The sequence below is a fragment of the Citrobacter europaeus genome (assembly GCA_020099315.1).
Classification (GTDB): domain Bacteria; phylum Pseudomonadota; class Gammaproteobacteria; order Enterobacterales; family Enterobacteriaceae; genus Citrobacter; species Citrobacter europaeus.
This window is the reverse complement of sequence record CP083650.1, coordinates 2,595,219-2,652,889: the sequence shown is the minus strand read 5'-3', so window position 1 is coordinate 2,652,889 and position 57,671 is coordinate 2,595,219. Positions and strand designations below refer to the sequence as shown.

The following is a 57,671-nucleotide window of genomic DNA, read 5'->3' as shown; positions in this document are numbered from 1 at the left end:
GATCCTGTATATGCAGGAGGCGGACTATGCGTTGACAGCGAATTTTAGAATACGTATATTGTTATGTTATAACATAACTTGAATATGGAATTATGAAACTCACTTTCCCCCTGTTGATGCCTGTACTGCTGTTGCTTCCCCTGACTGGCGCAACTGCCGGCAACTATCCACTGACAATCGAAAACTGCGGCGTTACAGAAACCTTTAACCATGCACCTTCACGTGTGGTGACAATTGGTCAACATGAAACGGAACTCATGCTGGCGCTGGAACTGAAAGATAAAATTGTAGGCACTGCTGTTTGGTTTGGTGCATTACCCGATGATTTGAAAAAGCAAGGGGCGGGGTTAAAGCGACTTGCTGAGAATGCGCCTGGATTTGAAGCCGTAGCGGCCCAGCGTCCTGAGCTGGTTCTTGCTCAGTACAATTGGCACGTTGGCCCGCAGGGAGAGGTGGCTACGCGTCAACAATTTGAACAATTGGGGATCAGGACCTGGATCTCTCCAGCCGACTGTACTGCAAAAACAGTCACAGCGACCTCCAACGGCGATGGCGCACGATCAAAACCTTACTCAATCGATATCATTCTTGATGAAATCTCGGCGCTGGCGCGCGTTTTTGATGTGCCAGCACGTGGTGAGGCTCTGAAGCAAAAGCTGTCTGAGCGAATTGTCGCCGCGCAGCAGCAAATCCACATGCAACCGCAAGCGCCGCTTAAAGTGGTTTACTGGTTTTCAAGTCCCCGTCTGAAAGGCGATCCATGGATAGCAGGCAGTAAAGGCGCGCCAGGCTGGATTAATAAAACACTTGGTCTGAACAATATCATCGATTCTGATGAGGAGTGGCCTGCGGTGACCTGGGAGCATATCGTTAAGTCTCAGCCTGATATTATTGTTATTGCGAGTATGGAAAGACGGCTTTATCCCGCCGATGACGTAGAGACTAAAAAACGGTTCCTGGAAACCGATCCCGTCACGCGTGAAATGCCTGCGGTCAAACAAGGGCATATCGTGGTGGTTCCTGCCATGTCGCTCAATCCATCATTGCGTAACGTAGAAGCAGTAGAACTGATTAGCCAGCAGATGAACGCTTTCGCTCCCTCCAGATGATGAGCAAATCTGTTTTCTACTGGCAAATCAGCCTGATAATTTCCTGCGGGATACTCAGTCTGCCGGTCATGATGATCCTTGCTGCGGCAACCGGCGATATACCGGTAAGTTTCGCGACTGCCTTTCGCGCAATAACCAATGGTCTGGGGCTAACGCACTTTGATTTACCCGCCGTAGAAGCAGGGATTGTCTGGCAGTACCGGATGAGTCGTGCGCTGATGGCGGCCAGCTGCGGTGGAGGGCTGGCGTTATGCGGGCTGGTTCTGCAATCATTGTTGCGTAACGCGCTTGCCGATCCTTATTTGCTGGGGATCTCTGCTGGTGCCTCAACCGGCGCCGTCAGTGTGATGTTGCTTGGTATTGGCAGCGGCTCCATCACGACGGGTGTCGGGGCGTTTATCGGAGCCTGTACCGCTTTTATGCTGATCATATTGTTATCGGGTAGTATGCGCGTGAACTCTGCACGCATCATTCTGGCGGGTATCGCCGGTACACAGTTGTTTAACGCGTTAACATCGTACATTGTCAGTACGGCGGCCAATGCTGAACAGTCGCGCGGCGTTATGTTCTGGCTGCTGGGTAGCCTGAGTGGTGTACGCTGGGCTGATGCGCTGCTGTGCTTCGCTGTCGTCATCATCGGGTTGCTTATCGTGGTTTGCTATAGCCGCTCGCTGGACACCTTTAACTTTGGTATGGAAGTCTCCTCGACGCTTGGAACGCGAGTGCTTCAGGTACGCGTTATTTTACTGCTGACTACCGCGTTGATTACGGCGGTAATCGTCAGCGCCATCGGTGCTGTAGGCTTTGTTGGGCTGGTTATCCCACATATAACCCGCATGATCGCCGGGCATCGTCATTTGCTCACTATCCCTGTTGCTTTTCTTGCCGGATGCCATTTTATGATTCTTGCAGACTTGATCTCACGCACCCTTATTAGTCATCAGGTTTTGCCGATTGGCGTAGTAACGGCGCTTGTGGGCGCTCCTGTTTTTGCCATGATTCTGTACCGCAACCGGGATAAATAATTATGCATATCGTGGTTGATAAGCTAAGTGTGACGCTCCAGGCTCGTCGGGTGTTATCTGATATCAGTTTTGTTGCGCACCGTTCGCAAACGGTGGGGCTACTTGGTCCTAACGGCTCTGGTAAATCCACGCTGATTCGCGCGATCGCTGGCGTTCAGCCCTGCGCGTGTGAGGGGGTGAAAATTGGCGGCAAGCTGACAAGTAACTTGAGCCAGCGCCAGCTTTCCCGCACGCTTGCTTTTGTTCCACAGCATGCGGAGGCGGAAGCGGAGCTAAGTGTTATTGATATTGTTCGCCTCGGCCGCACGCCGCACCGTAATGCATTCACGCCATGGCGGCAAGCTGATGAAGATGCTGTACAACAGGCGCTTTCGATGATGAGGCTTGATGCTCTGACCCAGAGAACCTGGCAGCGTCTGTCTGGCGGCGAGCGTCAGCGCTGTCAGATAGCCCGTGCGCTCACCCAGCAACCGGATATTCTATTACTGGACGAACCAATTAATCATCTGGATATCCAGTTCCAGCTGGAGCTGATGCGCCTTATTTCCGCGCTGCCGATTACCGTGATTATGGCATTACACGATCTGAATCTGGCTGCAAAATATTGTCAGCACCTGGTCGTGCTGCGTGAAGGTCAGGTTGTGGCGTCCGGTGAGCCTGCTGCTGTACTTACCCCGGAACTGATTCAGTCTACCTGGCAGGTCGATGCGACCATCTGTCGAACTGAACGGGGAATGATGAATATCCAGTACGCCTGAAATAGGCCTACGCAGAAACCATTATCAATATTCAGCGTCCGCTGGATTAAATCACTGGAATGTCAGTTTTGAGCGAGCAGCGGACGTTGAGGCACCTAATAAATCGTCTTAACTTTCAACTTTTCTGACCCGTAATGTCCTGAGGAGCAAATCGTACAAACTATCCACTGCAGGAGAACCCTGGGAAGTATGGCTTCTGAACAATGAGACTTCCATGGGTTCAAGAGGCCCCAAAAGATGTTCACTGCCAAGAATTTGCAGATGAGGTGGCACGCTGCACTGGGTCAGAACGGCAACAGCCAGGCCACTTTCTACAGCTGTAATCTGTCCCGACAGACTGGAGCTGTTATACACCACCTTATATCTCCGCCCCTGCAGTGCTAGTGCGTTGATAGCACTACGTTTAGCAAGGCTTGTACTTTCATAAACCGCAATGGGTAATGGATCGCGCCGCCAGACCTCAAACTGTGGAGAACCCACCCACACCATCGGTTCATAAAACAGTAACGCGCCCTGGTTGGGTTGCTCCCGGGAGACCAGGGCCAAATCGAGATCGCCGCTCTCAACGCGAGGAATGAGTGACGTTGATTGCTCGCAGCTCAGTTCGATCTCGACTGACCCAAAGTTAGGGGCAAATCTCTTCAGCGCAGGGGTAAGGTATTTTGCTGCATAGTCATCAGGAACTCCCAGACGAATACGCCCTGTTAACTCCTTACCGTGAAATGCGGCCTGTGTTTCAGCATGAAGGTCGAGCATCCTTCTGGCATACCCCAGCAGTTTTTGTCCTTCAGACGTGAGTTGATGTTGACGAGGGCCGCGAAGTAAAAGCTGACACCCTAATGCAGATTCCAGCTTTTTAAGTTGCATGCTGACCGCAGATTGTGAGCGATGGACTTCAGGTGCCGCAGCCGAAAGCGATCCCGCATCCACTACCGCGACAAAACATTTAAGCCAGTCCATCTGGAGGTCTTGATGATGCACCTTTGAGCCTTGCATTCGATAATCAAATATTAATATCAATTATTATGCGTTTTTATCGATTCCACAACACTGTCATAGTGGCCCCCTGTTTGCTTTCACTGTTATGAAATTCATGAGGTCCCGGATGACGCATCACCAGCCCGATTTGTCTCAACTTAATCATTCGCTGATATGGGATGGTTTTCGGCAGCTTATCCCGGTTTCACTCTTTGTCGCTATTTTTGGTGCCGCCTTTGGCCTGGCCGCATCGCAGAAAGGAGTGGACCCGACGTCGGCGACAATGATGAGTTTGCTGGTTTTTGCCGGTTATGCTCAATTCGCCACCTTAGAGCTTTGGACCGATCAGGTTCCTGTATTAACCCTTATCGCCACCGTTTTTGCCATTAATGCCAGGCATCTGTTAATGGGGGCCACTTTATACCCGTGGTTGCGCGCGTTAACACCCGCTAAACGCTACGGGATCATGATGGTCGTTTCCGATGCTAACTGGGCCATGTCCATACAGGCATTCAGCAGGGGAAGCGCGGGGTTGGGATTACTCTTTGGTGGCGGTCTTGCGTTATGGCTTTTTTGGGGAGCAGGGACCCTGGCAGGACTGTATTTTGGGAGCGTTATCCAGGATCCCAAAAGCGTTGGTCTTGATATGGTCATGGGGTGTTTTCTCCTTTCTATGGTGTTCGAAGGGGAAAGAAACCTGAGGATGTTGATTATCTGGGCCGCAGCGGCCAGTGCCTCGCTGATAGCGTATAAATGGTTACCAGAAAATAGTCATGTGATCGCTGGAGCCCTCGCCGGAGGTATTACTGGAATTATCATGAGAGAGAAAAAATGAGTATTGAGACGGTAGGCACAGGACCTCTTATTATTATTTTTATTATGGCGTTGGTCACACTCGTTACCCGATGGGGTGGTGTCTGGATTATGTCCTTTGTGCCTTTTAATCACCGAATAAAAGCCTTTATTCAGGGGATGTCAGGCTCCGTTCTCGTGGCGATTTTAGCCCCCGTTGCCCTCACAGGCGACAAAGGCGCTCAGATGGCATTATTGACCACGGCCGTCGTGATGCTGGTTTATAAAAGACCTTTAATAGCTATCACCCTTGGGATTGTCGTTTCAGCCTTGGTCAGATATTTTTAAACCGTTCCTGAGCTAATCCTTCGATACATTTAAGCGAGTGCTATGAGCCTAATGCCACGAACGATCGTTTTAATTCCCGGGTATATGCTGAATGAAATGCTCTGGCATGAATTTGAAACATACCTGCCGGCAAACTGTATTGTTCATCATGCTTCCGTAACCGGAGGACTAACCCTCCATGATATCGCGCAGCATATGAGTACCTGTCTGCCTGACAAATTTACGTTGATAGGTTTTTCACTGGGAGGGTACATTGCCCGGCAGTTTGCTGCAGATTATTCGGATCGTGTGGAGTCCCTGGTACTGATTGCCAGTTCGTTACGGGAGGATACGCCATTAGAGGCGGAATCAAAGCGGCAAAGCGTGCAGTCATTGTCACCCGCAACGTTTAAGGGGCTGAGCAGCAATGCTATTGCCCGGTCACTGCACCCCCTAAACGCATCAGATCGGGATATGATTTCAACTATCCAGCAAATGGGACGTTGTCTCGGATTTGAAGCCTTCATTACGCAATCGACCTTAACCCGACAAGGTATTCCTTCAGCAACGATAGGTTGTCCCACTCTGGTTATTGCCAGTGAAGATGACGCCATCCGTTCCATGCAGGAGGCGGAGGAACTGGTCGATGCCATACCTGGTGCATCGTTGAGAACCATCAAGGATTGCGGTCATATGATCCCGCTCGAACAACCTGAGGCGTTGGCGAGAACCATTACTGAATGGATCTCAGTCGGGTAAATTACTGCAGTGGGTAAGGTCTGCTATTGGCACACAGTGGACATCGCTGACTGAGCTGAAGGTCCGCGGTTAGCGAAAAGCGGATGTTTACACTCATGATCACCGCTTATGTACGCATTACGAACATAGCGCTGTATTAATCATCGGTAGCAGTTCAACTTAGCCATGTACACTTGCTTTGTACTAATATGTTTATCTAACAGATGCTTTAAAAAATCGCCTCAAAATGGATTTATCAACATGACTAGAACAGAAAGGCTTCTCGAGTTACTACAAATATTAAGGGCACAAAGATATCCGATCACAGCATCCACACTCTCAGAAAGATTGGGAATAAGTGTACGCTCCCTTTACAGAGATATAAAAACGCTGCAGCATCAAGGAGTATGCATTGAAGGTGGAGCTGGAATTGGTTATATCGTTAAATCTGACTTTCATTTGCCTCCCTTAAATCTTTCTCATGAAGAAATAAATGCTATTACACTTGGGTTAAATTGGGTATCGCATAATACAGATTATAATTTCAAAATTACCGCAAAGAATGCGCTTGCGAAAATACACGCCGTCATTCCCAGTGAATTGAAAAATCTTATTGAGAGTCAATCCTATCTGATCGGTCCTTCAGAAAACAATGAGATTTTTTTTGAAGACATTCGCAATGCTATAAAAAAAAGAAAGAAAATCAAAATAAATTATTGTGATAAAAAAGATTCTTACACTTCACGAGTCATATGGCCCATCGGATTGGTATACATGGAGTCGTGCTGGCTTTTGGTTGCATGGTGCGAGATGAGAAATGATTTTCGTCATTTTAGAACTGACAAAATTGAAGATATTGTGCAACTTGACTCCAACTATAGTGAAAGCAGGACAATTTTATTGAAAAAATGGAGAATAAAAGAAGGGATCTGCGAGGGGAAAGAGTACTGACAAAAACTGTCACAGATGGTTTGTATACTATCCCAGATGAAAGACTCAATTCTACTTCATAGGGGGTGGTTATGAATTTCCAGAATAAAATTGCCGTTATAACAGGAAGCACTACAGGTATAGGTGAGGCCGTCGCAGAGCAATTACATAAGCATGGTGCAAAAGTTGTTATTGTATCCCGCTCGTCAGAACAGGCTAAACAAAAAGCGGAACAATTATCTTCACAGGGACAACAAGCCATGGGGATCGGATGTGATGTGTCACAGCCCGAACAAGTACGGCAAATGATAGATGAGGTTATCAAACATTTCGGCAGACTTGATTATGCTGTAAATAATGCAGGCTTAACAGGTGAACATGGTAAAAATATAACAGAGCAGACAGTTGAAAACTGGGATAAGGTTATTGCTACCTCATTGAGCGGCGTTTTTCACTGCCTAAAATATGAAATACCCCAGATGATGAAGTTTGGTGGATCTATAGTTAATTTATCTGCAGTAAATGGTCTGGTGGGCATTCCTGGATTAGCACCTTACACCGTGGCTAAACATGGTATAATCGGTTTAACTCAAACCGCAGCGCTAGAGTTTGCATGTCAAGGCATTCGAATCAATGCAGTCGCTCCGGGCTATGTCCAAACCCCAAGAATGAGTGAGTTCCCTGAAAATATTGTAAGTAGTTTCGCAAATAGCCACCCTATGAAAAGGATGGCAAAAATGCAGGAAATAGCAGACTTCATATTGTTTTTGCTGTCAGACAATTCTGCATTCTGTACCGGAGGCGTTTATCCAATCGATGGAGGTTATTTAGCTGAGTAGAAAAAACCAAAGTCTTTTTAAGTGTAAGAATTACTTTGCCAAAGTGGTAGGCTCAATGGAAGCGTTAGAATATAAAATTAACGCTTCCATTACAGGGCTAGTGAAAACAATATTTTCGTTATGGATTAATATGTGTATAGATGATTGGTTCATACATCATGCCATTAGCAACGTCCGCCCCTGGCACACAACTGACGTCGGTATCAAGTAAACCGACGCCCGTTAATATTAAGCTGAACGATTAATTAACCTATTCCCCCGTTTCGTCATCTTCTTGTTGAGACCCTGATACCATTACGGTCAGTGTCATCTACTTCACAACACACATCGGCCTGCCAGATGCCGGCTCGGGGTGTATCTCCGTATCCACGCTGAATACGGTTCTTAGCAATCCAGGGTTCATCACCTCTTCTGGTGTGCCTTGTGCCATAACATGTCCGTTCGCCATCACCACCAGATGATCGCAGTACCGGCTGGCCTGATTAAGGTCATGCAGCACTGCGACCACCGTTTTCCCTTGGGCCCGGAGTTCGCCCATCAACCGCATCAGTTCTACCTGGTGATTGATATCGAGATAGGTGGTTGGCTCATCGAGGAGTACAACGGGCGTATTCTGGGCCAGGACCATCGCCAGAAAGGCGCGCTGGCGCTGACCGCCGGAAAGTTCGGTTAACCGTCGTTCGGCAAGATGATGGATTAGGGTCTGGCTCATGGCGGTATTAACCCGCGAATTGTCTTCAGCGGAAAGCCGCCCCCAGAGTGACAACCACGGGTTGCGGCCGTACGAAACCAGCTCCCGGACGGTGATCCCCTCTGGCGTTAAATGGTGCTGTGGCAGCAACGCCAGCCTGCGAGCGAGCTGGCGCGATGAAAACGCGTTAATGAGATGATCGCCGAAAAATACGCTGCCGGACTGCGGCATTAACAGCCGTGAAAAACAGTTTAACAACGTCGATTTCCCGCAACCGTTAGGGCCGAGCAGGGCGGTTATCTTCCCCGCTGGCAGTACGAGTGAAACGCCGTCAAGCACCTTATTTGTACCGTAACAGACCGTCAGATTCTCAGTTCGTAATGTCATTTATCGCATTCTCACAAGCAGCCAGACAAACCATGGCGCACCGATAATGGCGGTCAGCACGCCAGCTGGAAGCTCCAGCGGGGGATGAATAATTCGCGCCAGCATATCGGCAACCACCAGCAGCAATGCACCTGCCAGGGCCGAAACGGGCAGCAGCCAGCGGTGACGTCCGCCGGTAATGCTGCGCACCATATGCGGCACCACAAGCCCAATAAAGCTGATCGGGCCGCAGACGGCCACGCCGGTTGACGTCATAGCAACAGCCAGTAGCAAAGCCCGGAACTGGGTACGCGGTACCGACACACCGAGCGTGGTGGCGCGCGCATCGCCCAATGCCAGGAGGTCGAGATCGCGGCAAAAACTCAGGCTCAGCGGCAGAAACAACATCAGCAGCGGGAGGGCAATCTTCACAAAGCTCCAGTCACGGCCCCATAAACTGCCGGTTAGCCAGAGCAGGGCGCTGTTCACATCCTGCGGGCGCGCGAGCATCAGATAATCCGTCAGGCTGGCCCAGCAGGCAGAAAGCGCGACCCCTGTGAGCGCCAGCTTTATCGGTTGGCTGGAGTTTGCCAGCATTTTCAACAGGATCAGGCCCGCCATACCACCGGCAAAGGCCAGCGGCGGTAGTGCAATCACCGGGAGTGACGGCAGGAGAAGCAGTGCGCCCACAGAGGCCAGGCTGGCGGCATGGTTTACGCCGAGTATATCCGGCGATGCCAGGGGGTTACGCACGATCCCCTGCACCAGCACGCCTGCAACCGCGAGGGCTGCGCCAACAAACAGCGCCAGCAGCAGTCGCGGCAGGCGGTACGCCGTTAACACGTAATGATACTCGCGCCCGGTCTGCCAGTCGGTCAGCAGGGCGCGCCAGGGAACGGAGATCACTCCCATTTGCAGCGACAGCACTGAAAATCCTGCCAGCGCGAGGGCGATGAAAATAACTAGCGCAATTTTCATCCACGCCTCCTGACCAGCCAGACAAAGCAGGGCGCACCAATCAGAGCCACCACGGCTCCCGCGGGTAATTCGCCAGGGAAGGCCAGTGCGCGGGCCAGAACATCGGCCAGTAGCAGCAGCGTGGCGCCCATAAGCATGCTCATCGGCAGGACTTTGCGCTGGTCGAATCCCACCCAGAAGCGAGCCAGATGTGGCATCAGCAGGCCGATAAACGCCACCGGGCCAGCCACGCTGACGCAGGTACCGACCAGAAGCAGCACCAGAATGTTGATGATTAAACGTAGCTTCGGCAGATTCACCCCCAGCGTGCGGGCGGTGCTGTCGCTGACGTTAAGCAGGTTCAGTTGATTAGCCATCAGCAACACCACCGGTACTGCAACCGCCACCACCGGGAAAAGCTGCCAGAATTCCTGCCAGCGTGCGTGGGATACGCCTCCCGCAAGCCAGTAAAAAATGCCGTAGGCGTGATCTTCCGTCAGCAGCAGGGTGATACGGGTCAGGGCCATACAAAAAGCCGAGAACGCGATACCCGCGAGGATCAGTTTGTTTCTGTCCTGGGTATGGCGGAATCCACCGCCTGCGGTCATCACCAGCAGCCAGCTTACGCCGCCGCAGGCGGCGATAAAGGCGATGGAGTAACCCGTTATGGACACAGGGCTGATGGCGCTGGTGAGTGCCATCGCCAACGCCGCGCCGCTGTTAATGCCGAGTAGCGAAGGGGAGGCCATTGCATTATGCGTCAGCGTCTGCAGCAGCGTTCCCGCGAGAGCCAGGCTTGCGCCGATCAGAATGGCGACCAGGCTTCGCGGCAGACGAAGGTTTTGCACCAGCGCTTGTGGAAGCGTCGGCACATGACCCGGCAGCAGGGCGCGAATGGCGTCAACGCCAGAAACAGGAATGGCCGAGTAGCAAAACAGACTCAGCCAGAAGATTGCGATAAGCGCGACAAGGGGAAGTCCCCACTGCAACGCTGGATGTTTGAAAACTGTCATTTCACATCGGATAAAGGCTGGTGATGAAAGATTTTTACCGTGTCGCTGGCAATGCGTTCGGCCGCGAAAATGCCGCGCATTCGCGCCCAGGCGTTACTGTCGACCGACGCCGTCTGCTGTTTTTGCGCCGCGGTTAACATCTGCCATAGCGGGTCTTGCTGCCAGCGTTTAACGATGCTCTCTTCGCGATAGTGTGCGACCAGCAGCCATGCAGGATTGAGCGCCAGCAACTGTTCCAGTCCGATGGACGGCATAGACGCGCCCGACATCGCCGCAGGTACCGTCAGCCCCAGAGCGGTCAAAACGCTCCCGGTCCAGGTCTCCTGCGTGTGCAGGTTGAACTGCTGCTCCCGAGAGGTACCGAACAACACCAGCGTGCCTTTTGGCAACTGGCTGGCCCATGCCGACATCTGTTGTTTGTGTCGCTCCAGACGTAACTGCATCTGTGCCTTTTTGCCAACGACTTCACCGATGATGGCCGCAGACTGCAGATTTTCAGCGTAGGTTTCATTGCGAGACTTAAGCAGCAGCACCGGTGCGATTTGCTGTAATGCGCTGTAAATACCCGCATGGCGGCTGCTGTCGGCAATGATCAGATCCGGTTTCAGCACGCTGATAGCTTCTAAACTTGGCTGTGCACGCGTGCCGACAGATTGCCAGGGGTTAAGACGGGCGCGAACCTCTGGAAGAATGCGCGCGGCGTCGTTATCGTCGGCAATGCCGACCGGACTGACATCGACGGCGGCCAGTGCGTCCGCGAACGACAGTTCCAGCACGACTATCCGCTGTGGCGTTTTATCAAGCGTAAAGGTGCCATGTTCGTCATGAATCGTGGCGGCAAAGGCGTGACTGGTGAGTAGCAGAGCGGCGAATAGCGTGCGTAATGGTGTGAACATGTAAGTTGCCTGTGTCTTGTGGCGCTGCGCTTACCCGGCCTGTAAAAAACAGCATTCAGGCCGGGCAAACGGGATTTAGAACTTCAACGACCCCTGCATATACAGCGTGCGCGGTTGGCCTGTGTAGATGCCTTTGTTGTTGTCGTCGTAAGAGCGGGTGAAATACGCCTGGTCGAAAATATTTTTCACGCCGAACGCCAGATTCAGGTCTGCCATCTGCGGACCAAAGTCATAGGCTACGCGTGCGCCCCAGAGCATGAAGCCAGGGATGCGGCCGGTGCTGCCGTCGGCGCTCTCTTTAACGGTATTGGCGTTATCCGCAAACTGGCTGGACTGGAAATCGCTGTTCAGGTTGAAGGTCCAGTTGCCCGGCTTATAGTCCACGCCCAACGTGCCTTTGTGTTTCGGCGAGAAAGGCACCTGATTGCCGTAGGTATCGCCTTTCTCACGAATCTCGGCATTCACATACGCATAGCTTGCGTAGATCGACACGTCGTCGAGCGTTGGCGTCAGCGTGCCGAGGTCATAGCGGGCCTGGGTTTCCAGCCCGGTATGGCGCGTTTTACCGCGTGCGGTAACGGTGTCGTTGGTCTGGTTAGAATCGTACTGATTATTAAAGTTAATCAGGAACAGCCCCATTTCCGCTGTCAGCGCGCCATCGTCGTATCGGGTTCCAAGCTCCCAGGTTCGCGCTTTTTCCGGTTCCACATTGCCGCTTTGCACAGCCTTGCCAATTTGGCTGTACTGTACGGTGCCGAACGAGCCTTCGGTGTTTGCATAAAGATTCCAGCTGTCAGTCAGGTGATAGAGCACGTTTAGCGCCGGAAGTGGGGCGTTATAGCTCACTTCCTCATGTGTGCCTTTGATGGCGTTGTTCTGATATGACTCGATATGTTCAAAGCGCATACCCGGTGTGATAGTCCAGTTGCCGACGTCGATTTTGTCATCCAGATACCAGGCGTGCGCTTCGGTGCCGGAACGGGTGTCGCGATCGTAAGGGCTGGCGTTGGACGGCAGTTGTCCGCTGCTGGTGGCGGTGTAGTAACGCATTTCATGGGTCGACTCGCTCACATAGCGGTAACCTACGCCCACTTCGTGCGCGGAAGAGCCCATCATAAAGCTCTGACTGTAGCGAGGTTCGATGCCGCGTACCCAGTAGTTACGCGGTGAAAGGGTGAGGCGTTTGCCCTGTTCCAGATATCCGCTGCGTAGGGTTTCGGTGTAGAAGCCCTGAATATTGAATTTATGCTGGCTGTCTGGCTGGAACTGATAGCCGAGGCTTGCCAGCTTGCGGCGTCCCCAGAAGCGATCGTAAGGGCGTGTGGATTGCCAGCGATCGGCGTTGTAATCCGCGCGAGACAGGCCACCGGGCATGTCGGCTTCACCGTCGTAGTATTGCAGCAGGCTGTTGAAGGTATGCACTTCGTTTGGCGCATATTTGCTTTTCAGCATCAGGTCGTCGATGCGCGTCGCGCTGTGTTCGCGCCAGTCGCTGCCGCGAGTGCCGGAGTATAGCAGGGCGGTACCAAAACCGTTATCTGCCGTACCGCCCATCATCAGGTTGTGTGTCTCTTTTGGATTATTCTGTGAGGACGTTGGGCTGAGCTGGCCTTCCACGCCGGCTTCGATACCGAAGTCTTGCGGAATAGCGCGGGTGACAAAGTTCACCACGCCGCCCACGCTCTGCGGCCCGTAACGCACTGCTCCACCGCCGCGTACCACGTCGATGGCGTCCATATTTCCGAGCGAGACGGGTGCCAGTGAAAGCTGTGGCTGGCCGTAAGGGGCAAACGGCACGGGAATACCGTCCATCAGTACGGTTGATCGACTGGCGAGGCGCGGGTTCAGACCGCGAATACCAAAGTTCATTGCCAGATCGTGGCTGCCGGTACCGTTGTTTTCCGGGGCGGTGACGCCAGGAATGCGGTTCAGCACCTCGCGCATAGTTGTTGCACCGGTTTTGGCGAAATCCTCACGGCGGATAACGTCACGCGCGCCAGCATGTTCGAATACGTCGTTTTCGCGCGCATCTCCCAGCCAGTCGCCCACTACGGTCAGAGCATCTTCTTGCGGGGTTGGCGCAAGCTCGAGCGTCCAGCTGTTATTGCCCAGCGATTTCACCTGCAGGCCGCTACCGCTCAGCAGGTGTTGCAGACCAGTTTGGACGTCGTAGTCACCGTGAAGACCGTCACTCTGTTTACCGCGCGTCAGGCTGGCGTCAACCGACAGGGTAATTCCGCTGAGCGCGGCATACTGGTTAAGGGTTTTGTCGAGCGAACCCGGAGCGATATCAACCTGTGCTGCGAAGGCGGATAACGATAACCCGGCCAGCGGCAGCAGGCTCAGGCGAATGGCGTTAACCAAAGGTGTTGTTTTGCGAAAAACGCGTAAAGGCGTCATACCTTCTCCATCATCATTTTTGTTGTGTTCAGCTATGAGTCGAACGAGAAGGGGAAAAAGGACAATCGAAATGAGAATTATTTTTCTTACAATGCGGAAATATTTACCCAGTATCGTGTAACTGACTGAATTTTCACTGGAAGGGTCTGGGCAATCACATCCAGGATCGCATCAGTATTTTTCAACGGGAAAGTTCCACTCAGGCGCAGTCCGGCCAAAGCCGGATCGCAACGCAGCACGCCGTTGCGATAACGGCCGAGCGCGGCAATCACTTCACCCAGCGGTTTATCACTGAAGCTCAGAACGCCCTGGGTCCAGGCGGCGTTGTCATCATCCGCTGAAGCTATCGCACCAAACTCAGACGCGCTAAACAGCAGACTCTCACCAGCGTTGACGATGCGTTTTTCCTGCGGACGGTTTGCCAATATGACTTCAACAGCGTGCTGTTGAACGGTGACGCGCGTGGCGTTGTCCTGCTGGAAGACGGTAAATTTCGTGCCTAAGGCGGTGAGCTGACCCTGGCGGGTCATCACCCGGAAAGGCCGACGCTGGGCGTCTTTTGCCGTGGTAATGGCAATTTCACCGTACCAGAGGTGAACAGCGCGCTGTCGCGTATCAAAACGAACATCTGCGGCGCTTTGCGTGTTGAGCGTCAGCAGCGAGCCATCGTCCAGCCGCTGATGGCTGACCGCGCCTTTGGCGGTGCGGTAGTCGGCGCGCAGCCCTTCACCGGCTTCAGATTGCCAGAGCTGCCAGCCGCCGCCCACGCCCAGCAGCAACAGTAACCCTTTCATGACGTGGCGACGGGTAAGGCGCGTATCGTGCAATGCCCGGCTGGCGACATCGCCCGGTACGTGGCTGAGTTGGCTGCGCAGGTTTTCAACCTGTTGCCATGCCCACTGATGATCTTTGTCCTCTTCATACCATTGTTGCCAGCGCGCTTCCTGCTGTGGGCTGACGCGCTCGCCGCTCAATACGGCATACCAGTGTGATGCCGATCGCAATGCCTGGCGGCGAGAATCGGTAATAGAAGCGTTCACAGGCCGTGCTCCAGACGAAACAGCAAACAATGTTCGATAGCCTTTGCCATATACTTTTTCACCGAGCTGACGGAAATACCCAGCTTCAGCGCGATCTCGCTGTATGTCAGACCATCCAGTTGCGAAAGCAGAAACGCTTCGCGTGTTTTGCCATTCAGTCCGTCAAGCATGCTGTCGATGAGTTGCAGGGCTTCGAGCTGGCTTTCCCGTACCTCGGGCGAAGGTGCCAGCCCCTCAGGCATAAGCGCCAGCATCTCCAGATAGGCTTTCTCCAGCGCGTGTCGGCGAAACAGGTCGACCATCACTCGTTTGGCGATAGTGCACAGGAAGGAGCGAGGATCGCGGATTGCCGAGAGCGTGTCGCTGCCCATTACCCGTAGAAAAGTGTCCTGGGCAATGTCATCTGCATCAAAGGCGGACTGGAGTTTGCGCGTCAGCCAGCTTTTCAGCCAGCCGTGATGTGCGCCATAAAGCGACTCGAGCGTAAATGAAGCAGTGGTAGTGGCGTGGTCAGACATGCGGAGTGCATCAAAAGTTAATTATCACTCGGTCATATTAATATGAGAATGGTTATCATTACAATTAGAAATATAAATTGTATACCGCTGGGGGTTTTAATATGTTGTTTTTTAAGAAAAATAGTTTCAGAGACACCTTAACATGAGCGGAGACTGCTATTTCGTCCTGACCTGACGACCAGAAAGCAGGATCACTAAATCTTCCACAAGCCCAAAACACCATAAATATGATCTGACAGGTACATATATCAATGTGACTGTCTCTGCCAGATCAATTACGCCTTACTATAAGAAAAATAAGCCGATTCCTGTATTATGCACTTAAGCTAACAATGATTAGGAGGCATAAACTGAAAGGAGTTCTTTAGCTGCCAGTTGACCAAGTGCATTAGCCGCAAAAGGACTGTCCCCAGTGAGCACCTTACGATCCTTGTAAACACTTCCTTTAATGTCCTCATTAACAATGTTCATCCCCATTTGCTTAAGCGCTTCGCCAAAATACCATGTGAGGTGACCAGGCATATAACCTATAGCAGGCGTCTGCTTATCAGCTGAATCAGGGAAAGCACAAATAGAATATCCTTTAAGAGGGTTATCGCCATTACGTAGCGAAAGGAATGCTGCAGGGCCATGGCAAAGGGATATGACGAAGCGATCATTGTTCATGAACCAGCGAAGGGTATCGGCTACTTCGCTGCTTTCTGGCAGTCCAATCAGTGCGCCGTGGCCACCAGGAATAAACACGGCAGCATATTCACTTTGCTCGTTCAGGCTACTCAATATATTGGACAATTTTTCAGGATTTTGAAACTTAGCCCTATACCCGCTGAAAAATGGCATAATTTTTTCATCCTTATGCGGCATGGCCCAGTATTCGAACTTGGTCATGTAACCTGATATTGTCGCAATGTCAAAATCAAAACCGGCGGCATGCAGGTGATACATTGGAATCAGCGTTTCAACAGGATGGTTTCCCGTTGAGAACAGAGCCCCGCTATCAGTCATCAGGTAACGCTCATCCGCAGCGATGACCAGCACCTTTTTCTCTCCCATGTACTGTTTGGGATAGTTGTAGTCACTAAGGTCAGATACTGGGCTGGTAAACTGACTCAGAGAATAGTCAGAAGGGAAAAATGCGTTTTCTTCAGCATGATCCACTTTCGGGTGTTTACTTTTATCATCTGTCATTACGTATTCCTCGTTGATTGATGTTAACTCTCTTTCCAGGGTCTGAATTCGCCGTTTTTTTCCATTAAAAGCCTTCCGTTTAGTTCACTTCAGCCCGGTGCATGCTTTCAGCGAATGGCCTCTACATGAACGAAACTGAAAAATAGGCTACAGTCAGAACCACACCATAAAGCAACTTCTCTCATATGTTGTTTCAGAGAATTCAGACCGCCCTCAGATATTCTTCATCTGAAGAATAGTATTTATAGTTATCCTGATCACATCTGAAAGCGATTGTTGCTTATACCGGGCGCATGACAGAGCCAATACCTACTGGTTGGGTAACAAGCAGGTACGTATACCCATTTATGATAGTGAATTAGCACCCAGGTTCAGGTGATTGTAAAACTGCTGCTCCAGTTTCAATTCCAGTATTGAACGAATCTCAGATGCCAGGTTCTTATAAAATCCTGAAAGCTCATCATTCTTGCACAACAAAACAATTTTGCGACGCTCTTTGGGTTTATTGATCTGAATGATCTTCAGTGAGTCAGAGAAAGCTGGAAAGGTGGTAATAAATAACGGCGTAGTCAACGTCCATCCGTACCCGCAGGCAATTAGCTTTAAAATCTCATCAGCATTATCAATTTCAAACTGAATTGAAGGGGAGAAATTCTGCCATTTCAGCCAGTTGAGTGTCTGGATCCCTGTTGGCGTATTTTTGGTATAAGCAATGTAATTCCGTTGCTTACATAATTCTTCCAATTCTGTTTCCGGCCATCCTTTTGGGCAAATACAGAGGAATTCCTCCTCAATCAATGGGTACATTTTAACATTGGGCGGCATTTCCGTATGCAACATCGTTACAGCCAGATTAATATCCCCCTTATTCAGCGCCAGGAGCAATCCTGATGCTGTGCCAGTTACCTGTAAAATATGCTTCACCTGTGGTTGCAGGAACTTAAGGATATCCAAACCAACAGTTTTACTAATTGAATCCACAAAACCAATTTTCAGATGTGAGATATGTCCATCGCTTATAGCATTGATATGTTCTTGAAGGTGGACACCGTTATCAATAATTTTTTTCCCAAGTGGGTAGAGAGCCTGCCCGGCTATTGTCATCTGGATTGGGCGTTGAGAACGGTTAACCAGAGCAGTATTTAAGGCGAGTTCCAGGTTCGCAACCTGCTGTGAAATTGATGACTGGGTTACGCTAAGTTTCTTGGCTGCAGCTGTAAATGAGCCTGTATCTATCACGGCCAGAAATGCCTGTAATTGCTTAAAGTCGAAGTTGATATCCTTCATTTACACCCCGGATTATTACTGTTTTTAATAGTATCTATCTAACTTTTAAATGGTATTTTTTCTTTGAGCTACTTCAAACTATCTGTCATATCGGTAATTTAATGTATTGGCAACCTTAATACACAAGAGATAGAAAAATGCGTGAAGAGAAGGATCTATTAGGAACTTTAATGGTGCCAGACGAGGCTTACTACGGTATTCAAACACAACGTGCGGTGCTGAATTTCTCAGTGTCAGGAAAAACCGCAGGAGAAATCCCACACTTTTTATGGTCTATCGCCGTAATCAAGCAGGCAGCAGCACAGGCTAACAGACAAATTGGTGCTCTGGATCAACAGAAGGCATCAGCCATCGTTAAAGCGTCAGAGGAGGTAATGGCCGGAGATTATGATGCCCATTTCCCTATTGATATATTCCAGGGGGGAGGTGGCACTTCAACTAACATGAATATGAATGAAGTGGTCGCAAACCGTGCCAATGAGATTATCACTGGCAAACGTGGATATGATGAGATTCACCCGAATACCCACGTTAATATGGGACAGTCGACCAATGACGTCATTCCAGCGGCGATGAAAATGACCAGCCGTATGAATATAAATCAACTGTTAGTTCAATTAGAAAGACTTGAAGACGTGTTGTCAGAAAAAAGTTGCTTGTTCGCTGACAAGGTAAAGTTGGGGAGAACCTGCTTACAAGATGCAGTGCCGATGACGTTTGGCCAGCAATTTGGCGCTTATCGCACGCAGGTCAGTAAACTTAAAGCGAAAATGGTGGAAGTAAGCGAAGAAGCATTATTTTTACCGTTGGGAGCAACAGCAATAGGTACAGGATTATCCACTCACGAAGGATATCTTCCGGCAGTTTATCAGTGGCTGGAAAGTATTACTGGAGATAAATATGCCCCAGAATCAGATTTCTTCGATGGTCTCCAACATGGTGATTTCTATATTGAATTTTCCTCGCAGCTAAAAAAAATAGCTGCATTTCTCTCAAAAATGGCTACTGATTTTCGTATTCAGGGTTCAGGACCAAGAGCCGGTTTTAATGAAATTATTGTTCCTGCTGTTCAACCCGGCTCGTCAATTATGCCGGGAAAAATTAATCCAGTGATGCCTGAATTGATAAATCAAATTGCGTATCAGGTAATTGGCAATGACCTGACGGTGACGATGGCTGTTGAGGGGGGGGAACTGGATCTGAACGTGTGGGAACCGGTATTGTTGAAAGCTCTCTTTGAGTCCTGCTCGTTATTGAGTAAAGGTATACCCTTATTTATTGATAACTGCCTGAAGGATATAGCGATCAACGAAGAAGTGAGCACGCGTTATGCAGAGGAAAGTACGGCGCTTTCGACCATCATCGCAACACTGTTTGGCTATCAGGTTGGGTCCAGAATTGCTAAGGCTGCGTATCAGCAGCAGACCAGTGTAAAACAGGTCGTGTTAGCAGAAAAGCTGCTGACGCCAGAACAGGCAGATTATTTGCTTGACCCAATGAATATGACTGACCCACAAAAAAGTACAGCAGTAATTAAACGGTATAAAAAGGAAATGAATATTTCGTAATCAACCGAAGTTATAAACAACTCACTTTAACTTAAGGTAATGAATAATTATATTCATTACCTTTACATCCCTTTTGCGTGAATTATAATTTTAAACAGGTCAAATATATGGTGATTTTACATATCGCTTTATTGCTAGGGACTATCATGCTTGCCGCCCGTTGGGGAGGGATTGGCGTAGGGTTCGCTGGTGGGGTTGGATTAGCAATTGCAGTTTTTATTTTTGATGTTCCGGTTGGGAGCCCGCCTGTCGACGTTATGCTCATTATTCTGTCTACTATTGTAGCGCTCTCTGCAATGCAACAGGCTGGCGGAATGGATTATTTAGTAACTGTGACAGAGAAGTTATTACGCAATAATCCAGGTTATCTTAATATTCTTGCGCCAACTGTGACCTTTATCCTGACAGTACTTTCCGGGACAGGTTATACCGCCATGTCTGTCATGAATGTGATTCAGGAAGTTGCAAAAGATAACGGCATCAGACCCAGTCAGCCATTAAGCTCTGCTGTTGTAGCCTCACAGTTAGGGATTACAGCCTCACCAATCTCTGCCGCCACGGCAATTATGTATGGTACAGTAGAGGTAATGGGAGTCAGTTTTGCTGATGCTATGTTGATTGTTTTCCCCACCGCTTTTTTTGCTGTGTTGGTTGCAGCTTTCATCGCCAGTAAACAGGGCGAAAAACTGGCTGATGATCCCGTTTGTAGGAAAGTTATGCAGGAAAATAAAGTCGTTATAAATAAACATGTCAGCTATGAGACTCCCGCCAGCGCTAAATCATCGGTAGTGATATTCCTGATGGGTGTTTTATTTGTGGTTTGTATGTTGATGTTTAAGTCAGTTGTTGGGCACAAAATTAACTCCCGCGATTTAATAATCATTACCATGTTTGTTGTTTCCACGGTCATTATCTTTATATGCAAGTTGGATATGAAGGAGCTGAAGAATTCACCTATATTTAAATCTGGTGCTGAATCATTAGTAGTGGTATTAGGTATTGTGTGGTTAAGCAGTACGCTTATTGGCGCACACATTGACGAGATAAAAATACAAGCCAGTGATATGTTGCGTTTATATCCTGGATTACTTGCAGTTGTTTTTTTCTGTACCAGTGCAATGTTATTCAGTCAGGGGGCAACGTGTGCCTTATTAATGCCTATTGCTGCTTCTATTGGGATTAGTGCTGATGCAATTTTGGCCAGTTTTGTCGCAGTTAGCGCACTTTATCTCACTAATATTTATCCAACAACTGCATTTGCTATTGCAACCGATGATACAGGTTCATTTTCAAGTAAACGATGGAATGGTTCTAAGATAGTTAATCATCCATTCTTTTTGCCGGGCTGTATCTCTATAGTGGTTGCGGTACCAGTCGGTTTCATTCTGGCAAAAATCATTCTTTAACTAATATCATTTCTAAGCAAGTTCAGGACATGCCAGGATGTAACGCAGAATATTTCATCATCTCCAGACTTATCATGACAGAATATTTTAGCGGGTTAAAGATAACTAACTTTTACTGTATTTGACCAATAAGCTGCGTGTCAGCTTCTGATAACTCCCGGCGATAGTAATTCGTCGGGAGCTATCTTTATTTATCGAAAAGGGTGTTATCAGCGCTCAGAATACCGGTAAACCCAGACCTTGCTTCACTTCTCTTAATGTCTGCTGCGTAACTTCGTGCGCCTGTTCGCTTCCTTTTTTGAGCATCGCCATCAGCATGCCTTTATCCTGGATGTAGGTTGCCCGCCGCTCGCGCATCGGGGCGATAAGCTCTTGCAGGCACATCTCCAGCTCGTTTTTACATGCCCGGTCACCCAGTCCACCGCGCTGATAATGCGCTTTCATCTCAGCCACTTTCGCTTTATCCGGATGAAAAGCGTCGAGGTAAGTGAATACCATATTGCCGTCAATTTTCCCCGGATCGGAGACTTTTAGATGATTAGGGTCGGTGTACATTGCGCTGACCGCATGATGAATAGCCTCTTCGCTGGCGGATAAGAGTAATGTGTTACCGAGCGATTTAGACATTTTGGCATTACCGTCAATCCCTGGAAGGCGGCTGGTTTCACTCAGTAACGCTTTACAGTGCGACAAGACGGGGGCTGGTAACAGGCTATTCATCTTATGTACGATCTCATTGGTCTGTTCAATCATTGGCAACTGATCGTCGCCGACGGGAACCACTTCGGCTTTGAAAGCTGTAATATCTGCTGCCTGACTGATGGGATAAACCAGAAAGCCAACCGGTAACGAGCGGGCAAAACCTTTCTGCGCAATTTCGTTTTTGACTGTGGGATTACGCTCCACGCGAGATACGGTGACGATGTTCATATAAAGAGTGGTCAGCTCAGCGAGGGCGGGCAGTGCCGATTGCAGACAAATGGTAGTGAGTGAAGGGTCTATACCAGCGGCGAGGTAATCGGCCAGTACTTCGGGAATATTGTCCCGGATCTTTTGCGGCGTGCTGCCGTTATCGGTTAGCCCTTGCAGGTCAGCAACCAATATAAACTGCTGATAATCATGTTGCAGAATAGCACGCTGGCGCAGAGACCCAACATAGTGGCCAAGATGCAGCGGGCCGGTGGGACGATCGCCAGTGAGGATGATGGTTTTGTTGTTCATGTAAGACTCCTTAATCATAAAACCGAAAGGGGTCTTTAAATGCAAATAACCGCCTTTCGGCGGTTATCTAAAAATGGGGAAAACACATTCTGACCGCCTTTAAGAAGGCAGCCACCACTGGTTGTAATTAAAAGCGGTGATATCGTGTTTTATGTTCATCCAGTTAACATATCACCGCCTGGCGCAGAGGTAAAGCAATGCACGTAATGCCGGCGTAACTCAGCTTGCTTCCAGCATGCCAAAGCTAACGATGCGCGAACGTCCCAACTCTTTAGCACGGTACAGCGCGACATCTGCGGCGCGCAGCAGGTTGTCGCTCTGGGCGTGCTGTGGATAACTGGCAACGCCGATAGAGACATCGACGTGACCAATGTCAGAGACGCCAAAGCGCAGCGACAGCTCGCGTACGCCGTTGTAGATATCCGTTGCAAAGCGGTTAGCGGCCTGTTCATCCGTATTAGCCAGCAGCACCAGAAATTCTTCGCCGCCGTAGCGGAAGGCCATGCCGCTGTCGTGGACAACGCGTTGAATAGTCGCCGCGATACTTTTTATCACGCTATCGCCTGCCTCATGACCAAAGCGGTCGTTAATATTTTTGAAATGGTCGATATCGATCATCAGGCAGCTTATCGGCTCTTTGTTACGTACTGCCTGGCTCATTTGGGTGCGTAGCGTATCTTCCAGATGGTGACGGTTGCGCAGTCCGGTTAGCGGATCGTAGAGCGCTTTCTCCAGCAACGCATCGCGCAGGCGCTGGTTGGCTAACGCCAGACCGAGTGCTTCCGCCATCAGCTCCAGATACGCCCGTGAGGGAGCAGAATCTTTGCTGAGGTTCTGGAATGAGAGCAGACCAATGGCTTCACCCTGGGCAATCAGTGGCACGCACAAAGTGTGCTGCTGGCATGACTCCGGCAGATGGTAGCAGGCGATATCGGGTTCGCCTTGCACCGGGGGATGGCTCTGACCACGGCGCACAGCCCAGCACTCGTCCGGGTGGAAAGCGTCTGCTTTGCCCTGTGGTGAAAGCCATTGCGCAACGCAGCGCATCTGCCAGGGTTCCCGGTCCAGTATGTAAAGTCGCCCGGCAATACCCGGGGCAATATTTGGCGCAAACAGCTCGGCCACATTAATGACATCGGCAAAACTCTCGCAGCCCTGCAAACGTTGAGTCATGCGCGCCAGCAGCTCGCGGATAGCCCAGTCGGCATCTCGTTCTTTCTCCAGTCGTTGTCGTACCAGGCCGTTTTCGCGAAAAATTCGGATCGCCTGCGCCATATCGCCGATTTCATCGATCTGGTTAAAGCTGGGCGTTTCCACGGCGTAATCCTGCGACGCCAGACGGTTAACCACATCGCTCAGCCGTACAACGGGGCGCAGTACGCGGCGTTTTAAAATAAAGCCGAGGACAAACAAAAATAGCAGTGCCGTTAGCCCGACCATCACTTCCGAGGCCGTACGTAGCGTGCGCGATGCCTGGGTAGCATCTTCAATGGTGTCGCGTACGCGGTTGTCGAGCAACTGACGGAAATGGTCTATCCGATCCTGGGCGCGCTCCAGCTCTTGTTCATAAGTTTTCCCGTACAGCAGGGCGATGGCCTGCGACTCTTCTCCGCGCGCGACGCTGGCAAGCGCCGTAGCTTGTTCATCCTGCAGGGCATCAACAATCTGTAGTCCTTCATGCAACAGCGCCAGCTCTTCATCCGTTGCCCCGATGTCTTTTAGCTTCGACAACCGCTGTTCCACCGCTTTTAGCGATGCTTCTTTCTGGCGGTAGGCATTAAGTGCCTCAGGATCTTTTGCAATAACATATTCGCGAGCCAGATCGGACAGCGACCAGGCGTCGAGCTCTACTTCTTCGGTCATCTGATCGAATTGGTATCGCTGCTCCACCACCTGGCGTTCGGTGTTATCGGCGCTGGAGGCCATCAACATGACAACGCCGGAAGCTATGGTCAGACATACCGTCGCGCTGTAGGCCCAGTTGGTGATTGTGGCAATTCGCACTGATTAGTTCCTTCTGCGACGATTAATGAATACGCATGATTGAAATTATAGGAAACGTATGATTTTGCGTGAAAATAAAAAAGGCGGTCCGAGGACCGCCTTCTGTTATCGTCCTGCCATCATAAATCTGGAGGATTTTTTCCTTCTTCCATAAAGGCTTCGTCGATTCCTTCCACGTTACCTGCATGGTCACGCCCGGAAAACAGGTTCCAGCAGGTGATGAACAGTGCGGCAATCAGGGGGCCAATCACAAAGCCGTTAATGCCGTAGATCTCCATGCCGCCGAGGGTGGTAATCAGAATCAGGTAGTCCGGCATTTTGGTGTCTTTCCCCACCAGCAGCGGGCGCAGGATATTGTCCACCAGCCCGACGATAATCACGAAGAAGCCTACGATAAACAGCCCTTGCCACAACTGGTGCGTAGCGAAGAGAAATATTGCCGCTGGTACCCAGACGATTGCTGAGCCGACGGCGGGTACGAGGGATAGAAACGCCATCAGCGCGCCCCACAGAACGCTGCCGTCGATATCAACAATGGCAAACGCGATGCCGCCAAGGATACCCTGAACCAATGCCACTACCGCCGTGCCCTTGACCGTTGCCCGCGTCACCCCGACGAACTTGGCAAACAGGTGCTGTTTGGCAAAATCAGAAAGCGGTAATGAGTCCAGAATCTGGCGCACCAGGTACGGTCCGTCCTTCAGTAAGAAGAACAGTAGATACAGCATGATGCCAAAGCTAATAGCAAAGCCGAATGTTCCTTTACCAATGAGGAACGCGCTGCCTGCGAGGTACTGTCCACCCTGCAGGACAATGTCGGACAGTTTTTTCTGAATCTGCGCGACGTTATCCAGATTATGTTCTGCGAGGAAACTTCTGGCCCAGTCAGGAAGATAAGAAATAATGGCGGTGACCACTTCGGGAAACTGAGTGTCGTTTTGTTGTAATTTGGCATATACCACGTTCAGCTCAATAGCTAACGAGGAGAGGATTATCATCAGTGGGATAAAGACAATCAGACAAATGATGCCGATGGTGAGCAGTGACGCCAGCCCGTTGCGTTCCCCAAGCGCCGTGCGCAGTCTGTTTTTCACCGGGTTAAAGATAGTGGTCAGGATTGCGGCCCACAAAATGGCGGAAAAGTAGGGGGACAATACATCGAAGAATGCCCAGGTCACGAGGGCAAGTATGAAAATGAAGAAACCTTTAGTCAGTCCGTTAAATCGCATTAGTGAACCCTGTAATGAGAAGCAGTCACGACTATAGAACCGTTCAGAGGAATTACCAACTTTAGCTGCAGATATTAAGAAGAAAGATGACAAGGCATGAGCGGACGCCCTGTCATATGAAGGTTCTTTCCTGGCTTTTAAAGGTCAGCAGCGAAGGTCTGCTGCGAGCGAGGAGCAGAAGTTCGCATGACCTGCTCCCTGTTGATTAGTACACCCCGATGTTAGTAATGTCTTCATAAACCACCAGCGGAATGTCAGCACTGCTTCCTCGATGGAAGGGCCGGGAGGGTAATTAAAAACCATTATTTTGCACTATCAAAATTTGTACTAATTTTATGGTTAAGTTGCCTCCATCCGGAGATTCTTATGAGCATGCGTTTCTCGTTTATCACCAAGGTTGCCTTAGTGATAGGTCTCATATTGTCAGCATTCTGGGGAATAAATAGTTATCGAAAGAGCCTTATTCCCGAATCAATGGTTCATAATTCCAGGCTAGAAGTATTAGCGATTCCAGGCTCTACGCTTAGTAGCATAATTCGTGGGAATGGAACTGCAGAGGAAATGCTGGATCTCATTGAGACAGGGAAAAATGCTATGTCGAAATATCCCCACGAGACGCCTCCTGGTATTGGAAACATAGATAGGGTCGTTCATCTCCCGGTAGTGACTGTGGATGCTAAGCCTCGCTGGAGCACTCGTAGCTCTATGCTGCCGTCCATTGTGACACATACTGTAGCTGAAGAAATGCCTTCAATATGTGGAGAATGCACTCCAACGTCAGCTTCTGAAGAAGAGCCAATGATACAAAACTCGCGCAATAGTCCGGGGCTCCAAATTGGAGGCGAAACACTTGGTGTCGAGATTCCTACGCCTAAAGCATCTATACCTTGGCACCAAGACGCAACCGCGATAATCCGCTCAGATGTTGAGTCGGCGGTACGCCCAACAAGGCAACAGACCTCAACAAACATCGATTTTCCATCAGCAGCAGTTACGCAAGCGCCCACTAAATCAACAAATAGCTCAATCACTCGCCCTATCGTCTCGGCCATGAATGAGCCAGAGCAGGATGAGCCAAACTATGAACGGCCAATTAAATATACGGCATCAATTGGATACCCCGCCACCTATGAACTGAACAACCAATTTACTGTTTCTGTCGCTGTTACCAAGGGGGATAATCCTAAGGTTACACGCGATAAAATCCGGGATGTTAGCGTCAAAGGCCATAATATTGTAGATGAGACGCCTTTAATGGCATCAGCTAAAAAGGTGCAGGCAACGCTATTGTATGACAATTTACGGAGGGAACCTGTCGAGACGGTTATACAGCCGGTTTACAAAGACTACTCGACACTATGGACATGGAGAATCACTCCAGACAAAACGGGTGCACACACTATTACCATTCTAGTTAACACTGTTCTACCAAATGACCAGCCGAACGCTTCAATCACCAATGAATATGAGGTTATTATTACTGAAAGCATGTGGAGCAAGGTCAGTCGTTTCTTAGGCCCTCTAATTCCGGAAGTGCTCAAATCTGAAATAGTAAGCAAATTGGTTTATGCGCCACTTCTTGCTTTCATTGTGTGGCTGGTACGGCGGATTTGGCGTTCGATTCGTCGTAAGAGAAAACAAGCTGTCGCAAGGAGGGAGGAGACTTCTTAGGCTTTATCGAGACGGTGCCCCTGCTGGGTTCTAACTGGCTACCTATCGATTATGAGCCGACAACTCTCACCACTGAGCTAAGGGGCCAAGAGGTTATGGCTTATCTACTTCGGAGAGCACTGACGATTTCAGCAAAACCCAATACAACAACGATAACTATGGCTAGTGTAATCCCTGGGTTCTTGTCCATGACACTCTAATAAGGGGCAGTTTGGATATCGAAAATTATTGTACGTTAAGGTGAGTTTTGTATCTCTGAGCTGTGGTAGCGCTTGACTACTTTGATGATCTCTGCGGCGCTAAAGGAGCGAGAGTAGTATCTTGTTATATTCATGATTTATGCATTTCATTTATCATGGAATCGAATTGATTGAAATCCTCAAAAAACAGCTTTTCTGGATCTTGAGTTTCATTTTCGTACTCATCAAAATAGTATCTAGGATACCAGTCCTCCATTACAAAAGTATGAGGGCGTATGTCAAGATGAGCTACCAGATAGGGCATTTTACCCATAAAATAATCTCTTTGATGTGCAGTGACTAATTCATAGGCATATATAATGCATTTTCTATATTCCCGTATAAACCCCTTTAACATTTCCGTGGCTGTCGCATAACAAAAATTAAGAGAAAACGAGTGCCCATTCATTTGCTGAATTTCTCTATTCCTTTCATACCATTCAGATAGAGGTTTAGGCTCTTTATTAAGCAAATATTTTGAAAGGAGGGTATAATATTCGTAGTTCTGTATAAGATGATATTGGATAGCCGTTGAACATATTTCATCTTTATATCTTCTACTACATATCAGCAACAAAGGCCCAAGCCCAGGATACGACATTAGGCACTTCTCTATAGCACTTTCAATTTCAGGCCACTTTTTCTCTCTAATATAAGACAGAATAAAAAGAGCAATTCCTGCTTTGGATGTGTTATTTTTTCTATTAAAACTTAAAGAGAACGTTTTTGTCGATCCTTTATAATGTCCGCACCTTTGATCATGTGCTATATTACACCAATAAACCTTATTGTTTGATAAACTAACAAGAAGAACAAAAACAGGAACAGGAAGTCCAGTCCAATAGTTTAAGGTGGATCTTTTAATGCCACCCAAACTAAAAACGTCGTTAGAAAAGTGAATTTTTTCAGTGGTTTTAACTTGTAAAGCAACTAAATCACCTGTTACTAATCCATTTCCCTTAACGATCTCTACATATAAATCAATTCCATAATCTCGCTCTGTCATTTCACGGATAATCCATTCCTTTGGTAAGGATTTTGAAACTAAATCTAAAGAACTTTTTTCCGATATATGTGTTTTAATTCGTTTTGGGAAGTCCATGTTCACCTTAATAAATATTCTGTTATTATTCCTGGCACCCAGGCTTAATAACAATTAAACCTGTCTTTTTAAACTCAAAGAGCAAGGTAATACATTGCTACTTTGAAAAATCACCATAAGCTATATGGTATAACAGATATTTTTTTAAACTACAAATATGAGTTGACTCGTTTAATTGGCATTAGTAGCCACTAGATGTGAACCTATCTAATCAGTACCGTATTGTAACCTGGCAAAAGGTCATGAATGTCTGCTGTTGGCACGAAACGGACAGCCTGATGCATCGCAAGGTCTACTTCGAGCGGGAAGCGGATATAGAATAAGGGATTGACAAATTCCTCACACCAATGGTTGTATGATGCAACTATTGTTGCAGGGTAATGCTCATGATTTCTGAACTAAGTAACATACAAAACATACGTGCGGCATCACGCTTAATGGTGCGAGAGCTTGGGTTCATGAACCAAAACCTGGCTGCAACCGACTATCCTCCTTCAGCAGTTCACGCCATGCTTGAAATTGAAACACATGGGTCATTGACAGCCGCTCAATTGGTCCAGATCTTGGGGCTAGAGAAGTCCAGCGTTAGCCGCATGCTCGCTAAACTTGTTGAAGCCGGAGAGCTTAAAGAAGCTCCTTCTGCTGAAGATGCGAGGACAAAACGGCTAAGCCTTACCGGGAAGGGCATGGAGACCGTACATAGCATCAATACTTATGCTGACGAACGTGTCGGAGCAGCACTTGGTAAGCTCGATCCGTTTACACAGCAAGCTGTATTACAAGGTCTTTCTTCCTATGCCAACGCGTTGAAAGCCTGTCGTGAAAGAAACGAGGGTAACCTGCGTAACAGCGTAAAAATAGTCACGGGTTATCATCCCGGTATGATAGGTCGTATTACTGAAATGCACGGCGGCTATTACGCCAGAGAACATAACTTCGGCAGTTTTTTTGAAGGGAAGGTTGCCGCAGGTCTTGCTGATTTTTCTGGTCGCCTGGACAAGCCATGTAATCAGATTTGGCTGGCAATCGTGAATGAGCGCATAGTCGGCTCAGTTGCAATTGACGGTGAGGATCTGGGGAATAATGAGGCGCATCTGCGCTGGTTCATCCTTGACGATGGGTGTCGTGGCAGCGGACTGGGTAGAAAACTTATTGGCGAAGCGATGAGATTTTGTGATGAGCAGAGATTCTCTTCGGTTCAATTGTGGACATTTAATAAACTTACTGCGGCAAGACGATTGTACGAATCATTCGGATTTGAATTATCGAAAGAATGGGAAGGCGATCAATGGGGTAATACTATTACTGAGCAACAGTTCACTCGAAAGGCATCTTAAAACCGCTAACCACTTCCCCTGGCGGCCAGGATTTTTTGAGCACTTGCATCTATCAGTTGAACTCACAGCAGATAACGTACGCTATGATTTAATAGTGAAACCGTTATGTTTTTTCCCGAAAAGGGTCGTCAATAAACGAGGGGGTCGTTATGAACACTCAACCTGTCATCGGGATTAGTGGATGTTTAACCGGTTCAGCCGTGCGTTTCGACGGTGGGCATAAACGGATGGGGTTTGTGATGGATGAGCTGGCTCAGTGGGTGACTTTCAAACCTGTCTGCCCGGAGATGTCCATCGGTTTGCCTGTACCACGTCCCGCGTTGCGCCTGGTTCAAACCGCACAAGGGAATATCCGCATGTGTTTTAGCCATGCGCCAGGTGAGGATGTCACCGATAAAATGTCCGATTTCGCTGCTTCATATATCGATGGACTTGGCGGTCTGTCGGGTTTTATTGTCTGTGCTAAATCACCAAGCTGCGGTATGGAGCGAGTGAGGTTGTATGACGAAAAAGGAAATCGTGGCCGAAAAGAGGGCACTGGCCTGTTTACCGGCGCATTGATGGAAAGCTACCCGTGGTTGCCAGTCGAAGAAGATGGCCGTTTGCACGATCCAGTGCTGAGGGAGAACTTTGTCGAGCGAGTGTTCGCGTTACATGAGCTTAATAGGCTGCGGGCCGATGGTCTTACTCGTCACGGCTTACTCAATTTCCACAGTCGCTATAAGCTTCAGCTTCTGGCCCATCACCAGGCAGGTTACCGGGAGATTGGTCCATTCGTTGCATCGCTCCATCAGTGGGATGATCTGGACGCTTTTTTTGTGGCTTATCGCGAAAAGCTCATGGCAATCCTTAAAAAGCCCGCCTCGCGGAAAAATCACACCAACGTACTGATGCATATCCAGGGCTACTTCCGCGATCGGTTAAACACCCGCCAGCGCGGAGAGTTACGTGACGTTATCCTCAACTATAGCGGCGGGCTGCTGCCAATACTGGCGCCACTGACGCTACTCAAGCACTATCTTGCTGAATACCCGGACAGCTATTTGCTTACCCAGAACTATTTTGATCCTTATCCGAATGATTTAGCACTACGGTTGATGATCAAGTAGCCTGATAGCGAATCAACATGGGGCCGATATAACCATGTTTGCGAAGGTTATCCTTGCGATCCCGCAGGGATAACGCTCGCGGTATGCAGATGAGAAAAAACGCGGCCCTGTATCCACGAGTAAATGTGTCGTCCGTGATTTAACCGTTTCTGATTTCCTCATCAATGCAAGGCTGAGGTTTGCCAAACAGATATCCTTGTGCAAAATCGCAGCCCAGTGCCTGAAGACTTTCAAGTTGCTCCTGCGTTTCAACACCTTCTGCGACAGCCTTCATATTGAGGGATTTCGCCATGCCGGTGATCAGTTTGATGATATTAAGGGCGTCTTCCTGTGTGGATATCGAATGCACAAAGGATTTGTCTATTTTGATTTTATCGAAGGCAAGTCTGCTGAGGCGCGAAAGAGACGAGTATCCGGTACCAAAATCATCGATGGAAATTTTCACGCCCAGGGCTCTGAGCTTATTAAGCGTGTTCATTGGTGTCGTACTCTCAGTAAAGAGAGAAGACTCTGTCACTTCCAGTTCGAGGCGGTCCGGTGGAAGTCCTGTTTCTTTCAGAATGGTTAACACGATGCCGGCAAAGCCTTTGCTGCTTAGCTGAACAGGGGAGACATTGACCGAAATCTTAGCCGGAACCGCCCAACACGCCGCCTCCCTGCAGGCAATTTCAAGCACCGCTTTCCCCATCTCATTAATCATTCCTGTTTTTTCAGCAACAGGAATAAAGCTATCAGGCGACAGCAGACCTTTTAGAGGATGAATCCAGCGAATCAGCGCTTCATAGCTGTAAATTTTCTGGCTGAAAGAATCGACAATAGGCTGGTAATAGACCACGAATTCTTTGTTCACTATTGCCAATGCCATATCATGCTCAAGCGTTCTGCTTTCTTGCAGCTTTTCTAACATGCGTTGCCGAAAGACTTTTATCTTACCTGAGCCTTCATTTTTGGCCTCATACAGGGCCAAATCGGCAAATTTATAAAGATAGTCGGAGCGACGTTCAGTTTCTGAGATAACGATGCCAACACAGGTAGTTATGTTGATAATCGTGTTGTAAATAGTGTAGGGCTGGCTGATAAAATCACTTATTTTCTGGGCTCGTGAAACGGCCCGGCTTTCTGTCAGACCGCTCGACAGAAACGCAAACTCATCCCCTCCTAAGCGATACAGGGTATCCGAAGTCAGGCTCATCGAAATCAGACGGTCTGATATCTGGCGCAATAACATATCACCAGCATCATGACCATACGTATCATTTACCTCTTTGAATCGATCTAAATCGAACAACATCACGGTCACAGCATCGTTATTTTTTTCTGCTATCTCGATTGTTTTATTTAAATCGCTCCAGAATAGCTGGCGGTTATTCATCTCGGTAAGAGAATCATGGTAGACGTCATATTCCAGTTTAGCATTCTGGATTTGTAGCTTTTCTTTAGATTTCTGCAGTTCTTGGGCCAGACTCTTGACCTGAAGGTGCGCCCGCAGAATATTTCTGTTTTGATAGAAAATGAGCACGCCCAGAATCGCACTGAGTATTATCAACAATACAGAGGTAGCTGAGTAAATATAGTACAGCGTTTGAATTTTTTGGTTGGCGTTATTGATCGAGTTAACATCCTTGTTTAAGGCACCGGATGAAAGACGGCCAAGTGGTGCATCCAGAGCATGCATTTTTTTCAGATATGCCTGGAGTGCTGAACGATTCATACTCTCAAGATTAACATCCAGATAACTAAGAGTATTTTCAAGTTTTACCGCCAGCTCACGGTGGGCTATATTGCTTTCTATGTAGCGCCCCAGGTCACCTTCTTTTATCAAATCACTCTGGCTGAGCATAATGTCGAGACGCATACGTACATCATCGAGATTCATCGTATCATCGATAGTGTAAAGACCAAGCAACGATTCAAATCGGTAATATTGTGATACCAACTGAGCAGCAGACCAGGAATCGGTGTAATGAGTCAGTTTCTGTAGCTCTTGTTGTCGTTCATGTACGAGGAAAGAGATATACCCGGTAGATATAAAAAGAAAAAAGATGATGCCAGCCAGTATTCTGTTCATGATGTTCCTCTGAACGCTTACTCAATATCCATACTACTGACCTGCCATGCAGACCTTGAATAATAAATCTGATTATTCAGTTCTGGCATGCTGTCATAGGGGTACACAATGAATAGCGGGCCTTTGTCACGGATGCGCATATATTTTCCGTTGATTTTTAAAGCAAGGATAGCATTGTATTTTTTGAAATCACTGAGAGGGATAACGGTGGTGTAGTCATTGAGCGCAGTGACCTTCACAACAGAGCCATTCGCCCCGACATAATCCATGATTTTTTGAAGTGGAATACCCGTAAAAGTAGTGCGTCCATTATACCAAGGGGAGGTGGTCTGGAAGCTGACCATGCCGAGCTTCTCGAGGCTGGCGGTATCAAAAACGGCTTTCCCATCAGCATTTGTATTTTCAATATTACCCGACAGCGTTAAAAGAACTTTACCGGTGGGCCTGGAAAGTTCACCTGCCCAAAGCTGGGTGGAGAGTACAAAGCTTACCAACATGACCATTAACCGCATTCTTACCTCACCAATCAGCCGGATGTAAAAGAATTATAATTTAGATATCACGCTATTTATATATATTGCATAGGTATTATTGGTGCAATAAGTTCAGTATTTTTTAAATTCTTTTAAATCAGTGGGTTAGTTGTTATTTGTTCTATTGTGAAGCATTAGCAATGCTGGTGGTGTTATTTGAGTAAAGCTAAATTTCACTGTGTACGTACAAAAATAAGTCATCTATTTACTCAGCGCCAATAAATACGCACGAAAATAAAGGTTTATTTTTTCACTGCAGCGGGATTTGGTTGTTTACTGGTGGATAACTATATCGGACACGAAATCGGGCACGAAGCCGCCCTTAGTATAGCGGGAGCGCTTCGTGTCGGTAATCAAGAGCAGACATTCTATGCTGCGGCAAGTGTGGTCTATCTGAACCCGTTTATTCACCCGCCTGAACTGACTGACGGGCATACAGATAAGCGGTAGCCCTGGAAACGCCCAAATGCTGCGCGACGGTATCCATAGATTTTCGTACGTTAAGCAAACCGTCTTTGCGTAATTGTTGAATCAGTCGCTTACGGTCTTCAGGTTTAAGGGCGCGGGCCGTTGTGGCGCGCTTAGCCGCAAAGTCATCGATACGCTGGCGGATGACTTCATTACTACCAGGATCGATATGTTCCTTAACAGGCGAGTCTGCGGTTTCAGTAAAACGCGCGAGGGCGCTCTGCATGCCACGAAACAGCGTCATATCCACATTCAGACACAGTGCTGCTACGTATATGCCTTTTTCATCCTTGATGCCTATGGACGTGCTTTTCACCGGGCGGCCATCGGCAAACTGGTTGCTGTAGTTGGCAATGATACTGGGAAATTCAGGCGATGCGATTCTGGCCAGGCCAAGCTCTGTTGCCGGCTGGCCGGGTTCACGTCCTGACAGGTTATTATGGATGGATAAAATGGCATGTTCAGGATTTTTGAGATCATGAACCACCACTTCGCAAAATGGAGAAAAGGTCTCACTCAAGCCCCTGGCGATAGTATCAATTTGGCAGAGAAGTGAGTTGTTGTCGGTTTTTGGCATGCCAGTCTCCTGCGGTGATGCCTGTTGCCACGATTGCGAGCAGTTTACAGTGAGCTGGGCCCGCTTTTCCAGACGGGAATGTACAGACAATAGTAAGGTATCCGCTTAGCAGATACCTTTTCGATCACCCGGCAAGGAATTCACTGTAACGGCTGATATCCACGTTGCCACCGCTGATGATAATGCCGATTTTCTTACCACGCAGTTCAGCTTTACGCGCTCTGGCGGCGGCGAAACCCAGGCAACCGGTCGGCTCCACGACAATTTTCATTCGTTCAGCGATAAATTTCATTGAGGCGACTAATTCATCGTCTGAGACAGTCAGAATATCGTTCACGTTTTGCTGGATAATTGGAAACGTAATATTCCCGAGATGTTGAGTTTGAGCGCCGTCAGCAATGGTTTTAGGTGTATCGATATGAACAATTTTGCCGCTGCGAAACGACTGTTGACCATCATTTCCTGCTTCGGGCTCGACGCCATAGATGATGCAGTCAGGAGACAAATGTCGCGCTGCCAGTGCGGATCCTGAAAGCAGCCCGCCGCCGCCCAGACACACGAAAAGAACGTCTAACTGACCTACTTCCTCAATCAGCTCTTTTGTGGCGGTGCCCTGGCCCGCAATCACGTGCGGATGGTCGTAAGGCGGGATTAGCGTCAACCCGTGTTTTTCTGCCAGGTCCCGGCCAATCTTTTCACGATCTTCGCTATAGCGATCGTACATCACCACATTTCCGCCATAGCCTTTTGTTGCGGCAACTTTAGCTGCCGGGGCATCATGCGGCATGATAATGGTCGCCGGGATCCCCAACAATTTTGCCGACAGGGCAATGGCCTGCGCGTGGTTGCCGGAAGAAAAAGTAACGACGCCCGCAGCGCGTTGCTCCGGGGTGAACTGGCGCAACGCATTCATGGCGCCGCGAAATTTAAACGCGCCCATTCTCTGGAAGTTTTCGCACTTGAAGAAAACTTCAGCAGCAAATTCTTCATTAACCGTTCGGGAGGTCATCACCGGCGTTCTGTTGGCATAATCGGCGATGCGTTCTGCCGCAGCGGCCACATCGTTATAATCTGGCAGTGTCATTTCAGTCATTGTTGTTCACCTGTATGTCGTTAAACGTTACGCTTGTGGGGCCAACGCAATGGCTTCAACTTCCAGCGCGAAGCCATAATGAAGCTCAGCAACGCCTGCTACGGCACGGGATGGGCGGAAATCACCGATCCATTCTCCATAGATTTTGTTAAACGTCGGCCACTGGTTCATATCCGTCACATAGACGCGAACAGACACCAGATGCTGACGGGAAACTCCAGCACCCGCCAGACAAGCATCAATATTCTTGAGTACCAGTCGGGTTTGATCTTCAAAAGAGGCATCCGCTTTTTTCTCGCCATCAAAAGTAACCGGCAACTGCCCCGAAATGAAGACGAAGCCGCCAGCCGTTGTACTGTGCGAGTAATGACCTGCTGGCGGGAAGCTTCCGGCAGATGAGTTCAATGTAATGTCCACGGACATAAGAAATCTCCTGTAGCTGATGGTGATTCACTTTGTATAAAATAATACTGTTTGTCTTATTTATACGCTTTCATACTGCTTTCGGCTAGTGGTAGTTTTCGCGGGTGATAATTTTGTGAACTATTGCAAACGCGGCACACGCTATATCGCCATCGTGAGGTGGCGAAAAGGGGGGCTTTTGATGAGGGGGACGGCAGGAGAGTGTAGCAGCGCCCCGAAGTGGGGCGTCTGGGGGAAAATATTAGCCGATATGACCGTGGTTAATCTTACTTAATGGTTCATTGATATCGAAGATTTTGAACGTCACGTCTGTCACGCCTAAATGCTTCAGGCGAGCCGTGTGTTTTTTGATATAGGCCAGCGCGGTGTTTTCATCCTGGAACAAGTAGATGCCACCCGCTTCATTATTTGCTGCGTTTTCGGTCCAGATTTTCCAGATGAACCCCGGCTCCTGGTTGATTGACTCGGCCAATTCAACGAGCTGATTCGACATCTCAGCCCCAAACGGACCATGAAAATCAAAGTGTATCTGTACGAGTTTGTTCGACATAAATCCTCCATGGATGGGTTAATTCGGGTAAGGCTGTTAGCGCAACAGCACGTGACCCGTCAGATAAGTTACAGCTTGTCCGCCGATGTAAACACGCGTTCCTGTCAGTTGGCAGCGTAAATCCCCGCCGCGTGCCGAGACCTGGCGCGCCAGCATCTGTGTTTTGTTCAGTTTTGCAGCCCAGTAAGGGATCAGCATGCTATGTGCCGAGCCTGTGACGGGGTCTTCCGCAACGGCTTCGCCCGGGCAGAAGAAACGGCTGACGAAATCGTATTCCCCATCACCCGGTGCGGTGATACAAACCATTTTCCCCAGCGGAAGCATGGCGTGGATGTTTGGGCGCACAGCCTCAACCTGCTGTTGATTCTCCAGCACCACCATGTAATCGCGTGCGACGCGCACCTCTTTGTATTCTGTGATGCCTAATGTTTCCAACAATAAGGTGGACGGCTCGACAGGTTCACTTTGCCAGGCCGGAAAATCAAGCGTCAGCCATTCACCGCTGCGTGTGACCGTCAGCGGACCCACAAACCGGGTAGCAAAATGGAGGGTAGTGTCCGGGTAATCCAGATGTTCAAAGATGACATGCGCGGCGGCCAGAGTGGCATGCCCACACAGATTGATTTCTCCCTGAGTGGTAAACCAACGCAGCTCAAAGCCATTTTCCTTGGCGACAAAAAAAGCAGTTTCAGACTGGTTATGCTGCTGCGACATTTTTAATAATGTTTCATCGGGCAGCCAGTCAACGAGCGGACAGACTGCTGCGGCATTACCGCCAAACGTCGTGGTGGTAAAGGCATCTACCATGTAAAAATCGATTTGTTGCACTGTGTAACCCTCTCATCGCACTCGGGATAATCCACACTCTATCATGCAATGATTGCCATGGGTTAAGCGCGCCGATTCGCCTGGCTGGTCAAAATTCGTTATCATCCGTTCCCACACTTTATCCAGGCCGCTCATGTCTACGATCCTCGATACCTTCATTGCCCCACCTTGTCATGACGAGATAGAGATCCTCTATCAGGACGAGCACCTGGTGCTTATCAATAAACCCAGCGGGCTGCTTAGCTTGTCGGGGAAAAATCCGCAGAATCTTGATTCGGTACATTACCGGCTGGTACAGATTTACCCCGACTGCACGCTGGTTCATCGGCTTGATTTTGGGACTTCAGGGCTGATGGTGGTTGCCCGCAACAAGGCTATCAATGCCGCGCTTTGCCAGCAGTTTAGCCAGCGTACGGTCACTAAGGTTTACAGCGCGCTGTTATGCGGACATCTGGAAAACGATGAAGGGATTATCGACGCAGCGATTGCCAAAGACCCGGCGCTGTTTCCACTGATGTCGATTTGCGCTATTAACGGCAAACCTGCCCGCTCGCGCTATCAGGTTATTGAGCGCTTTTATCACCCCCTGGAGGAGGGGACTTTACTCCCCTTGACGCGCGTACAACTGACGCCTGAAACTGGGCGAACCCATCAACTACGGATCCACTGTCAACAGTTGGGGCATCCTATTTTGGGGTGCGATTTGTATGGCGGGCGTCTACTGCCAGGCACTGAACTAACCCCGCGGCTGATGCTGCATGCCAGTGAGTTGCATTTCAGGCATCCTGTCCACAAACAGTGGGTGAATGCCGAAAACGCCAGCCCCTTCTGAAGCGGTAAAAAAGCCGCCAGATGGCGGCTGTTATGGGGTTATCGCGCGGCGCGTTGTAAAATAACTGCTGACGGCTGGCGTTGTAGAAACCGCATGCGCAGCATCATCAGTATCGCCGCAGAGGTCAGGCCGATAATAAAGCCCATCCAGAATCCCGCCGGTCCCATCCGGTCAACGACCAGATCGGTAAGCGCCAGAATATAACCGCTTGGCAAACCCAGCACCCAGTATGCCGTAAAGGTAATAAAGAAAATGGAACGCGTATCTTTATAACCACGCAGGATACCGCTGCCAATAACCTGGATAGAGTCCGATATCTGATACACCGCGGCCAGTAACATGAGCTGCGCCGCCAGAGCGACTACTTCCGGGTTATTGTTGTAGAGCAGGGCTATGTGCTCGCGGAATGTCACGGTGAAAATCGCCGTTACCATCGCCATGCAGACCCCGACACCCAGACCCGTTCTGGCGGCAGTTTGCGCATCCAGTGTCGATCCCTGGCCCAGACGATAACCGACACGAATGGTGACGGCTGCAGCCAGAGACATCGGCAGAACGAACATTAACGAGCTGAAGTTCAGTGCGATCTGGTGTCCGGCTACGTCGACAATCCCCAACGGGGAAACCAGCAGCGCCACCACCGCAAACAGCGTCACTTCGAAAAATAGCGCCAGCGCGATAGGCAAACCCAGTTGAATCAGACGTTTCATTACGGCGGTGTCCGGTTTCTGGAAACCACGCTCATTACGAATATCGCGCATCGAGCGTGCGCGTTTTACGTAAGACAGCATGGCGATAAACATCACCCAGTAAACCGCAGCCGTAGCTACGCCGCAGCCCACGCCGCCCAGTTCCGGCATGCCTAAATGCCCATAAATGAAAACGTAGTTAACTGGAATGTTCACCAGCAGGCCGAGAAATCCCATCACCATCGCCGGTTTCGTCTTGGCCAGACCTTCACACTGATTACGGGCTACCTGGAAGAACAAATACCCAGGTGCCCCCCACAGCAACGCGCGCAGGTAGCCGACGGCTTTATCCGCCAGCGCCGGGTCAATATTATGCATGGAGTGAATAATGTAGCCTGCGTTCCACAGCACTACCATTATCAGAATGGATACGCTGCCCGCCAGCCAGAATCCCTGGCGTATTTGATGGGCGATTCGATCCCGGCGTCCGGAACCATTGAGTTGCGCAATTACCGGCGTCAATGCCAGCAGTAGTCCGTGACCAAACAGAATGGCCGGCAGCCAAATGGACGTACCAATGGCGACGGCCGCCATATCCGTGGCGCTGTATCCGCCCGCCATGACGGTATCAACGAATCCCATTGCGGTTTGAGCGATTTGCGCAAGAATCACCGGAATTGCCAGAGCTAATAACTGACGCGCTTCACTTACATACTTTTGCACGTGTACACCACTATATTGTTGTTATTTGAGAGACTAAAAAAGCCGCCTTATCTGGCAGCAAGGAGAAAATGCAGGGGAAATTTCAGTCTATTGTAGCGAGGAATACGTAATTCTCCAGTGAAAAAACAGGCAGGCGCGGCGCATCGCTGGCAACCTGAATTTCCACCTGCTATTGTGCTGTGCAGAGATGTCTTAATTGAGTTCAGGAGTTTGAAGTATGTTTACGGGTATTGTGCAGGGCACCGCGAAATTGGTGTCCATTGATGAAAAACCAAATTTTCGTACGCATGTCGTGGAGTTGCCTGAATATATGCTGGATGCGCTGGAGACTGGCGCATCGGTTGCTCACAATGGGTGCTGCCTGACGGTCACCGAAATTAACGGTAACCAGATCAGCTTTGATCTGATGAAAGAAACGCTGCGCATCACCAATTTGGGTGACCTGAAGGTCGGTGATTTGGTCAACGTTGAGCGGGCGGCAAAATTCAGCGATGAAATTGGCGGACATTTAATGTCGGGCCACATTATGACTACCGCCGAAGTGTCGAAAATTCTGACCTCTGAGAACAACAGACAGGTGTGGTTTAAGGTTCAGGATCCATCGCTGATGAAATATATCCTGTACAAAGGATTTATCGGTATTGACGGTATCAGCCTGACGGTCGGTGAAGTGACGCCGACGCGCTTCTGTGTGCATTTGATCCCGGAAACGCTGGAGCGTACGACGCTTGGCAAGAAAAAGCTGGGCGCGCGGGTCAACATTGAAATTGACCCTCAGACTCAGGCGGTGGTTGATACCGTTGAGCGTGTGCTGGCGGCGCGTGAAAGCGCCATCAGTCACGTCACGGGCGAATCGGGAGCGTAAGCCTGAGTGTCAAGCCCCCGTTGGCTCGGGGGCGATAACGATTAGCGGGGAACGCGCAGACCGTGTTCAACGCCGCGGGAAAATACCACCTGCCATAGCTGAATGTCACGAGCACGAAACGCCCCGGCGCAGGCGTTCAGGTAATAGCTGAACATCCGTTTGAAACGTTCGGTATAGTTATCGGCGATTTCGGGCCAGGATCTCATGAAACGCTCGTGCCAGGCCATCAGCGTTGTATCGTAATCCGCGCCAAAATTATGCCAGTCTTCCATCACAAAATGTGGCTCGCTGGCGTTAGCTATCTGGCGAACTGACGGTAAACAGCCGTTCGGAAAGATATATTTATTGATCCACGGGTCAACGTTATTGTCGGTCTTTTTGGAGCCGATGCTATGCAGCAAAAAGAGACCGTCAGGTTTTAAATTACGATCGACCACCTCAAAATAGGTGGCGTAGTTCTTCGGCCCCACATGCTCAAACATGCCCACGGAGACAATGCGATCAAATTTGTCGTTCAGGTCTCGGTAGTCCTGCAGCAAAATGGTGACATCCAGCCCCGCGCAACGCGCCTGCGCCATTTTCTGCTGTTCTGCCGAAATGGTCACACCCACTACGCTAACGCCATACTGTGATGCCATAAACTGGGATAAACCGCCCCAGCCGCAGCCAATATCAAGCACCCGCATTCCTGGCTTCAACTGCAGCTTTTCAGCAATCATTTTTAGCTTCGCCTGCTGGGCAGATTCCAGGGTGTCGGCATCTTTCCAGTAGGCGCAGGAATACTGCATATAAGGGTCCAGCATGCGGGTAAAAAGGTCGTTGCCTAAATCGTAATGTTCTTTACCGACGACCCACGCACGTTTTTTGGTCTGTAAATTGAACAGGCGGGCCGTGGCGATACGTAGCGTATCTTTAAAGTGGCGGGGGAGTTGGTTTTCAAGACCCGCGCGCAGGACTTTACTAAAAAACATGTCCAGCCGGTCGCATTCCCACCAGCCATCCATATAACTTTCACCCAACCCTAACGATCCTTCCTGTAATACGCGTTTGAAAAAATCGGGGTTTGTTACGCGAATATCCGCCGGTGCCGGGCCATTAATGGTAATGCCTGCACGGCTCAATAATTCATTGGTGATGCGGTACCAGTCATCATCCGGTACGCTGACGTCTTCTATACACGATGAACTCATAGCTTCTCCATCACTGGTCGGTGATCAGAACCTTAAAACAGCGTAGACGCTTTTTTGGGCTTTGTGAGAAATCTCACGGAATTAATCCGCGAATCTATAATCCGACGTAGAACAGAGGAAGGGAGGAACCCTTGCCGAAAAGGCCATCCGTGGAAAAACGGGAACGTTCTTGTCACCGTTAATACATAGAAATTATCGTTATTTTTAACAACCGGAAATCAGTATAGGCCTGATTTTTTATCGATTCAACTGATAATTGTTAGCGGGCTAATTAATTGCCCGCAACAATCTTTAGTGAGACTCACCGTGGGCAATTTGTGCACGATCATCTGTTTGCGGGGCGTCAGCTTTCTGTGATTGCATTTTGTAACCCACGCCCGCCAGCAGCACCGTTGTCAGCATCACGCTGGTGGTGGTGAGCAGTGGGGTGGCGATTAACCAGGAAACCACAAGGCTTGCGAGGAAGCATAAACCCAGTTGCAGCGTGTTCTGCAATGCGGCTGCGCGTCCTGTTGCTTGTGGGAAAGGACGTAATGCTTGCGCGACGACGATAGGATAGATTGCCCCGTTAGCGATCGCCATCACACAGAATGGGATCAGGATTTCAGCCAGCGCAACATGATGAATAAAGCCGGTTGCCCAGGTGGCCACAACGCTGATGGCATACAGAATGAGTAACCAGGGCAGCAGTTGACGGCCCTGCCATTTTTGCAGCGCAGCGCGGCAGCCGTAACCACCGATTAAGAAAGCGATAGTTTGCGGAACATAGCTCAGGCCAATCACCGCTGGACTGTAGCCCATTTCGCTGAGGATGAACGGGGAACCCGTCAGCCATGCGAAAAAGCTTGCGGAACAGGCGGCATAAATCAGCACGTTTCCGCGGTAAGTTTTCGAGCGTAGCAAGGTGGCGAACGTCAGTTTGTCCTGGCTGTCGTCGCGTGCTTTAACCGTCGGTTTTAAGCGCAGTGCAGGAAGCATCAGAATTAGGGTAATAGCAAAAAGGGTGGCGAAAATGGCCTGCCAGGAAAAATGTACCAGGATCCAACTGCCTAGTAATGGTGCTAATGCCGGAGATAATCCGACCAGCGGCATAATGGTGGCAAAGATGCGGTTTACTTTTTGTGAAGGATAATAATCGGTGACCAACGCCTGCCAGATAACCGATGCAGCGCAAACACCAACGGCCTGGACAAAGCGCAGCACCAGCAGGCCGGTGGCGTTTTCAACCCACAGCATGCCCAGACTGCCCAGTGCAAAGATAGATAAACCCAGTAGCAAAATAGGTTTGCGACCGTAGTGGTCGGAAAGTGGCCCCCACAAAAGTTGCGCGACGGCAAAACCGGCTAAGAACAAGCTAAGGCTGGCGCTGACGGCAGATGCAGGTGTTTGCAAATCGGACTGAATTGCGGCAAAGGCGGGCAGATACATATCCGTTGCCAGAAAGCCGAGCACGCTAAGACCTGCCAGCCAGACTAAAAACCCTTTCCCAGGTTGCATCATCATTTCTCTTTTTTTAGCAATAGAACAATGCCGCTGAGTGTAGTGAGTGTAATTCTCGCTGTGAAACGCTAATATTTGCTTACTGATTTCAAATTTTTTGCAGGCAGAATATGTGGTCGGAATATTCACTTGAAGTGGTTGATGCCGTTGCGCGTAACGGCAGCTTTAGTTCTGCCGCCCAGGAGTTGCACCGTGTACCCTCCGCGGTAAGCTACACCGTACGTCAACTGGAAGAGTGGCTGGCGGTGCCGCTTTTTGAGCGGCGCCATCGGGATGTGGAATTGACGCCTGCTGGCGCATGGTTTCTTAAAGAAGGCCGCTCTGTTATCAAAAAAATGCAGATCACTCGCCAGCAATGCCAGCAAATTGCCAACGGCTGGCGCGGGCAACTGGCGATCGCAGTCGATAACATTGTCCGCCCAGATCGTACCCGACAAATGATCGTCGATTTCTATCGTCATTTTGACGATGTGGAACTGTTGGTTTTCCAGGAAGTCTTTAACGGCGTCTGGGATGCGCTGTCCGATGGGCGCGTTGAGCTGGCAATCGGCGCCACGCAGGCGATTCCGGTGGGGGGCCGCTATACCTTCCGCGACATGGGAATGCTGAGCTGGAGCTGCGTGGTGGCTAGCCATCATCCGTTGGCGTCAATGCCCGGGCCGCTGAGTGATGACACGTTGCGCAACTGGCCGTCACTGGTGCGTGAAGATACCTCCCGTACGTTGCCAAAGCGTATTACCTGGCTGCTGGATAACCAAAAGCGCGTTGTGGTGCCAGACTGGGAATCTTCCGCTACCTGTTTGTCTGCAGGGTTGTGCGTCGGCATGGTACCGACGCATTTTGCCAAACCGTGGATCGATAGCGGCAAATGGGTTGCGCTACAGTTGGAGAATCCATTTCCTGATGCCGCATGCTGCCTGACATGGCAACAGAACGATACGTCGCCGGCATTGAGCTGGCTGCTGGATTATTTAGGGGATAGTGAAACGTTGAACAAGGAATGGCTGCGGGAGCCAGATGAGGCCCCCGCGCAACAGGCTTAGCGGCGGTAATCGCGGAACGGGCCGTCGGCAACCGAGCGGCGTTCTACCAGACGCGGATGCACCTCGATAGATTGTGACTCTTCGCGCTTATTCACGATACGGTCTAACAACATGTTGAAGGCCGTTTCACCCAGCGAATCTTTCGGCTGGTGAATAGTCGTCAGGGCCGGCGTGAAGAAGCGGGCGTTGCGCACGTTGTCGTACCCGATAAGCGAGACATCCTGCGGTACGCGCAGTCCCATCTCGTCAGCGGCGCACAGTGCACCCATCGCCATAATATCGCCACCACAGAAGACGGCGGTCGGACGATGCGACTGTGACAAAATTTGCTGCATGGCGCGATAGCCGGACTCAGGTTCAAAATCGCCCTGCACAATCCAGTTTTCAGGCACTTTAATCAGCGCTTCTTCCATCGCTTTCATAAAACCAGCCAGACGCCCGGCTCCGGTGTTACGTTCCATTGGGCCAGGGATCACGCCAATCTCACGATGACCACGTTCTACCAGATACCGACCTGCCATGTAACCGCCTTCGAAGGCGTTATCAATGACCGTATCGGTAAAGTCGGCTTTTGCTTCGCCCCAGTCCATGACGACCATCGGAATATGGCGATACTCTTCGAGCATCGTCAGCAGCGGCTCCGGATACTCGGAACACATCACCAGCAGACCATCAACGCGCTTTTGCGCCATCATCGACAGATAGGCCTGCTGTTTTTCGAGACTGTTCCATGCGTTACCCAGAATCAGGGTATAGCCTTTCTGGAAACAGTTTTTCTCAACGGCTTCGATAATTTCAGCGAAATAGGCCGCTTCGCTGCTGGTGGCCAACAAGCCAATAGACTTGGTGTGATTCACCTTCAGGCTGCGTGCCACTGCGCTCGGAGAATAGTGCAGCTCTTTGATCGCCGCCCAGACAGCATTACGCGTTTCTTCCGCGACAAAGCGCGTTTTGTTAATTACGTGTGATACGGTTGTAGTGGAAACGTTTGCTCGCTTCGCTACATCTTTAATTGTTGCCATTACATCTCACTCCAGACCATATCCTAAGCTCCTGAGAATACTCCAGGTAAACGTTTGCCTTTACACACCCTTAGCGCAACGTAAGGGTTGCGGCACGCCGGGAAAACGACACGGAACGTCAGGAAGGGGTCAATGGCCGGTACGCTAATCAAGTAAGCGTGGAATTTTGTCTGATCTTAACGAAAAGGGGAAGAGTTAAAAGCAGTTATCAATATAAATCGTGAGAGATTTTTGCTTTCAAGTGTGTAAAAATGCGCAATATCACTTTTTGTGTGGGAATAAAAAGGAGAAAACTTGATGAGCACCGATCTGAAATTTTCGTTAGTAACTACCATTATTGTTCTGGGCTTGATCGTCGCGAGTGGCCTGACCGCAGCGCTGCATTGATTTCCCCGAGGGAGTTAATTCTCCCTCATCCTTTCCGCTGGCTTTTCCACTCTATTGTTTGCGAATAAGCAAAAGTCTTTTGCAGTTTTGTTAACTTTATTAATTTTGCGATCAATGTCATGCTTTTGACTCTTATTTTATGTCGCGCCATGGCTCGACGTTACGGAGTCGCAATATGAAACTCAATTTTCCATTACTGGCGCTGGCGATCGGCGCGTTTGGCATTGGTACCACCGAATTTTCGCCAATGGGATTATTGCCCGTCATAGCCAAAGGTGTGGATGTCTCGATTCCGGCGGCCGGCATGTTGATCAGCGCGTATGCGGTTGGCGTAATGGTGGGCGCTCCGCTGATGACATTATTGCTGTCTCATCGTGCGCGACGTAATGCGTTGATATTCCTGATGGCGATTTTTACGCTGGGTAACGTGCTCTCGGCTATCTCACCGGATTACACCACGCTGATGTTATCGCGTATTTTGACCAGTCTGAATCACGGGGCATTTTTTGGTCTTGGCTCTGTGGTTGCTGCAAGCGTGGTACCCAAACATAAGCAGGCCAGCGCCGTGGCAACCATGTTTATGGGGTTAACCATTGCCAATATTGGCGGAGTTCCGGCGGCAACCTGGCTTGGTGAAACCATCGGCTGGCGCATGTCGTTTATGGCAACGGCGGGTCTTGGGGTCATCGCGATGGTCAGCCTGTTCTTCTCATTACCCAAAGGTGGGGCAGGAGAGCGCCCGGATGTCCGTAGTGAACTGGCGGTACTTATGCGCCCGCAGGTGCTGTCGGCACTGCTGACGACCGTTCTGGGCGCCGGGGCGATGTTCACGCTTTATACCTACATCTCACCGGTGTTGCATACTATCACCCATGCCACACCGGCATTTGTCACCGGTATGCTGGTGCTGATAGGCGTTGGCTTCTCGATCGGTAACTACTTTGGCGGCAAACTGGCTGACCGTTCAGTGAACGGTACGCTGAAAGGCTTTTTACTGCTGTTGATGGTTATTATGCTGGCCATTCCTTTGCTTGCGCGAAATGAGCTGGGCGCGGCGGTCAGTATGGTGGTCTGGGGCGCGGCGACGTTTGCCGTCGTTCCACCGTTGCAGATGCGTGTGATGCGCGTTGCCAGCGAAGCGCCTGGATTATCATCCTCAGTCAATATTGGCGCATTTAACCTGGGGAACGCACTGGGTGCCGCAGCCGGTGGGGCGGTGATTTCCGGTGGTTTAGGCTACAGTTTTGTGCCGGTGATGGGGGCGATTGTGGCGGGGCTTGCGCTGCTGCTGGTCTTTATCTCGGCGCGGAAACAGCCTGAAGAGGTCTGTACTGCCACTCATTAAAACTAAAACGCAGAAGGGTTCCCTTCTGCGTTATCTTTTTATGCTGCGAAGTTCTTCGCAACAAATTCCCAGTTCACCAGCGCCCAGAAGTGCTCCAGGTAACCTGGACGGGCATTGCGATAATCGATGTAGTAGGCGTGTTCCCATACGTCAACGGTCATCAGCGGCGTCGCGTCGGTGGTCAGCGGAGTACCCGCGTTGGAGGTGGAAACGATAGCCAGTTTGCCATCCGTTCCTTTAACCAGCCAGGTCCAGCCAGAACCGAAGTTTTTGATAGCGGCGTCGGTAAACTGCGCTTTGAAATCCGCAAAGCTGCCAAAGGAGGCGGCAATTGCCTCGGCCAGTTTACCGGTTGGTTCGCCACCTGCGTTCGGTGCCAGGCAGTTCCAGTAGAACGTGTGGTTCCAGACCTGTGCTGCGTTATTGAAGACACCACCTTCAGAGCTACGTACGATCTCTTCCAGTGATTTACCTTCAAACGCAGTGCCTTTAATCAGGTTGTTCAGATTGGTCACGTAGGTTTGATGGTGTTTGCCATAGTGGTATTCCAGCGTTTCGGCAGAAATATGCGGTGCCAGAGCATCTTTGGCATACGGTAATGCAGGTAATTCAAACGACATTGCTTCTCTCCTTATTATTTATATTGAGTACACACAATAGCCTCATTGTGAGTAAGGATAGGGTAGCAAATTGAAAGGTTATGCAAAAGAAGAACTTACCCTACAGCATGTTCTGTAGGGTAAGTTTTTAGCGAATTGTTTTTGGCGTCATTACCCGACGAGCGCCCACATAGTGGCGCTGCCAGTAATCTTCACTCAGAGAGGTGATTTGAATTTCCTGCCCGCTTCGCGGTGACTGAATAAACTTACCGTTGCCAACATACACGCCAACGTGATCGGCGGTTCCGCGACCCTGGGTACGGAAAAAGACCAGATCGCCATTTTTCAGTTCGCCACGTTCGATCGGCGCGGCATCGCGCAGGTGATACATTTCGTTCGCGGTACGCGGAATGCGGAATTTCACCAGATCTTTATAGGCGTAATAGACCAGTCCGCTGCAGTCAAACCCGGTTCTTGGTGAGGTGCCGCCCCAGCGATAAGGTTTGCCGATTTGGTTCATCAAGGTAGACATGGCGGTTTTAGTCGCTTTCTGCACTTTCACTTTATGCGCGTCAGCAAGCGTCGTTGGGGTGGTGGTTTTCACCTTCACACAGCGCGGCTTATGGCCTTTGCGCGGTGTACATTTTTCAGTCCAGGTAACGGCAGCAGTTTGTGCTGCGGCAGTTTTACCACGACGATTTACAGTTTTAGTCGACTTTGCCGGAGCGGCTGTGCGTTTTTTTGAAGAGGAAGCGGTTTTGGTGCTGGTTTTACTGGTGGTCTTTGTCGCCGTTTTCTTGCTGGTCTTTGTTGTTTTTTGGCTGGCTGTAGCGCTTTTCTTTTTATCTACCGTTTTGATGGTGTGAGAATTGGTAGGTGTCGTCCTGGCCTGCTTGGAAGCATGAGCCATAGGCGTAAAGGGCAGTGTAGTAAAAAGTAAAGCACAGAGCGTGATCGAGATTCGGTTTATCCGCGCCACTGAGCAGTCCTCTGGTAAGGCAGGTCTATCGTGCCTGCGTGTGATTTTCAAAACTTGATGATTCTAATCTATAGAAAGAGGGAAAGTTAATAGCTTTTTTTGTTTAAACTTATGTTTCGTAACCGACCGCAAAAAAAAACAGCAATTAACGTAGGAGTTGGTGAACGGATAATCAAATCCACAGCCTTTAAAGGGATAAATGAGATTGTGAATGCAACTTTTAGCGTCAGGGGATAAAATAATAACGCGTAATGAAAATGTTATTTTCCGTTGCCTGTCTGACCCGCTACAATGTCAGACTACTGCCGTAAAAGAAGTTTAAGGAAGCAAGATAATGAGCACCACTATCGAAAAAATCCAGCGCCAGATCGCTGAAAACCCGATTCTCCTGTACATGAAAGGTTCCCCTAAACTGCCAAGCTGCGGTTTCTCCGCACAGGCTGTGCAGGCGCTGTCCGCCTGTGGTGAACGCTTTGCTTATGTTGATATTCTGCAGAACCCGGATATTCGCGCCGAGCTGCCGAAATACGCAAACTGGCCGACCTTCCCGCAATTGTGGGTTGACGGCGAGCTGGTTGGCGGCTGTGACATTTTGATCGAAATGTACCAGCGCGGTGAGTTGCAGCAGCTGATTAAAGAAACAGCGGCGAAATACAAAACTGAAGAGCCGGACGCTGAGTAATATCAGCAGAAGTAAAAAAGCGACCTGAAATGGTCGCTTTTTTTATGTCGCCGTTACGCTTCTTCAGGTACGGGAAGAGGCCAGCCGCCGAGACGTTTCCAGCGGTTAACGATTTCACAAAACAGCACGGCAGTACGTTCGGTATCATACAGCGCCGAGTGCGCCTGATTCCCGTCAAATTCCATTCCCGCCGCCAGACACGCTTTTGACAACACCGTCTGTCCCAGTGACAGGCCGCTTAATGCCGCCGTATCAAAGGTGACAAACGGATGGAACGGATTACGTTTCAGCGAGGCGCGTTCTGCTGCAGCCATCATGAAACTGTGGTCGAACGTAGCGTTGTGCGCCACCATGATCGCCCGATTGCAGCCGCTGTCTTTAATGCCTTTACGCACCATTTTGAAGATGGCATGCAGAGCGTCATATTCGCTGACCGCGCCGCGTAGCGGATTGTTAGGGTCAATACCGTTAAAGGCGAGGGCCTCCGGCTGCAAATTCGCGCCTTCAAACGGCTCTACGTGGAAATGTAACGTCGTGTCCGGCATCAGCCAGCCTTGTTCATCCATTTTCAGTGTGATGGCTGCGATCTCAAGCAGCGCATCGGTTTTGGCATTAAACCCTGCGGTTTCGACATCAATGACGACAGGATAAAAACCACGAAAACGGTCACACAGACCGGAAAGTTGAGCGTTATCGGACATCTGGGTCTCTTAATACGGGAAAATTGCAGCGCGTATTATGGCAAAATGATGAGTATAAAACTACGGGCACAGACGATCTGTGCCCGAGGGGGAGGTTAGTCGCCCAGGCCGCGCCCGGCGTCTTTCTCTTCAATCAGCTCAATTTTGTAACCGTCGGGATCTTCAACGAACGCGATCACTGTAGAGCCGCCTTTTACCGGACCTGCTTCACGCGTAACGTTACCGCCATTCTGGCGAATGCGTTCACACGCCTCGGCTGCGTTGTCTACGCTCAGGGCGATATGGCCGTAGGCGGTGCCCAGCTCATACTTGTCGACACCCCAGTTATAGGTCAATTCGATCACGGCTTCACTGGTTTCAGGGCCGTAACCGACAAAGGCCAGAGAATATTTGTATTCAGGGTTTTCGCTGGTCCGCAGCAGTTTCATGCCCAGCACGTTGGTATAAAACTCGATGGAACGCTGCAGGTCACCCACGCGCAGCATGGTATGAAGTAAACGCATCTTTTTCCCCTTCGAAAATGGCTAATACATTCAAAATGTTGTTTTAGTATAGCGGCGTTGTTACGCCGCTATCAATGGCAGAACGGAGATTGTGACGTTAGAGGGTAGGATAATCGGTGTAACCTTCCGCGCCGCCGCCGTAGAAGCTTTCGGCACGTTGCGGATTCAGCTCAGCTTTACGCTGCAGGCGAGCCACCAGATCCGGGTTAGCGATATAGGCGCGACCAAAAGCAACGGCGTCGATCAGGCCTTTCTCGATCAGCGCTTCTGCTTTTTCAGGCGTGTAGGCGCCCGCGCCAATGATCGGGCCGTGGAAACGTGCGCGAACTTTTTCGCGGAACGCGTCGGAATACGGCTCGCCACCGGCCCAGTCTGGTTCAGACATGTGCAGGTAAGCAATTCCGCGTTTGCCCAGTTGTTCAATCAGATACAGCGCATCAGCTTCTTCGTTTGGGCCGTTGTCAACGTTCTGGAAAGAGCCAATCGGGGAGACGCGAATACCAATACGATCGGCGCCCCATTCCTTAATTCCTGCATCGACAACTTCCAGCACCAGCCGCGCACGATTTTCGACGCTGCCGCCGTATTGATCGGTACGCTGGTTAGACGTTGGTGACAGGAACTGGTGCAGCAGGTAGCCGTGAGCGGAGTGCAGTTCAACCATGTCGAAGCCCGCTTCGCGCGCGTTGGCAATAGCCTGACGGAAGTCATTAACGATGCCCGGAATTTCTTCGGTTTCCAGTGCGCGCGGCATTGAGGTATCGGCACGCGTTGCCAGACCGTTTTCATCGCGCAGTGAGGTGCGGGTACCGGCGCTAATCGCAGAAGGTGCAACAGGAGCCTGACCGTTTGGCTGCAGACTGGCGTGAGAAATACGCCCAGTGTGCCACAACTGGACAGCAATATGGCCTTGCTCTGCGTGTACGGCCGCGGTGATTTTCTTCCATGCGGCGATTTGCGCTTCGCTGTGTATGCCGGGTGCCCCTGCATAGCCTTTCGCCTGTGCGGAGATCTGCGTCGCTTCGCTGATGATAAGACCTGCGCTGGCGCGTTGACGGTAATACTCGACCATTAGCGGAGTAGGGATGTCGCCAGGCTCAATACTGCGCAGACGCGTCAATGGCGCCATGAATACGCGGTTTGCTGCCGTAATGGCACCCACCTTCAGCGGGGAAAACAGTTTTTCAGATGACATGTGATACTCCTGAATAGACCGGTCGTCTAGTAATAAAAGAAATAAAAACGCCTGTTAAACGGCAGGCGTTGTGATGATGGTTTTAACGTGTGCCAGCGCATTTTCCAGCGGGGTGGCGCTACGAGAAATCTTGGCCTGCAAATTGGCGCCCAGCCATAGCGCATACAACACTTGCGCCTGCTGTAACGGCTCGCCAACAAAGGACAGACAATGGTTTGCCTGACCTTTCTCCAGCGCCTGCGCTAACAGCACAATAATGTGCCGCGCGCCTTTATCCATCGCGGTGCGCATATCCTCTGAGAGATCGCACACTTCGGCAGACAGTTTTACAGTTAAACAGCCGCTAATAATGCCGTGCTGGCTAAACTGGTTCAGGGTTTCCTGATAGTAGGCCAGAATACGGTCGCGGTAGTTACCCGCCCCCGAATCAAAGTGCGTAGCCAGTCGCTGATGGTAGGCCGCATAGTGGCGTTCCAGCATCGCCACACCGAACGCTTCTTTGGAGCGAAAATAGTGATAAAACGAACCTTTGGGCACTTCAGCGGTTTTCAGTAATTCGCTTAAGCCCATGCCGGTGAAGCCGCGCTGCATACACAGCAGCTCGCCAGTCGCCAGAAGATGTTCGCGTGTATCGTGTTCAGTGATTTTGTTCATGGAAACGAGTGTAATAGACCAGTCGGTCTAATGCAATAGCGCTTGCGAGAAATTCAGTTAACGTCTTCAATAGGTATATCAATCTTATTAAAGGAGGGGATGTGGCCGAACAGCTGGAGTTTTTCCCCGTCCAGAGCCCATGCCTTGGAATATGTCAGTCTGACGAACGCGGTTTTTGTCGTGGCTGTTTTCGCAGTCGGGATGAGCGTTTTAACTGGCAAAATATGAGCGATGCCCAGAAGCAGGAAGTGCTGCGGCTATGTCGTCAGCGACTGATGCGTAAATTACGAGCAAACAAAGCCAACCCTTCGGAAGAACCGCAACAACCTTCACTCTTTTAAAAGCGTAATTGCGTATACTCGATGCACATTCACTTATAAGGAAGCTGCTATGGTTCAGCGTATTACTATTGCGCCGCAAGGTCCGGAATTTTCTCGCTTTGTGATGGGCTACTGGCGCCTGATGGACTGGAATATGTCCCCGCGCCAGCTAGTCAGCTTTATTGAAGAACATCTGGATTTGGGTGTTACCACCGTCGATCACGCCGATATTTACGGCGGATACCAGTGTGAGGCGGCGTTTGGCGAGGCAATGAAGCTGGCTCCGCACCTGCGCGAAAAAATGCAAATTGTGACCAAATGCGGGATCGCGACGACGGCGCGCGCGGAAAATGCGCTGGGTCATTACATCACCGACAGCGCGCACATTATTGCCAGTGCGGAAGAGTCGTTGAAGTTGCTGGCGACCGATCATATTGATTTGCTGCTGATCCACCGCCCCGATCCGCTTATGGATGCAGATGATGTAGCTGATGCGTTTAAAAAATTGCACCACAGCGGCAAAGTGCGTCACTTTGGCGTCTCTAACTTTACCCCGGCGCAGTTCTCACTGCTGCAATCGCGTCTGCCGTTTACTCTGGCAACCAATCAGGTTGAGATTTCACCAGTACATCAGCCGCTCCTGCTGGATGGTACTTTAGATCAATTGCAACAGCTGCGCATTCGTCCGATGGCCTGGTCCTGCCTTGGCGGTGGTCGTCTGTTTAATGACGATGCCTTTCAGCCATTACGTAATGAACTTGCCGCGATCGCAGAAGAGCTGAACGCGCAGTCCATTGAACAAGTGGTGTACGCCTGGATTTTACGGTTACCGTCTCAGCCGCTGCCGATTATTGGCTCAGGGAAAATAGAGCGCGTACGTACCGCCATTGAGTCTGAGTCACTGAACATGTCTCGCCAGCAATGGTTCCGTATCCGTAAAGCCGCGCTGGGTTACGACGTACCTTAATCGCGTTTTTGATGCTTCTCCGCTCAAAATTGTGTCACTGGTTTACACTTAACAATCAGACACCTTTTGGATGGAGGTCTTATGAAGCGTTTGAGTTTGGCCATTATCACTTTACTGGCCTGTGCAGGTGCGCAGGCTGCCAGTGAAGAAAAAGTGACGATGAATCTGGTAACGTCGCAAGGCGTCGGTCAGGCGATTGGTACGGTCACTATTGCTGAAACCGGGAAGGGGCTGGAGTTTACGCCCGATCTGAAAGCCCTGCCGCCGGGTGAACATGGCTTCCATGTGCATGCGAACGGCAGTTGCCAACCGGCTATTAAAGACGGGAAAGCCTCAGCCGCGGAATCGGCTGGAGGCCATTATGATCCGCACCAAACCGGCAAGCATGAAGGCCCCGAAGGCGCAGGCCATATGGGCGACCTGCCACTGCTGGTGGTGAATAACGACGGTATCGCTACAACACCCGTTGTTGCGCCGCGGTTGAAAACGCTCGATGAGGTTAAAGGCAAAGCGCTGATGATCCATGTGGGCGGCGATAATATGTCCGATCAGCCGAAACCGCTTGGTGGTGGCGGAGCGCGCTACGCCTGTGGTGTTATCAAATAATCAGTTGCTTAGCGTACCCGGCGGCGGCGCTTGTTCAAGCTGCGAAAGCGAGCAGTGTAGCCGCCAGACCAATGCCGACAGTTCCTGCGCAGCAGGTTGATGATGATGGGCAAGCGTATCGCAGATGCGCTGTAGCTCACTCAGCGTGGCATTCAGCGGACGTTGCTGAACGCCGCGTTCACTCATCACGTCGCGAAGCAGTGAGATACACACGTCCCTGACGCGAGCCAGCGGATCTGAACGCGCCTCCCAGGTGCGCAGTTGCCACACCACGTGCGAACAGTTCAGCAAGACAACCCCCCAGCGCAATAACCAGCGTCGCGCCAGCGCATCCTGACTGTTACTGAGCTGGCTGACATGATGATAGGTCAGCGACTCAAATTCGTTTTCACTGAGTGATGGATGTCGGCTGAGCTGATCGACAAAATCCCGGCGCAGGGCGCGAATATGGCGGCGACTTTTCCGCGCATCCGATCCGGGACGCAAAATGGCGAAGGCCAGCCATGACAGCGCCACGCCAGCGATTTTTGCCATATTGTCATTCAGGAAACCAGCAAAATCGTAAACCGGTGGATTGGTCACCGCGATAAACGATCCCATAAACACGATCAACTGTCCCCAAAGACCTGCCAGAGCAGGCATTTGCAGCTTCAGAAGTTGCATGGTGGCGAGTAGCGGGAAAAGAAACAGAATGAATTGCCAGAGGTCAGAGATTTGCACCATCAGGCCAAACTTAACCACAAAGCTAAACAGCGACAGCAGAACCAGCGTGCGCATCAGTAAAGAAAGCGACTTGAAAGGCGTGGCAACGGCGGAATACAGCACGCTGCTGATGGCCGCGAGCGTGAGTGCGCCAGATCCTGATTCCCATTGTGCGCCAATGCTCCATGCGCCGATAAGCATCAACGTGCAGAACGTACGCAACCCGCTCCAGATAGCTTCCGCACTATCGGTATGACGGGCAAGTCCTGGTGTGCGGGCGATATTTATACGTTCGGCGGTAACGCCATTTTCCAGCAAATGCAGATACTGACTGCTGCGTAAATAGAGCCGACAAAAATAACGCAGTCGTTGCCAGAAGGCGACATGTCGATAGTCACGGGCATCGACGGGCCGCAGTGGAGCGATAATTTGTGCAACGGTGTAGCTGTCGGTATTGGATTTGACCAGCTCGCTGAGTAATTGTTCGATGATATCCCGGGTATTGGCCGGGGGATTAGGCCAGTTCAGCAGCATCCTGCGCAGACTGGAAATTACGCTGGTCATGCGCAACTGCTGGTGCAACAGCGAATTGAGCAACGCATTTTGACGGCGAAAACGGTAATGACTCCAGAATGCCTGAATTCGTAGCAGGTTCATGGTCAAAATCTGGCCAATGACACCTTCATGAGCCGTGCGAATGGCATCCGTTGTCTCAGGTTGCCAGAGTAAGCTGGCATGTTCCAGTAAACGCGAATGCATGTTTTTCAGCGCAGTCAGTAACGCGGTGCCATCGGAAGTGCTGGGCAGGATCATCATCATCACGCCTCCGCACAGGATACCGAGGATAACCTCGCATACGCGGGCCTGCGCGATGTCCCATAGCTGGGTAATCTCCACGGTATTGACCATGTGAAACGCAATGATCGCCGCCGTATAACCTGCCAGTTGAAAAGCGTAGGCGACGTTATTGGTGAAATGTGCGCAGGCCCAGGTACAAAAAGCGATCCACACCGACATACAAAGTAAAAACAGCCATGGTTCATTGAGGGTATGACCGGCGATAATCAACGCGGCGGTGGCGCCAAGCAAGCTACCCGCCATGCGACCCAGGCTTTTGCTGATAACACCGCCGACGGTAGGAAAACTGACCACGGCCGCCGAGGTCATCGCCCAGTAGGGCTCATCCAGATTCAGATAATAGGCAAACGTCAACGCCAGACACATGGCAATGGTATTTCGCAGCGCGTAACGCCATTGCGCTGCTGTGGCTTTGAACCACGGCCAATTGCCTGGCGTCAGGAGGGGCAGTTTCATTTACGCGGGCCGACAGACACGCTGCAGGTCGTACCAGAAACCAGCGTGACATCATGCGGTAGCGCGTCGAATTCGATGCGTACCGGAACACGCTGCGCCAGACGCACCCACGGCACGTTAGGTTTGATGTCGGGAATCAGGCCGGAATCACTTTCCACGCTTTGATCGTAGATAGCGCGACCAATACTGGAAACGTGACCCTGTAACTTAATATTGCCGCTGTAGAGCGTGATAACCGCAGGCGCACCTTCACGAATGTGGCGCAGCTTGGTTTCTTCAAAATATCCCATCACATAAAAAGAGTGGCTGTCGACAAGGGCAAACAAGGGCTTACCGGTTGAGGCATAGTCTCCGGTACGGGTAGAAAGATTGGTAACCCAACCCGCCACGGGCGCTTTGACCACCGTTTGCGTCAGTTGCCATTGTGCCTGGCGCAGACTGGCCTCGGCTGCTTCAACGCTGGCCTGCATGGCTTTCACATTGAGATTAGCGGTATCCAGATCTTCGGCTGAGATGTAATTTTGCGATAAATGGCGGCGTCGGTTGGCCTCGTTATTTGCTTTCGCCAGGTCGGACTGAGCTTTGGCCAGCTGCGCTTGCGCATTCAGTTCAGCAATGTGAAACGGCGTCTTGTCGATGATAAAAAGCACATCGCCTTTATTCACGAACTGGTTATCTTTTATATTGAGTTCGCTAATGCTGCCTGAGACCTGCGGCGTGATGCTAACCTGCTCAGCACGCACTTTACCGTCACGTGTCCAGGGCGACTGCATATAGTAATTCCACATCCACCATCCGGCGAAAACTGCGATTGCAGCGACTATAATGGTGGAGAAGTATTTAACGGTTTTAAGCGACATAATCACCACGCAATCAGCATTACAAAGGCCAGACATACGCAAAGCGTAAAGAGTGACAGATCCATTAACAGGGGATGCCAGATCTCACCGGAATAAATCCAGTCGCGCAGCAGGCGATGGACAACCAGCCAGAGAAGGAATCCTGCTACAAACGCCTTGAAAACAGGGGGGAAATAAACAGACGCTCCGATCATTAAATCTTGTAGGGGCAATCCTGTTGCATTAAACATAAACTTCACGGGCAAAATCCTTGGCGGAAGAGAGCATTGCTATAGGTTTAGCAAAAAAGAGACAATGAGTCTCTGTAACGCATAATGTCTGAAAAAATGTCAGCCGGTAAGCAAATTTGGCAATACATTTGTTTTGGCAATACAAATGCTGCACACTATTCTAAAATCAGCACAATAACTTAGCAAGCTAATTATAAGGAGATGAAATTGGAATCGCCATTAGGTTCTGATCTGGCACGGTTGGTGCGCATTTGGCGTGCTCTGATTGACCATCGCCTGAAACCTCTGGAGTTGACGCAGACGCATTGGGTTACGCTGCACAACATTCATCAATTGCCGCCTGATCAATCGCAGATTCAGTTGGCTAAAGCAATTGGCATCGAGCAGCCTTCGTTAGTTCGTACGCTTGACCAACTGGAAGAAAAGGGACTCATTTCACGACAGACTTGCGCCAGCGATCGTCGGGCAAAGAGAATTAAACTGAC

56 protein-coding genes and 1 pseudogene (1 of these 57 only partly in view) are annotated in these 57,671 nt (G+C 50.1%); 23 read left to right on the top strand and 34 right to left on the bottom strand.

Annotated elements, in window-relative coordinates; all coding sequences use genetic code 11:
* Positions 1 to 116: 116 nt before the first annotated feature.
* The 3 genes from LA337_12540 to LA337_12530 are packed head-to-tail and all read left to right on the top strand — an operon-like array spanning position 117 to position 2,892.
* A complete protein-coding gene (locus LA337_12540) occupies positions 117 to 1,109 on the top strand; it encodes an ABC transporter substrate-binding protein (GenBank protein UBI18454.1) in 993 nt (330 codons plus the stop codon).
* Positions 1,106 to 2,134 (top strand): iron chelate uptake ABC transporter family permease subunit, encoded by a 1,029-nt coding sequence (locus tag LA337_12535; protein UBI14038.1) that lies wholly within the window; start codon positions 1,106 to 1,108, stop codon positions 2,132 to 2,134. The genes LA337_12540 and LA337_12535 overlap by 4 nt, the downstream gene beginning before the upstream one ends.
* 2 nt (positions 2,135 to 2,136) lie before the next feature.
* Entirely contained in the window at positions 2,137 to 2,892 is a 756-nt protein-coding gene (locus tag LA337_12530) for an ABC transporter ATP-binding protein (protein UBI14037.1), read from the top strand.
* Positions 2,893 to 3,000: 108 nt separating this feature from the next.
* On the opposite strand, the gene LA337_12525 is transcribed toward LA337_12530, so the two are convergent.
* On the bottom strand, positions 3,001 to 3,852 hold the full coding sequence (locus LA337_12525; GenBank protein UBI14036.1) for a LysR family transcriptional regulator: 852 nt from the start codon (positions 3,850 to 3,852) through the stop codon (positions 3,001 to 3,003).
* Positions 3,853 to 3,997: 145 nt separating this feature from the next.
* On the opposite strand from LA337_12525, the gene LA337_12520 reads away from it, so the two are divergent.
* From LA337_12520 to LA337_12500, 5 genes are all read left to right on the top strand, one after another.
* On the top strand, positions 3,998 to 4,705 hold the full coding sequence (locus LA337_12520) for an AzlC family ABC transporter permease (protein ID UBI14035.1): 708 nt from the start codon (positions 3,998 to 4,000) through the stop codon (positions 4,703 to 4,705).
* Positions 4,702 to 5,010 carry an AzlD domain-containing protein gene (locus LA337_12515; protein ID UBI14034.1) on the top strand — a complete coding sequence of 103 codons (309 nt, stop codon included), beginning with the start codon at positions 4,702 to 4,704 and terminating at the stop codon, positions 5,008 to 5,010. Before LA337_12520 ends, LA337_12515 begins: the two co-directional genes overlap by 4 nt.
* Before the next feature lie 51 nt (positions 5,011 to 5,061).
* Entirely contained in the window at positions 5,062 to 5,748 is a 687-nt protein-coding gene (locus tag LA337_12510; protein UBI14033.1) for an alpha/beta hydrolase, read from the top strand.
* 240 nt (positions 5,749 to 5,988) lie between these two features.
* Positions 5,989 to 6,678 (top strand): YafY family transcriptional regulator, encoded by a 690-nt coding sequence (locus tag LA337_12505; protein UBI14032.1) that lies wholly within the window; start codon positions 5,989 to 5,991, stop codon positions 6,676 to 6,678.
* Positions 6,679 to 6,749: 71 nt separating this feature from the next.
* On the top strand, positions 6,750 to 7,496 hold the full coding sequence (locus LA337_12500; protein ID UBI14031.1) for an SDR family oxidoreductase: 747 nt from the start codon (positions 6,750 to 6,752) through the stop codon (positions 7,494 to 7,496).
* A 310-nt stretch (positions 7,497 to 7,806) separates the two neighbouring features.
* Here the strand turns inward: LA337_12500 and fecE are convergent, their stop codons facing one another.
* The 9 genes from fecE to LA337_12455 all read right to left on the bottom strand — a co-directional run bounded on the left by fecE (position 7,807) and on the right by LA337_12455 (position 17,852).
* The gene (fecE, locus tag LA337_12495) at positions 7,807 to 8,574 is read right to left on the bottom strand and encodes a Fe(3+) dicitrate ABC transporter ATP-binding protein FecE (protein ID UBI14030.1); all 768 of its coding nucleotides are present in this window, start codon (positions 8,572 to 8,574) and stop codon (positions 7,807 to 7,809) included.
* Positions 8,575 to 9,531, bottom strand: a complete 957-nt coding sequence (gene fecD, locus LA337_12490) for a Fe(3+) dicitrate ABC transporter permease subunit FecD (GenBank protein ID UBI14029.1) — start codon at positions 9,529 to 9,531, stop codon at positions 8,575 to 8,577.
* Positions 9,528 to 10,523 (bottom strand): iron-dicitrate ABC transporter permease FecC, encoded by a 996-nt coding sequence (fecC, locus tag LA337_12485; GenBank protein ID UBI14028.1) that lies wholly within the window; start codon positions 10,521 to 10,523, stop codon positions 9,528 to 9,530. The genes fecD and fecC overlap by 4 nt, the downstream gene beginning before the upstream one ends.
* Positions 10,520 to 11,419, bottom strand: a complete 900-nt coding sequence (locus LA337_12480; GenBank protein ID UBI14027.1) for a Fe(3+) dicitrate ABC transporter substrate-binding protein FecB — start codon at positions 11,417 to 11,419, stop codon at positions 10,520 to 10,522. Before LA337_12480 ends, fecC begins: the two co-directional genes overlap by 4 nt.
* Before the next feature lie 75 nt (positions 11,420 to 11,494).
* Positions 11,495 to 13,819: a Fe(3+) dicitrate transport protein FecA gene (gene fecA, locus LA337_12475; GenBank protein UBI14026.1), complete on the bottom strand. Its 2,325-nt coding sequence runs from the start codon at positions 13,817 to 13,819 to the stop codon at positions 11,495 to 11,497.
* A gap of 86 nt (positions 13,820 to 13,905) precedes the next feature.
* Complete coding sequence (gene fecR / locus LA337_12470) at positions 13,906 to 14,859, bottom strand: fec operon regulator FecR (protein ID UBI14025.1); 954 nt, start codon at positions 14,857 to 14,859, stop codon at positions 13,906 to 13,908.
* Entirely contained in the window at positions 14,856 to 15,377 is a 522-nt protein-coding gene (locus LA337_12465) for a sigma-70 family RNA polymerase sigma factor (protein ID UBI14024.1), read from the bottom strand. The genes fecR and LA337_12465 overlap by 4 nt, the downstream gene beginning before the upstream one ends.
* Before the next feature lie 336 nt (positions 15,378 to 15,713).
* Positions 15,714 to 16,565, bottom strand: a complete 852-nt coding sequence (gene hchA / locus LA337_12460; protein UBI14023.1) for a protein deglycase HchA — start codon at positions 16,563 to 16,565, stop codon at positions 15,714 to 15,716.
* Positions 16,566 to 16,910: 345 nt separating this feature from the next.
* Positions 16,911 to 17,852: a LysR family transcriptional regulator gene (locus LA337_12455; GenBank protein ID UBI14022.1), complete on the bottom strand. Its 942-nt coding sequence runs from the start codon at positions 17,850 to 17,852 to the stop codon at positions 16,911 to 16,913.
* 137 nt (positions 17,853 to 17,989) lie between these two features.
* Here LA337_12455 and LA337_12450 point away from each other — a divergent pair, with 137 nt between their 5' ends.
* Both LA337_12450 and LA337_12445 read left to right on the top strand, forming a co-directional pair.
* Positions 17,990 to 19,420 (top strand): aspartate ammonia-lyase, encoded by a 1,431-nt coding sequence (locus tag LA337_12450; protein ID UBI14021.1) that lies wholly within the window; start codon positions 17,990 to 17,992, stop codon positions 19,418 to 19,420.
* A 107-nt stretch (positions 19,421 to 19,527) separates the two neighbouring features.
* Entirely contained in the window at positions 19,528 to 20,826 is a 1,299-nt protein-coding gene (locus LA337_12445) for an anaerobic C4-dicarboxylate transporter (protein UBI14020.1), read from the top strand.
* A 216-nt stretch (positions 20,827 to 21,042) separates the two neighbouring features.
* On the opposite strand, the gene trpS is transcribed toward LA337_12445, so the two are convergent.
* The 3 genes from trpS to LA337_12430 form a co-directional block, all read right to left on the bottom strand.
* The gene (gene trpS, locus LA337_12440) at positions 21,043 to 22,047 is read right to left on the bottom strand and encodes a tryptophan--tRNA ligase (GenBank protein ID UBI14019.1); all 1,005 of its coding nucleotides are present in this window, start codon (positions 22,045 to 22,047) and stop codon (positions 21,043 to 21,045) included.
* 219 nt (positions 22,048 to 22,266) lie between these two features.
* Positions 22,267 to 24,051: a diguanylate cyclase gene (locus LA337_12435; GenBank protein ID UBI14018.1), complete on the bottom strand. Its 1,785-nt coding sequence runs from the start codon at positions 24,049 to 24,051 to the stop codon at positions 22,267 to 22,269.
* A gap of 119 nt (positions 24,052 to 24,170) precedes the next feature.
* Positions 24,171 to 25,280, bottom strand: coding sequence for an AI-2E family transporter (locus LA337_12430; GenBank protein ID UBI14017.1), 1,110 nt, complete (start codon positions 25,278 to 25,280; stop codon positions 24,171 to 24,173).
* A gap of 366 nt (positions 25,281 to 25,646) precedes the next feature.
* Between LA337_12430 and LA337_12425 the strand changes: the two genes are divergently transcribed.
* The gene (locus LA337_12425; protein ID UBI14016.1) at positions 25,647 to 26,951 is read left to right on the top strand and encodes a hypothetical protein; all 1,305 of its coding nucleotides are present in this window, start codon (positions 25,647 to 25,649) and stop codon (positions 26,949 to 26,951) included.
* 330 nt (positions 26,952 to 27,281) lie between these two features.
* Here the strand turns inward: LA337_12425 and LA337_12420 are convergent, their stop codons facing one another.
* A complete protein-coding gene (locus LA337_12420) occupies positions 27,282 to 28,292 on the bottom strand; it encodes a DUF4365 domain-containing protein (GenBank protein UBI14015.1) in 1,011 nt (336 codons plus the stop codon).
* Positions 28,293 to 28,678: 386 nt separating this feature from the next.
* Between LA337_12420 and LA337_12415 the strand changes: the two genes are divergently transcribed.
* Together LA337_12415 and LA337_12410 are read left to right on the top strand one after the other, a co-directional pair.
* A complete protein-coding gene (locus LA337_12415) occupies positions 28,679 to 29,629 on the top strand; it encodes a bifunctional helix-turn-helix transcriptional regulator/GNAT family N-acetyltransferase (protein ID UBI14014.1) in 951 nt (316 codons plus the stop codon).
* A gap of 149 nt (positions 29,630 to 29,778) precedes the next feature.
* Positions 29,779 to 30,738, top strand: coding sequence for a DUF523 and DUF1722 domain-containing protein (locus tag LA337_12410; GenBank protein UBI14013.1), 960 nt, complete (start codon positions 29,779 to 29,781; stop codon positions 30,736 to 30,738).
* A gap of 139 nt (positions 30,739 to 30,877) precedes the next feature.
* On the opposite strand, the gene LA337_12405 is transcribed toward LA337_12410, so the two are convergent.
* The 7 genes from LA337_12405 to LA337_12375 all read right to left on the bottom strand — a co-directional run bounded on the left by LA337_12405 (position 30,878) and on the right by LA337_12375 (position 37,278).
* Positions 30,878 to 32,806, bottom strand: coding sequence for an EAL domain-containing protein (locus tag LA337_12405; protein UBI14012.1), 1,929 nt, complete (start codon positions 32,804 to 32,806; stop codon positions 30,878 to 30,880).
* A gap of 17 nt (positions 32,807 to 32,823) precedes the next feature.
* Positions 32,824 to 33,318: a molybdopterin-dependent oxidoreductase gene (locus LA337_12400; protein ID UBI14011.1), complete on the bottom strand. Its 495-nt coding sequence runs from the start codon at positions 33,316 to 33,318 to the stop codon at positions 32,824 to 32,826.
* Positions 33,319 to 33,742: 424 nt separating this feature from the next.
* A complete protein-coding gene (locus LA337_12395; GenBank protein ID UBI14010.1) occupies positions 33,743 to 34,384 on the bottom strand; it encodes a PAS domain-containing protein in 642 nt (213 codons plus the stop codon).
* A gap of 124 nt (positions 34,385 to 34,508) precedes the next feature.
* Positions 34,509 to 35,477: a threo-3-hydroxy-L-aspartate ammonia-lyase gene (locus tag LA337_12390; protein UBI14009.1), complete on the bottom strand. Its 969-nt coding sequence runs from the start codon at positions 35,475 to 35,477 to the stop codon at positions 34,509 to 34,511.
* 27 nt (positions 35,478 to 35,504) lie between these two features.
* A complete protein-coding gene (locus LA337_12385; protein UBI14008.1) occupies positions 35,505 to 35,900 on the bottom strand; it encodes a RidA family protein in 396 nt (131 codons plus the stop codon).
* 241 nt (positions 35,901 to 36,141) lie between these two features.
* On the bottom strand, positions 36,142 to 36,450 hold the full coding sequence (locus LA337_12380; protein UBI14007.1) for a monooxygenase: 309 nt from the start codon (positions 36,448 to 36,450) through the stop codon (positions 36,142 to 36,144).
* A 36-nt stretch (positions 36,451 to 36,486) separates the two neighbouring features.
* Complete coding sequence (locus LA337_12375) at positions 36,487 to 37,278, bottom strand: PhzF family phenazine biosynthesis protein (protein ID UBI14006.1); 792 nt, start codon at positions 37,276 to 37,278, stop codon at positions 36,487 to 36,489.
* A 133-nt stretch (positions 37,279 to 37,411) separates the two neighbouring features.
* Here LA337_12375 and LA337_12370 point away from each other — a divergent pair, with 133 nt between their 5' ends.
* Positions 37,412 to 38,110, top strand: coding sequence for an RluA family pseudouridine synthase (locus LA337_12370; GenBank protein UBI14005.1), 699 nt, complete (start codon positions 37,412 to 37,414; stop codon positions 38,108 to 38,110).
* Positions 38,111 to 38,148: 38 nt separating this feature from the next.
* On the opposite strand, the gene mdtK is transcribed toward LA337_12370, so the two are convergent.
* The gene (mdtK, locus tag LA337_12365; protein ID UBI14004.1) at positions 38,149 to 39,522 is read right to left on the bottom strand and encodes an MdtK family multidrug efflux MATE transporter; all 1,374 of its coding nucleotides are present in this window, start codon (positions 39,520 to 39,522) and stop codon (positions 38,149 to 38,151) included.
* A gap of 217 nt (positions 39,523 to 39,739) precedes the next feature.
* On the opposite strand from mdtK, the gene LA337_12360 reads away from it, so the two are divergent.
* On the top strand, positions 39,740 to 40,387 hold the full coding sequence (locus tag LA337_12360; GenBank protein ID UBI14003.1) for a riboflavin synthase subunit alpha: 648 nt from the start codon (positions 39,740 to 39,742) through the stop codon (positions 40,385 to 40,387).
* A gap of 41 nt (positions 40,388 to 40,428) precedes the next feature.
* Here LA337_12360 and cfa read toward each other — a convergent pair whose 3' ends face one another.
* Together cfa and LA337_12350 are read right to left on the bottom strand one after the other, a co-directional pair.
* Complete coding sequence (cfa, locus tag LA337_12355) at positions 40,429 to 41,577, bottom strand: cyclopropane fatty acyl phospholipid synthase (protein UBI14002.1); 1,149 nt, start codon at positions 41,575 to 41,577, stop codon at positions 40,429 to 40,431.
* Positions 41,578 to 41,868: 291 nt separating this feature from the next.
* A complete protein-coding gene (locus LA337_12350; protein UBI18453.1) occupies positions 41,869 to 43,074 on the bottom strand; it encodes a Bcr/CflA family multidrug efflux MFS transporter in 1,206 nt (401 codons plus the stop codon).
* Positions 43,075 to 43,187: 113 nt separating this feature from the next.
* On the opposite strand from LA337_12350, the gene LA337_12345 reads away from it, so the two are divergent.
* On the top strand, positions 43,188 to 44,120 hold the full coding sequence (locus LA337_12345; GenBank protein UBI14001.1) for a LysR family transcriptional regulator: 933 nt from the start codon (positions 43,188 to 43,190) through the stop codon (positions 44,118 to 44,120).
* On the opposite strand, the gene purR is transcribed toward LA337_12345, so the two are convergent.
* The gene (gene purR, locus LA337_12340; protein UBI14000.1) at positions 44,117 to 45,142 is read right to left on the bottom strand and encodes an HTH-type transcriptional repressor PurR; all 1,026 of its coding nucleotides are present in this window, start codon (positions 45,140 to 45,142) and stop codon (positions 44,117 to 44,119) included. The two genes, LA337_12345 and purR, sit on opposite strands and share 4 nt — an antisense overlap.
* Before the next feature lie 297 nt (positions 45,143 to 45,439).
* On the opposite strand from purR, the gene ynhF reads away from it, so the two are divergent.
* Positions 45,440 to 45,529 (top strand): stress response protein YnhF, encoded by a 90-nt coding sequence (gene ynhF / locus LA337_12335; GenBank protein UBI13999.1) that lies wholly within the window; start codon positions 45,440 to 45,442, stop codon positions 45,527 to 45,529.
* Positions 45,530 to 45,704: 175 nt separating this feature from the next.
* Positions 45,705 to 46,874, top strand: a complete 1,170-nt coding sequence (locus tag LA337_12330) for an MFS transporter (protein UBI13998.1) — start codon at positions 45,705 to 45,707, stop codon at positions 46,872 to 46,874.
* Positions 46,875 to 46,912: 38 nt separating this feature from the next.
* On the opposite strand, the gene sodB is transcribed toward LA337_12330, so the two are convergent.
* Both sodB and LA337_12320 read right to left on the bottom strand, forming a co-directional pair.
* Positions 46,913 to 47,494: a superoxide dismutase [Fe] gene (gene sodB / locus LA337_12325; protein UBI13997.1), complete on the bottom strand. Its 582-nt coding sequence runs from the start codon at positions 47,492 to 47,494 to the stop codon at positions 46,913 to 46,915.
* A 127-nt stretch (positions 47,495 to 47,621) separates the two neighbouring features.
* A complete protein-coding gene (locus tag LA337_12320; GenBank protein UBI13996.1) occupies positions 47,622 to 48,452 on the bottom strand; it encodes a C40 family peptidase in 831 nt (276 codons plus the stop codon).
* Between the two features lie 334 nt (positions 48,453 to 48,786).
* On the opposite strand from LA337_12320, the gene grxD reads away from it, so the two are divergent.
* Positions 48,787 to 49,134 carry a monothiol glutaredoxin 4 gene (gene grxD / locus LA337_12315; protein UBI13995.1) on the top strand — a complete coding sequence of 116 codons (348 nt, stop codon included), beginning with the start codon at positions 48,787 to 48,789 and terminating at the stop codon, positions 49,132 to 49,134.
* A 53-nt stretch (positions 49,135 to 49,187) separates the two neighbouring features.
* Here grxD and rnt read toward each other — a convergent pair whose 3' ends face one another.
* From rnt to LA337_12295, 4 genes are all read right to left on the bottom strand, one after another.
* Complete coding sequence (gene rnt, locus LA337_12310) at positions 49,188 to 49,835, bottom strand: ribonuclease T (GenBank protein ID UBI13994.1); 648 nt, start codon at positions 49,833 to 49,835, stop codon at positions 49,188 to 49,190.
* A 95-nt stretch (positions 49,836 to 49,930) separates the two neighbouring features.
* Positions 49,931 to 50,338 (bottom strand): lactoylglutathione lyase, encoded by a 408-nt coding sequence (gene gloA / locus LA337_12305; GenBank protein ID UBI13993.1) that lies wholly within the window; start codon positions 50,336 to 50,338, stop codon positions 49,931 to 49,933.
* Between the two features lie 97 nt (positions 50,339 to 50,435).
* Positions 50,436 to 51,533: an alkene reductase gene (locus LA337_12300; GenBank protein ID UBI13992.1), complete on the bottom strand. Its 1,098-nt coding sequence runs from the start codon at positions 51,531 to 51,533 to the stop codon at positions 50,436 to 50,438.
* Positions 51,534 to 51,587: 54 nt separating this feature from the next.
* On the bottom strand, positions 51,588 to 52,187 hold the full coding sequence (locus LA337_12295) for a TetR/AcrR family transcriptional regulator (protein ID UBI13991.1): 600 nt from the start codon (positions 52,185 to 52,187) through the stop codon (positions 51,588 to 51,590).
* Between the two features lie 101 nt (positions 52,188 to 52,288).
* Between LA337_12295 and LA337_12290 the strand changes: the two genes are divergently transcribed.
* The 3 genes from LA337_12290 to sodC all read left to right on the top strand — a co-directional run bounded on the left by LA337_12290 (position 52,289) and on the right by sodC (position 54,080).
* Positions 52,289 to 52,528, top strand: a complete 240-nt coding sequence (locus tag LA337_12290; GenBank protein UBI13990.1) for a DUF1289 domain-containing protein — start codon at positions 52,289 to 52,291, stop codon at positions 52,526 to 52,528.
* Between the two features lie 49 nt (positions 52,529 to 52,577).
* Positions 52,578 to 53,474, top strand: coding sequence for an aldo/keto reductase family oxidoreductase (locus LA337_12285; GenBank protein ID UBI13989.1), 897 nt, complete (start codon positions 52,578 to 52,580; stop codon positions 53,472 to 53,474).
* An 81-nt stretch (positions 53,475 to 53,555) separates the two neighbouring features.
* On the top strand, positions 53,556 to 54,080 hold the full coding sequence (gene sodC / locus LA337_12280) for a superoxide dismutase [Cu-Zn] SodC2 (GenBank protein ID UBI13988.1): 525 nt from the start codon (positions 53,556 to 53,558) through the stop codon (positions 54,078 to 54,080).
* On the opposite strand, the pseudogene LA337_12275 reads toward sodC, so the two are convergent.
* The 3 genes and pseudogenes from LA337_12275 to LA337_12265 all read right to left on the bottom strand — a co-directional run bounded on the left by LA337_12275 (position 54,056) and on the right by LA337_12265 (position 57,195).
* A pseudogene (locus tag LA337_12275) lies at positions 54,056 to 56,096 on the bottom strand (FUSC family protein). The gene sodC and the pseudogene LA337_12275 overlap by 25 nt on opposite strands.
* Positions 56,093 to 56,956 carry an HlyD family secretion protein gene (locus LA337_12270; protein UBI13987.1) on the bottom strand — a complete coding sequence of 288 codons (864 nt, stop codon included), beginning with the start codon at positions 56,954 to 56,956 and terminating at the stop codon, positions 56,093 to 56,095. The pseudogene LA337_12275 and the gene LA337_12270 overlap by 4 nt, the downstream one beginning before the upstream one ends.
* A 2-nt stretch (positions 56,957 to 56,958) precedes the next feature.
* The gene (locus LA337_12265; GenBank protein ID UBI13986.1) at positions 56,959 to 57,195 is read right to left on the bottom strand and encodes a DUF1656 domain-containing protein; all 237 of its coding nucleotides are present in this window, start codon (positions 57,193 to 57,195) and stop codon (positions 56,959 to 56,961) included.
* A 192-nt stretch (positions 57,196 to 57,387) separates the two neighbouring features.
* Here LA337_12265 and slyA point away from each other — a divergent pair, with 192 nt between their 5' ends.
* Positions 57,388 to 57,671: the 5' portion of a transcriptional regulator SlyA gene (gene slyA / locus LA337_12260; protein ID UBI13985.1), read on the top strand. The gene runs 157 nt beyond the window's last position; only the first 284 of its 441 coding nucleotides appear in the window; it begins with the start codon at positions 57,388 to 57,390; the stop codon falls past the right edge of the window.

Bases quoted from the DNA above. Each gene is read 5' to 3' on its own strand.
- LA337_12445 (UBI14020.1), top strand. From the start codon at position 19,528: ATGGTGATTTTACATATCGCTTTATTGCTAGGGACTATCATGCTTGCC.
- LA337_12410 (UBI14013.1), top strand. From the start codon at position 29,779: ATGAACACTCAACCTGTCATCGGGATTAGTGGATGTTTAACCGGTTCA.
- LA337_12540 (UBI18454.1), top strand. From the start codon at position 117: ATGCCTGTACTGCTGTTGCTTCCCCTGACTGGCGCAACTGCCGGCAAC.
- LA337_12380 (UBI14007.1), bottom strand. From the start codon at position 36,450: ATGTCGAACAAACTCGTACAGATACACTTTGATTTTCATGGTCCGTTT.
- LA337_12510 (UBI14033.1), top strand. From the start codon at position 5,062: ATGCCACGAACGATCGTTTTAATTCCCGGGTATATGCTGAATGAAATG.
- LA337_12455 (UBI14022.1), bottom strand. From the start codon at position 17,852: ATGAAGGATATCAACTTCGACTTTAAGCAATTACAGGCATTTCTGGCC.
- hchA (UBI14023.1), bottom strand. From the start codon at position 16,565: ATGACAGATGATAAAAGTAAACACCCGAAAGTGGATCATGCTGAAGAA.
- LA337_12515 (UBI14034.1), top strand. From the start codon at position 4,702: ATGAGTATTGAGACGGTAGGCACAGGACCTCTTATTATTATTTTTATT.
- sodB (UBI13997.1), bottom strand. From the start codon at position 47,494: ATGTCGTTTGAATTACCTGCATTACCGTATGCCAAAGATGCTCTGGCA.
- trpS (UBI14019.1), bottom strand. From the start codon at position 22,047: ATGAACAACAAAACCATCATCCTCACTGGCGATCGTCCCACCGGCCCG.
- sodC (UBI13988.1), top strand. From the start codon at position 53,556: ATGAAGCGTTTGAGTTTGGCCATTATCACTTTACTGGCCTGTGCAGGT.
- fecC (UBI14028.1), bottom strand. From the start codon at position 10,523: ATGACAGTTTTCAAACATCCAGCGTTGCAGTGGGGACTTCCCCTTGTC.
- LA337_12405 (UBI14012.1), bottom strand. From the start codon at position 32,806: ATGAACAGAATACTGGCTGGCATCATCTTTTTTCTTTTTATATCTACC.
- LA337_12400 (UBI14011.1), bottom strand. From the start codon at position 33,318: ATGCGGTTAATGGTCATGTTGGTAAGCTTTGTACTCTCCACCCAGCTT.
- LA337_12360 (UBI14003.1), top strand. From the start codon at position 39,740: ATGTTTACGGGTATTGTGCAGGGCACCGCGAAATTGGTGTCCATTGAT.
- rnt (UBI13994.1), bottom strand. From the start codon at position 49,835: ATGTCCGATAACGCTCAACTTTCCGGTCTGTGTGACCGTTTTCGTGGT.
- LA337_12350 (UBI18453.1), bottom strand. From the start codon at position 43,074: ATGCAACCTGGGAAAGGGTTTTTAGTCTGGCTGGCAGGTCTTAGCGTG.
- LA337_12505 (UBI14032.1), top strand. From the start codon at position 5,989: ATGACTAGAACAGAAAGGCTTCTCGAGTTACTACAAATATTAAGGGCA.
- LA337_12500 (UBI14031.1), top strand. From the start codon at position 6,750: ATGAATTTCCAGAATAAAATTGCCGTTATAACAGGAAGCACTACAGGT.
- fecD (UBI14029.1), bottom strand. From the start codon at position 9,531: ATGAAAATTGCGCTAGTTATTTTCATCGCCCTCGCGCTGGCAGGATTT.
- LA337_12520 (UBI14035.1), top strand. From the start codon at position 3,998: ATGACGCATCACCAGCCCGATTTGTCTCAACTTAATCATTCGCTGATA.
- LA337_12450 (UBI14021.1), top strand. From the start codon at position 17,990: ATGCGTGAAGAGAAGGATCTATTAGGAACTTTAATGGTGCCAGACGAG.
- LA337_12390 (UBI14009.1), bottom strand. From the start codon at position 35,477: ATGACTGAAATGACACTGCCAGATTATAACGATGTGGCCGCTGCGGCA.
- LA337_12330 (UBI13998.1), top strand. From the start codon at position 45,705: ATGAAACTCAATTTTCCATTACTGGCGCTGGCGATCGGCGCGTTTGGC.
- LA337_12370 (UBI14005.1), top strand. From the start codon at position 37,412: ATGTCTACGATCCTCGATACCTTCATTGCCCCACCTTGTCATGACGAG.
- LA337_12345 (UBI14001.1), top strand. From the start codon at position 43,188: ATGTGGTCGGAATATTCACTTGAAGTGGTTGATGCCGTTGCGCGTAAC.
- LA337_12285 (UBI13989.1), top strand. From the start codon at position 52,578: ATGGTTCAGCGTATTACTATTGCGCCGCAAGGTCCGGAATTTTCTCGC.
- LA337_12385 (UBI14008.1), bottom strand. From the start codon at position 35,900: ATGTCCGTGGACATTACATTGAACTCATCTGCCGGAAGCTTCCCGCCA.
- LA337_12295 (UBI13991.1), bottom strand. From the start codon at position 52,187: ATGAACAAAATCACTGAACACGATACACGCGAACATCTTCTGGCGACT.
- grxD (UBI13995.1), top strand. From the start codon at position 48,787: ATGAGCACCACTATCGAAAAAATCCAGCGCCAGATCGCTGAAAACCCG.
- gloA (UBI13993.1), bottom strand. From the start codon at position 50,338: ATGCGTTTACTTCATACCATGCTGCGCGTGGGTGACCTGCAGCGTTCC.
- fecA (UBI14026.1), bottom strand. From the start codon at position 13,819: ATGACGCCTTTACGCGTTTTTCGCAAAACAACACCTTTGGTTAACGCC.
- LA337_12395 (UBI14010.1), bottom strand. From the start codon at position 34,384: ATGCCAAAAACCGACAACAACTCACTTCTCTGCCAAATTGATACTATC.
- LA337_12270 (UBI13987.1), bottom strand. From the start codon at position 56,956: ATGTCGCTTAAAACCGTTAAATACTTCTCCACCATTATAGTCGCTGCA.
- LA337_12420 (UBI14015.1), bottom strand. From the start codon at position 28,292: ATGGACTTCCCAAAACGAATTAAAACACATATATCGGAAAAAAGTTCT.
- LA337_12465 (UBI14024.1), bottom strand. From the start codon at position 15,377: ATGTCTGACCACGCCACTACCACTGCTTCATTTACGCTCGAGTCGCTT.
- LA337_12525 (UBI14036.1), bottom strand. From the start codon at position 3,852: ATGGACTGGCTTAAATGTTTTGTCGCGGTAGTGGATGCGGGATCGCTT.
- LA337_12425 (UBI14016.1), top strand. From the start codon at position 25,647: ATGAGCATGCGTTTCTCGTTTATCACCAAGGTTGCCTTAGTGATAGGT.
- LA337_12530 (UBI14037.1), top strand. From the start codon at position 2,137: ATGCATATCGTGGTTGATAAGCTAAGTGTGACGCTCCAGGCTCGTCGG.
- LA337_12415 (UBI14014.1), top strand. From the start codon at position 28,679: ATGATTTCTGAACTAAGTAACATACAAAACATACGTGCGGCATCACGC.
- LA337_12300 (UBI13992.1), bottom strand. From the start codon at position 51,533: ATGTCATCTGAAAAACTGTTTTCCCCGCTGAAGGTGGGTGCCATTACG.
- cfa (UBI14002.1), bottom strand. From the start codon at position 41,577: ATGAGTTCATCGTGTATAGAAGACGTCAGCGTACCGGATGATGACTGG.
- fecE (UBI14030.1), bottom strand. From the start codon at position 8,574: ATGACATTACGAACTGAGAATCTGACGGTCTGTTACGGTACAAATAAG.
- LA337_12480 (UBI14027.1), bottom strand. From the start codon at position 11,419: ATGTTCACACCATTACGCACGCTATTCGCCGCTCTGCTACTCACCAGT.
- LA337_12535 (UBI14038.1), top strand. From the start codon at position 1,106: ATGATGAGCAAATCTGTTTTCTACTGGCAAATCAGCCTGATAATTTCC.
- LA337_12430 (UBI14017.1), bottom strand. From the start codon at position 25,280: ATGCGATTTAACGGACTGACTAAAGGTTTCTTCATTTTCATACTTGCC.
- purR (UBI14000.1), bottom strand. From the start codon at position 45,142: ATGGCAACAATTAAAGATGTAGCGAAGCGAGCAAACGTTTCCACTACA.
- ynhF (UBI13999.1), top strand. From the start codon at position 45,440: ATGAGCACCGATCTGAAATTTTCGTTAGTAACTACCATTATTGTTCTG.